This is a genomic window from Niallia yueguangensis, assembly GCF_052663115.1.
Genome location: NZ_JBQTCX010000018.1, coordinates 1 through 57,671, shown reverse-complemented (window position 1 = coordinate 57,671; position 57,671 = coordinate 1). Strand labels below are relative to the sequence as shown.

Below are 57,671 nucleotides of genomic sequence, written 5' to 3'. Positions count from 1 at the left end.
TTTTTTACTTTTAGAGCCAAGAGGTTATCTTTCACAGGGGCTAGGCGCTGGCCGGCTAAAAACGCCACGTCCTGTGGCAACGCCGGCACTTGTACGTCCTGTACGTCGGAGCCAGACAATTATCTAACTTAAAAATATAAATTCTATTAATAAAAAAACTGTAATAAAAAACATTGACGAACATAGCTTGCATACTATACCATTATTTTTTGTGTTGAAAGACGTGGTTCGAGACCATCCCACGTAAAAAAACTAAGGGAGAGAAAAAAATGAACATAAAAACACTTGCAGTAAATGGTATGATTGCTGCCCTTTATATTGCTGTATCAGGCATTATTGCACCATTTGGTTTTACGAATATTCAATTCCGAGTTTCAGAAATGTTTAATCATTTAGTTGTTTTTAATAAAAAATATATGTATGGAATTGTTATTGGAGTATTTTTTGCAAATTTATTCTTTTCACCATTGAAGGCATACGATCTTGTTTTTGGAGTGGCTCAATCAATCATTGCTTTGCTTATTACGATTTGTGTAGGACGATATGTAAAAAACATTGTAAAACGAATGATTATTAACACACTCGTCTTTACATTTACGATGTTTATCATTGCATTGGAACTTTATTTAGCGTTCAACTTGCCGTTTTTATATACATGGTATACAACTGCTGTTGGCGAATTTGCGGTGATGGCAATAGGTATTCCGATTATTTATATCGTGAATAAGCGCGTTCGTTTTGGTAAATTAATAGGGGAAAACAAGGCATAGAAGAGGTTAACAAGTGAGAGGCAAAACAGAAAATAATAGGGTAAATACTTTTTTTCATCTATCGCATCAGAGGTACATTCAACCTAGTATTTGTCCTTTAGAGGGATTGGAATGAAGGACATTTTTCTTCATTTTCAAACCGGTTTTGTCCTTCATAACCCAGATGAAGGACATTTTTCTTCATTTTCAAACCAGTTTTGTCCTTCATAACTCAGATGAAGGACATTTTTCTTCATTTTCAAATCAGTTTTGTCTTTCATTTGTTTTCATCTCCAAAACTGCTGTTTTTAATGTATGTTCCATAGACACAAAATCTTGTTCTGCTTGTACCCTTTTTTTACGAGCATCTTCTTGAATTTTCCATGTTTCTTCTAGAGTTGAAATTAAGTCTAACTGCGTTTTCTTTAATTTGTTAATATCTGTAAAACTGCCATCTATCGTATTGCTTTTTACCAACCTTGCATTTTTTTGGATCATTTCGTTTGTTGCTTTGTTCACCTTTTTTTGTGTTTCTAATGCGTGACGCTGTCTTAGCAGCGTTAATGCAATTGCTACTTGATTTCTCCAAAGTGGAATAGTGGTCAAAATCGAGGATTGAATTTTGTCAATGACAGTTTTATTCGTGTTTTGGATTAAACGTATTTGCGGCGCTGTTTGGAGCGTAATTTGCCTGCTTATCTTCAAATCATAAATTCGCCTCTCTAAACGTTCAGCAAACTCCGCCATATCTTGTACTTCTTGCAGCTTCATCTCATCTTTTTGTGCTTCCGCTGCTGTTTTCATTTCTGGAATAATGTTAGTATGTAATTCCTCCAGCTTCCATTCTGCAGCAGCAATATACATATTAAGAGAATAAAAATACTCTTTATTGTTTTCAAATAGTTTTTCTAATAAATGAATATCTGATAATAATATATTTTTGCTGCGCTCTAACTTGACACTAATTCGGTCGATTTGAGCACCTGTTTTTTGATATTTCGATAAAACTTCTTGCACAGAACTAGAAAACCTGCCAAAAATCCTTGCAAAAAATGATTTATTTTCCATCTTCAATTCATCTGGATTTATTTCATTCAGCTTCTCCATTAGTTCACCAATAATATCGCCTACTTCTCCAACATCCTTTTTTTGGACATGCTCTAACATAGAATGAGAAAAGGAGAGTAAATTCTTTTGAGCTTTTACACCAAAAAAAATGATTTCCCGATGATTAGTTGGATCAAGGTTTTCCGCTAATTTATATACTTTTTGTTTTTCTTCTTCTGAAAGAACGTCAAGAAGGCGAATCGATTTCTCCTTCTCTCTACTTGCTCCTATTTGGTCTGTCTCCTTAAGTGACAGAGAAAATAATTCGTCCAATCCATTATCTTTTTTAGAAAGTGAGTACAGATCGTCACTCATTTTAACCTCCTACTTTCATCAAACAAGTTATCATCTTTTTTCTTAAAAGTAGTATGTCTTATTACATCTAATTCAAAATGAAGGTCGTCAATATCGTCTGTAAGAAGGATATGAAGATCATCTTCAATCGATTTTGCTAGTTGTTCCAACGTTTTTCTTGTCTCACGAAGCGTGATTTGCAGATCATGACTTTTTTTAGGCTGTGCTGATAACAGTGCATATTTCTCTGAAATTTCAACAACAGAATCTAGATGAGAGTAATAAAACTTCTCCGCGCGGTAAAATCTTTTCGGTGTTTGTTTTGTTAAATGATATATTTTTCTTGTAACACGAATAAGATCAATTCGCTGTTTAATGGAAGAAAAATGACGAATAGAAAGCACCGCTTTATTTAAACGAGTAATTTTTGTTTTTGCTTCTTTTAATTGCTTATAAATAAACTTATATTCTTTTCTAGTTAAGTGATGTTTTTTTAAAAACCGATGCTGAATTACACCATTTGTTAACAAATAAGCACCAGTTCCAGCGATCATTGCGTATACAACGGAAGGAAAGAATGTTTGATCAAAAAAGATGATGCTGCTTAACCAAGTTATCATACCAATTGGGATGGTGATCCCTGACCGGACAAGAAAAAGTAAAAATGGATTCAAAATCATCGACTCCTGACGTTATATTCCTTATTTATTACGATTTTTTCCGTAAATAGTTTCAATTTAGAAATTTTCTTACTATATAGAATATCGAAAAAAAAGAGGAATTGCCATAGACTTAAAATGGAATCTACCCTAAGACTATAGACGTATTTAGCCTATTTTTCCTATCATACGCCTAACCGATGATGGATATTAATCCCATTTTAACAAAAAACTTAAGATCCCTCACTTATTTATATGCTTATTTACTAAATATCATATCTATTATAGGATCATGACTGTAAACAGCATAAAAAATTCTTTTATCTTCTTTTTTACCGGATTTATCTTCGTTTTTTTTTCCGTTTTATCGATTTTTTGACAAAATCCGCTAAGATTCGACTTAATCAGAACAAATATCCACAGTTCTAATTTCCTAAACGATAAAAAAGAGCTCTCCATCAGGAAAGCCCTTCTTCATTTTCATATATCATCCTAGTCTTGTATGTGGTTTCATGCTGGGAACATTTTGTTTATTTTTTGTTATTCCTTTTCCTTTATAAGGAGGTTTTATTGTTAATGCAATAATAAGCGAGATAATACATAATATCGCGATAACGGTGAATGTTGGAACAAATCCACCTAGTGCTGCTGCGATAAATGAACCAGACAATGCCCCAATTCCAAACCCTTGATAAATAATACCGTAGTTTTTACTTTGATTTTTCAGTCCAAAGAAATCTGCTGTGATGGCTGGGAAGACGGTGATGTTTCCGCCAAAACAGAAGGCGATTCCTGCAACGCAAGCAAAGAACAACGGGAAATTAAGAGGGACAAAACTTAATACGGACACTGCTATTGCAGTCACAACTAATGTTCCTGCGACAACTTTTAATCGGCCTACTTTATCAGATAAGGCACCTAATATAATGCGGCCAATTGTATTAAAAATCGCGACTAACGCCACTGCATTTGCTGCTGTTTCCATATCAAGTCCTGCTAAACTTACACCGATATCTTTGACAATGCCAATTAAATACAAACCACTCATACATGCTGTGAAAAAAATCACAAAAAGAAGGTATGCTTGCTTTGTTTTTAACATTTCTTTTACTGTATAATCTTTTTGCTGAACTTGTGATGCTTGGCTTTGACTTGTTACTTTTGCTTCTTTTAATAAAAAAGATCCGCCTACTACCATTACTAGTGCAATTATTCCCCAAAACATAAATGCTTTTGAGACACCAAATGTTGCAATAAAGGAACCGTTAATAAACTTAAATAATAAACTTCCTGTTCCATATGCTCCTACAGAGATTCCGGAGATTAATCCTTTTTTCTCTGGAAACCATTTAATTAAGTTGGACAATGATGTAATATAAGCCGTTCCGTCTGCAAATCCTACCACAACACCTGCTAAAATATATAGCATCCATAAAGATGATATTTGTGAGCTAAGAATCAAGCCAATCCCGAGCATGATTCCTGCACCCCCAATGAGACGGCGAATTCCCCATTTATCCTGCAGTTTGCCAGCAAATAAGGTAGAAAATGCTAAGGCGAAGCTTGTGATAGAGAAGGTAGTTGCAACCGAGCTTAACTCCCATCCGAATGTATCTACTAAAGGTTGATTAAATAAACTCCATGTGTAAATCGTTCCTAAACCCATTTGAACAATAATCGTACCAATCACTATTTGCCACCGTTTTTCCGTAGTCGTTCTCACTTTAATCTCCTCGTTCCTTATTGGTTATCATTTCTAAATATTATAATTTTTGTATGTTATCCCTTACATCAAAAATTATATCACCAGAAAAACGAGTAAAAGCGTTATCAGAATGAAATGCATAAAATTCGGAATAAACGGTTATTACAAATGCATAATTTGTCGGAATTCTTTTCCCTTGCTTCTACTCACCGGAACCTCCGCTTTTATATCCTTTAATCTCAATAAATAAGTATGATTAAACCAAGGAACAATTTCATGAATTTTTGATAAGTTCACTGTATAGGAGCGATGACATTTAAAGAAGATGTCTTGAGGCAATTTAGCATGAAACTCAGAAATGCTCATTGGCATCATATATTCTTCCGCTTTCGTATAGACTAGCGTTACCTTTTCACTAGCTGCCGCATAATAAATTTCATTTACGTCTGTCACGATGATATGATCATTTTTTCGTAAATTTATCCGCCCTTGTGCTTTAGCATTTCCATCTTGTCCTTTTGCCTCTTCTTCATTGGTTGATTTATAATGATCTCGATTAAATGCTCCTTCTAATTTTTTCAACATAGCAGCAATTCTTTTTTCATCATATGGTTTTAAAATATAATCAAATGCTTCTAGTTCAAATGCTTGTACAGCGTGCTCTTTATAGGCAGTAGTAAAAATAATATACGGTTTTTTCGCAAATTTGCTAATATTGCTTGCAAGAAACATTCCGTCTAAAGAAGGAATATTAATATCAAGAAAAATAGCATCTATTTCTGTCTCCTGTAAAAACTTTAAAACATCTAATCCGTCATCAAACGATGCTACCACTTCAATATTGCTATGTGTTTGTATTAAATACTCCATTTCTTCTCTCGCCGGAATTTCATCTTCAACAATAATCGCTTTCATTGTTTTACTCCTTTGCCACCTCAAAATATACTTCCGTTCCTAGGTTCAAACGTTTAATGACAAGCCCTGTTCCATACATTAATTTTAAGCGCTGATGTACATTTGATAATCCAATTTGTTTTGACGGAACTTTATCGTGGTATAGGTTATCAATCACTTCTTGCTTGATTCCAGCTCCGGTATCTTTTACACTAACCCTTATTTTCTCTCCCTTATCTTTTACAGAAATAATGATTAAACCAGGACCTTTTCTTTTTAATATCCCGTGAACGACAGCATTCTCAACAAGCGGCTGAATGAGCAAGCTTGGCAGGTTTACATGAATGTCTTCCACCTCATATTCCACTTGGAGCTTGCTTCCAAATCGCGCCTGCTCTATTTCAATATAATCACGAACTTGCTGAAGTGCTATTTGAATATCCATTAATTCTTCTCCCACTTCTAAGTTAAAACGCATATATCCAGAAAGATTATGAATTAGCTCTCTTGCTTTCTCAGGATTTTTTCTTGTTGTAGAAGCAATGGCGTTTAAGGCATTAAATAAAAAATGCGGATTAATTTTTGTTTGCAGCGCTTTTAATTCAGCTTTATTTGCAGCTTCCTTTATTTGCTCTATTCTTGATACTTCCATTAAAGTAGAAATAATTTGTGCGAGACCGATGGCCATTGTTTGCAGTGTATATGTAATCGTATTAGCTTTTTGATAATAAATTTTTAACGTTCCTGTAATGATGTCTCTTTCCTCTAACGGAATAATAAGAAGGCAATGAATTTGCGATGTATGATGGTCAGCAATATTATTTCGAATCGTAATTTTTCCGCTTCTAATCGTTTCTTTCGTTAGATCACTAATAATTTCATGACTGCCTTTGTATTTTTCTTCACCGAATCCAACATACGCAAGTACATCTTTTGTGTCCGTAATAGCAACTGCATCCGCATTTATATCATTTTTAATAATCGTACAAATGGTATACAAGGATTCCGCATTAATAGAACGAAAGTACGGCAATGTTTTATTCGCAATATCAAGGGCTAGCTTTGCCTGGCTTGCTGCAATTCTTTCTTTCTCTCCTTCTATATTTGCAATCATTAATACGATTAAGCCGATGCTCACTTGGCCTACAATCATCGGAATTCCTATTTTCGAGACAATATCTACTCCTAATTGAAATGGTTCTGCCATAACTAAAATAAACACCATGGTTAAAGTTTCACAAAACATCCCGGCAATAATCCCCATTATCCAGCGATTTGCTTTTTTCACACGAAAATGAATATAACCGGAAACGATGCCAGCTAATATACTCGTAATAAGGCAAGGAATAGAAGTTGCTCCTCCGATATCAATTACATAACGATGGACTCCCGAAACAATGCCTGTTACCACACCTACCCACGGTCCAAATAATATCCCGCCTGACATAATAGCAATTGTTCTTATATTAACAAGTGATCCTTCCACTTCAATTCCAGAATAAGTGCCAAATATAGCAAATAGGCAAAAAATAATCGTTATCAACGTTAATTCTGTTAGTGTATGCCTTTCCTTTTGCAAAGTTTCTTTAAACTTTGGCACACGGGTCATAAAAAACAACGAAATCAGCAATAATGCCGCTCTTTCAAATAATTGAATCAACATCTCCAATTCAGCGGAATAATTCAATAGAAATTCCTCCTCGAAGCCACATTCTTTCCTATTTATATTAGCAACATTTAAAGGAAGCTTCATTAATATTTGTAATTTATAACATTTTGTACAAATATTTATAGAATGTGATGAAAGTAAATAAAATAGAATTTGTATTTTTTTAAAGGCTGTTTTCGTATAGATTGTTGCTTTTAAAATCGCAGCCTGAATACACTTCGTCCGTTTAGCGAGCGTCGAGCCTCCTCGTCGCATACGCTCCTGTGGGGTCTCGTCTTTCTCGCATTCCCACAGGAGTCTACGTGTATTCAGGCTGCAAAGAAACGCTTTTCCAAATGTATTAATGTTAAAAACAACAAACTTTGAGAAAACAGCCTTTTTAAAAGATAGAAAGGTAGAAAAAGAAAGCATATGTCGACAGATAAAAACCTGCTAGTTACTTTAGCAGGTTTTGTAGGTTATCTTCTATTACTTTTCGGATCCAATGCATCACGAAGACCATCTCCAATGAAGTTAATACATAATACTGTAATAAAAATCGCAAGACCTGGTGGCACCCATGCTTCTGGGCTATTTCTTAAGATACGAATACTTTGTGCTTCGGAAAGCATATTTCCCCATGTTGCAGTTGGCTGTGGAATACCAAAGCCGATAAAACTCATTGCAGATTCAATAATAATGTATGTCGCCATCATTAAAGAGGCGTTTACGATAATCGGACCAATCGCATTCGGAATAAAATACTTAAAAATAATCCTAAAATCACTGGCGCCAATTGCTTTTGCACCTTGCACAAATTCTTGTTCCCGTAAGGAAAGATAAGTTCCCCGAATGACCCTCGTTAAATTAGGCCAGGATGTTATCGCAATGATCGCAACAAAACTGCCAATGGTTACTTTCGGCATAATGGAAACAACTGTTAAAGCGATTACGATAAATGGAAGCATTAAAATTAAATCAGCTATACGCATGATAATCGTATCTACAATTCCCCCGTAATAGCCTGCAATAGAACCTAAAACAACACCGATTACTAATGTACATACCATTGCACTAAATCCTACAATGAGAGATATCCGGCCACCATATAATAAACGGGATAAGTTATCTCTTCCTGAGCCATCATTCCCCAGTGGATGACCTTCACTTGGTGGATGTTCTACTCTCAAAAGATCAGATTTTGTTGGACTTTGATCTGTTAATAAAGGGGCAAATATTACTGCCATTACAATCAAAAACAAAATAACAACACTTGCAACAGCTAGCTTATTTTTCATAAACCTCTCAAAAGCAATTTGGGTAGGACTTTTACTTTTTTTCATATTAGGATTAATAGAAAATTCCGGTTGTGTCTCAACAGATGATTGTTGATTAAGCTGCATATTTTTTCACCTCATTCGTAACGGATTCTTGGATCAACAAGACTGTAGCCGATATCCGCTAATAAATTTCCTAATAGAGTAAAGAAGCCTATCATTAATGCAATGGTCATAATTACAGGATAATCTTTACTTGATATCGAGTTGATAAATAATGTTCCGAGTCCTGGATACTGATACACACTTTCTGTTATAATAGCCCCAGCTAAAATGGTACCAACTTCAAATCCTAATAATGTAACGATAGGAATTAACGCATTACGCAAAGTATGCTTATAAAGAACCGTATTTTCTGTCATCCCTTTTGCTCTTGCTGTTCGAATATAATCCCCGGATAATACATCAAGCACTTCTGACCGCATATAACGAGTATATGTTGCCATTCCGGCTAATCCTAATGTCAATCCTGGCAAGATTAAATGATGAAGTTTATCTACAAACAATTCAAATCCTTCTAAACCAGGCTTTGAAACCGTTCCTTGAGAAGGAAACCATCCTAATTGAACCGAAAAGAAATAGATTGCCACTAACCCAAAGAAAAAGCTTGGAATAGCAAGTCCAAAAAAACTAAACGTTGTTACACTGTAATCTAATACAGAATAAGGTTTTCTTGCCGAGTAAATCCCAATTGGAATCGAAAACAGGATGGTAATAATTAATGAGAAAACCCCTAAAGTAAGTGTATTCTCAACGCGTGCACCTACTAAATCAGTAACCTGCCTCCCCTTATAAACAATCGATTCACCAAAATCTCCTTGAATCATATCTCCAACCCAATGAAAATATTGAATATATAGCGGATCATTTAATCCTAACGCTTCTTTTTGTTTTTCATATACAGCAGGGTCCACATTCGGATCTAGTTTTCCAGTAAAAGGATCACCAGGAGCTGCTTGCATTAGTCCAAAAACAATGACTGTTAAAGCAAACAACATTGGAATAAACACAAGAACACGACGAATGATATATTTGTACAAAGGTCCTCCTCCATTCTCATTGATGTTAAATAGATAATTTCCATCTTCTATTAACTTTTAGGCTCTGTTAAACTTGCCTGTTGATTTCCGTTCCAGGCGTTCGCTTTCCGCGGGCGGTCCGGGAGCCTCCTCGGCGCTATGCGCCTGTGGGATCTCCCTCTGACTCGCTTTTCCCGCAGGAGTCTCACACCTTCCACTCCAATCAACATCGTGCCAAAATCAACAATGAGCTTTAACATAGCCAACTTTTAAAAAGAAAAGAGCAACAGAAATGTTCCGTAAGCTCTTTCCTCTTGTTTCTTGCTCTTTTTATTCAGTTACATTCCACAAATGGGTTTTATTTAAGAAAGTGTATGGTAATACATCTACACCTTGAAGACGTTTGTTATATGTCCATAAGCTATTTTGAGCGTATAGAATAAACGCTGGAAGGTCTTCTCCAAATTTAACTTGCCATTTGCTGTACACTTCACTACGGTAATCTTGCTTAAACGCATCTGGAGGAGTAAATGCATCTTTTAACAACTGATCTGCTTCTGGATCATTCCAACGAGAATAGTTGTAAGCAGCTGTTGATGACCATAATCCGCTTGGATCTGGATCTGTGCTATCTAAGTTCCAGCCAATTAAGTATAAATCCCAATCTTGAGCATTATATTCAAGATCATCAAAGTATGCTGCCGCTTGTTTTGGTTGACGTAAATCAATTTTAATGCCTACATCTTGAAGAAACTCTTGGATGATTGGTGCAGATTTTTCACGAATTTGGTTTCCTATTGGATAGTTTAGATTTAAAACCCATTCTTTTCCGTTTGGATCTTCACGGAAGCCATCACCATTTTTATCTTTATAGCCAGCTTCATCTAATAAAGCTTTTGCTTTTTCTTTATTAAACGCATATTGTTCCGGTGTTTTATCATCATATGCCGAGAATTGTGTGGCCATTGGAGAATTTTGAACTACTCCTTTTCCATTCAACAATCCTTTAATCAAATAATTACGGTCGATGGCATATGCAATTGCTTGACGAACTTTTGGATTGGATAATTTTTTGTTTTCAATCCATTTAGATGGATCTAGTGTTTTATCGCCTTTTGCACGATGATTATGCATCATACCCATTACTTGGTAACCGAAATCTGGTTGCTCTATAATTTTCAAGTTGTCATTAGCATCAACTGTTTCATAGTCAGCCGCTTGAATTCCTGTTGGGTCCGCTACAAAATCAACTTCTCCACTTTCTAATAAACCAAGAATAACGGATTGGTCGACTACTTTCCATACAATGCTATCAAGGTATGGTTTGCCTTGCCAGTAATCATCGTTTCTTTCAAGAACATATTGTTCTCCTTCAATGATTTCTTTTAATTTGAATGGACCTGTACCGATTACTTCTTTTGTTGAAGCAGCAACTTTTGGCATATCAGCAATTGCTACATCTTTAAAAACATGTTCAGGAATAATAAAGAAGCTCGCATCAGCAAGCGCTAAAACGTTAGGCTTGGCATACTTAAATTTTACTGTATGGTCATCTACCGCTACAACGCCTTCAAAATCTTTCGTTTTTCCAGTAGAGAATTCCTGATAACCTACTAGTCTTTCCACATATTGTGTACGGACACCGCCTGCTTCTACATATCCAGGACTAGCAATTGTTTTGTATGTAAATACAACATCATCGGCAGTAAATGGCTCGCCATCATGCCATTTAACATTTTCTTGCAGATGGAATGTTGCCTCTGTATGGTCGTCATTAAATTCCCAGCTTTTTGCTAAGTTTGGTTTAAACTCTAAGTTTTTATCTTGTGTTAATAATTGTTCATGTGTTAATAATAAAATATTATTTTCGTATTGATCTTGATAAAAAACCGGGTTAAAGATGCCTGCTGGAGCTGTATCCATTGCACCAGTCACTGTTCCTCCAGCTTTTGGTTTAGCATCTCCACTTGGCTTTGCATCCGTGTCTTTGCTGCCACTGTTACATGCAGCCAGCACTCCCATTACTAGGATAAAGCATAAAACAAGCAACCAACTTTTCTTCTTCACAACGTTTCCCCCTTTTAAAATTTTTTCATTATATAGTGAACACAAGAATAGTAACGCACCACCTCCTTATAGACAAAAAATGATTAATCTTCTTTGTTGTATAAGTGGCATGCAACAAAATGTCCTTCTTCAACTTCCATTAACTCAGGACGAACCATTGCACAACGTTCATGTGCCTTTGGACAGCGTGTTCTAAATGAACATCCCGATGGAGGATTGGACGGACTTGGCAAATCCCCTTGTAAAATAATTTTTTCTTTTTTCTTATGTATGTTCGTTGTTGGAACTGCAGACAACAGCGCCTGTGTATATGGATGAAGCGGAGTATCATAAAGATTTTTTTTCGGTGCTATTTCGGCAATTCTTCCTAAATACATGACTGCTACACGATCACTTATATGTTTAACCACACTTAAATCATGAGCAATAAATAGATAGGTTAAGTTAAATTCATCCTGCAAATCTGCCATTAGATTTAGAACTTGTGCCTGTATGGATACATCAAGTGCCGATACTGGTTCATCACAAACAATAAACTTAGGGTTTAGTGCTAATGCACGTGCAATACTAATCCGTTGTCTTTGCCCACCTGAGAACTCATGTGGATACTTTACACGATCAGCTGCCCGCAAACCTACTTTTTCTAATAGATTAATAGCTTTTTCTTGTCTTTCATGTCTTGATAGGTTCGTTTGGACAAGAAGGGGCTCTTCTATTAATTCTTGTACACTCATTTTTCCGTTTAGCGAAGCAAAAGGATCTTGAAACACGATCTGCATATCTTTTCGTATTGGACGCATCTTTCTGTTGCTAATAGTAGAAATATCTTGATCTTCAAATACAATTTTTCCTTCTGTAGGATCTAACAAGCGCAAAATGATTCTACCTAGTGTAGATTTCCCAGAACCTGACTCACCAACTAGACCTAATGTCTCTCCTCTAATTACATTTAGGGATATACCATCTACTGCTTTTACATGGCCGACTGTTCTTTTTAATACTCCCCCTTTAATAGGAAAATATTTCTTAATGTTCTCTGCTTGCAGTATGTAGTCTTTCTCTGTTTTTTTGACTAAATCTTGCTCTAATAATGACATGAATTCTAACTCCCCCTATTCGTACAGATAGCATCGAACCTTATGGTTATGCTCTTTTTCTAGAAGTTGTGGGTTGCTTTCCCTACATCTATCCATTACAAATTTGCAGCGATCAGAGAATCGGCAGCCTACAGGAAAATCATATGCAGGAGGAACAGTTCCTTGAATCACGCCAAGTCTATCCACATCATCATCAAGGTTTGGCAGACTTTCTAATAAACCGCTTGTATAAGGATGCTTTGGCTCTGTAAATAATTCCTTCACATCGGCTTGCTCTACAATTTGACCGCCATACATAACCATTACACGATCAGCATATTCCGCAACTACTCCAAGGTCATGTGTAATAAGTAAAACTGCCATATTAAATTTCTTTTTCATTTCATCTAATAAATCAAGAATTTGCGCCTGTATTGTTACATCCAGTGCTGTTGTAGGTTCGTCTGCAATAAGAAGTTTCGGCTCACATGAAATGGCGATCGCTATCATAGCCCGCTGACGCATGCCGCCCGATAATTGATGGGGGTACTCTTTCATTGTTTCTTCTGCTCTAGGAAATCCAACTGTCTTTAAAATCTCTACAGCTTTTTGATGTGCTTGTTCTTTCGAAAGCTTATTATGCTTTTTTATTGTCTCTATAAGTTGATTTCCAATGGTAAATACAGGGTTTAATGCTGTCATCGGCTCCTGAAATACCATTGCCATCTCACTGCCGCGAAGCTTTGCCATCTGCTTGTCTGTATAAGGAACGATATCCTTTCCATCAAATCGGATTTGGCCTTCTCTAATTTTCCCAGGTTTTCCAACAAGCTTCATTATAGAGAGCGATGTAATACTTTTACCACTGCCAGACTCTCCTACCAGTGCCACCGTTTCACCTGGATTAATGGAAAAATTAACTCCATCAACCGCTTTAGCAACCCTTTGCTTATCTACTTGAAAATAAGTTTTTAAACCTTCCACTTCTAACAACGCATGTTTAACCATTCACTCACCTCAACAAAAATCCTAGTTACATTTATTCATTTTTAAAAACTTCTTATAATTATATCCAACTCTAAAAAACATTTTTTTAAAATATAAACATTATTCTGAAAATACAATAGTTTTGTTTATTAATATAATACTGTGCTCAAATATTGTAAAGACAATTTTTTCGTAAAATGGCTTATATTATAAAAAAATTGCAACTTTTTGAATTTTTTTTGTCAAAAAATCGTAAGTTCACCCATAAAAAATCACTTTCCATTAAACAAAATTAACACAATTATAGTATTTCAAAATAATTTAAAATACTATATTGTAGTTTGATCACGTTTACTATTCCTTTACATTCACTTGATATTTATTTACTTTATATAAATCAACTAATTTTTATATACTCTATTAAGCATCCTTTAAATTATTTTTATATATCTTTTTGTTAGTAAAACTTTTTACATCCACCTAATTTTTTCATTTATTATTAATTAAAAATAAAATTCATTCTTTTTATTATTTTTTTCGATTAACTAAAGAAATTTTATTATTCTTATGTAGATGGTAGAAAAATAATAATAGTAACATTTTAAAGAGAGAATAATATTATCACCTCTAAAATCAGTTTCTCTTTCTAAAAGAAGATAAATAGACAGAATATTCAGTGGATAACACCATATGTTATCCCTCATTTGATGTCAAACAATAAATTGGAAAAAATACTTGATTTTAAAATTTCTATATAATACCATAGTTTTATGAATATAAAACAATTAGATGATGAAATAAGAGTACAAATTTTTAAAGCTTTATCAGATGAATCAAGAATTGCGATTGTTCGCACGCTTTATTTAAGTGGCAAAGAGTTAAGCTGTGGAGAAATTGGTGAAAGGTGTGATATTTTAAAAACAACTGCCTCTTATCATTTTAAAACGTTAAGAGAAGCAAAGTTAACAATTGTCCGTAAAGATTCTCGAACAAAATATGTACAACTAAACTTAGAAACGTTTGAAAAGTATTTACCCAATTTTTTAGAAACTCTTTAATAGGTTGTTCAAAAAGGCATCAAATGAAAGGCGGCTAATCTCTTCGTTGTTGGCTGGCTTCTAATTTGTGCCCTTTCTAGGCTGTTTTCTTAAAGTTTGTTGTTTTTTACATAAAAAATTGGAGATGAAGTACTCTGCAGACGGAATACACGTAGAATCCTGTGGGAATGCGAGAAAGACGAGACCCCACAGGAGCGTACGCGACGAGGAGGCTCGACACTCGTCCACGGAAAGCGAAGTGTATTCCGTCTGCGAATTTAAAAGCAACAACTATACGAAAAAAGCCTTTATCTAACAATTCGTTCAATAGTTTCAAAGTTTTAAAACTATTTAAAGGAGATTTTCCCATGAATAAAATAATTGCTTTATTTTTCTTTGTTATGTTTGTAATAGGAACAGATACATTTTTACTCTCGCCTTTATTGCCTATACTTTCAGATCTTTATGATGTACCAACAAATATCTCAGGTTGGATGGTCAGCTCATATGCGTTAGGATATGCTGCTTTTGCTTTGATAGCCGGTCCAATTTCCGATAACCTTAACCGAAAAAAAGTAATGATATACGGAATGATTAGTTTTGCAATCGCTACTTTATTATGTGGATTCGCATCGAGTTTTTGGCTAATGTGTTCGATGAGATTTATCGCAGGAGTAAGTGCAGCATTTGTTTCTCCTCAAATTTGGGCTACTATTCCATTATTAGTTGCTCCCGAAAAAATAATAAAAAGCATGGGAATCGCAACTGCAGGATTAGCAATCTCCCAAGTAATTGGATTGCCTATTGGCAGCTATCTTGCTTCTTTTTCATGGAATATGCCGTTTTTTATTTTATCTGGATGCTCCTTTATCCTTCTTTTATTCCTAGTGTTCACCATGCCTTCCATGGAACCTAATAAGAATATCGAAAATAGAGAATCTATTATTCAACGATACAGATCTTTATTTTCCCATCCGAAAGCAGCAACATTATTTTTTGCCTATTTTCTTTTTCAAACAGGGAATTTTGGTGCGTTTGGCTTTTTAGGAACATGGCTGAGTGATGCTTATCATTTTAATGTCAGTCAAATAGGCAGCGCTATGTTTATATTAGGGTTAGGCAATTTTTGTGGAAGCTTTTTCGGAAGCAGATATATTAATAAAATTGGCATGTCTACTTCCCTTTTAGGCGGAGTTTTCCTGATGGGCATTTTATATTTTTGTCTACCTTTTTATCATCATATTTTTCTTGTTGAACTTTCTTTTTTCTGTTTATTCTTTTTAGCAGGCATCTTATTTCCTCTTATGATGAGTTTACTGCAATCTTTATCTGCTACTGCAAGAGGAACGATTGCTTCATTATCTAATTCACTTATGTACATAGGCACCACGATAGGTATAATGATTGCCGGTCAACTATATCATCACTTTAACTATTTTCTTGCCGTCACTGCATTTACAGCTATAACGTTTATTTTTTCTATCATATTTTTTCGTGCAGGCAGTGTGGTAAAAGCAGAAGCAAAATTAGAAGCAAAAGCCTAACTAAAAAAGGTGAGTTTCTACTATATAATAGAAGACTCACCTTTTTATTATTTTTTAAAAATGCCAAATGACTTTCCAAGCGGCAGGACAACTTGTCCAAAATGTGTGTTTAACACAATAGCTGCACTACCATAAAAAGATAATAGGGCGATGCACAATTCTGCTATGCCAGCAATCATATGAGTTACTTCATACATAATGCCAAAGGAACTTAAAGATAATCCAATAAATAACAAATCAATAAAAACGAAAATAACAAATAATACTTTATTTGTTTCTAAAGCCCCTACTGTCATAAACAAACTGAAAATCAAATAGCCAATAAAAGCAAAACCAAGTTGTTTCATATCTACATTTGCAGCAAGCTTTTCGCCAAAAACTCCTAGTTGAAGCAACCAAGTAGTTCCTACTCCAAACCAAAACAGACCGAAAGCTCCAAATGCTGTTGTTCCAAAAATATTATTGTGTTTTGCATCAAGTAATGCTGCAATCAGCTGTGCTATTCCACCTAAAAAAATAGCCCATGGCAATACTAACGAAACACCTTCCGTTATGCCTAATTTTTGTGATGATGCTACAAGTGTTACCATCGCAAGACCGAACAATCCTAATGCGGATGGATCTGCTGTTATAATTTTAACCTGCGTGTGATTCTGCGTTCCCATATTTTCCTCCTTATACTGTGTGTTCAAAAGAAGACAATCAAAGCGGAGAAGGTCGAGACGAGGAAGTCACGAAGTCCATACGTGAGGATTGCAGTGACGACTACAAAGAGATTCGACCGCTATGGTTCCCGAACTTTTTGAACAAACTTTAAAAACATACTCATGTAATTTATAAGATTATAGAAGAAGTGTCAATACAGATTTTGTCGAATTAACATTATTCATATTTATTCCCTGATTCAGTTCCTAAAATACGGAAATACTCCCCCTAAATATTGAAGAATTCGTACCCTGCCGACTCAACTAAATAACAATGACAAAAGAATATTCATCCTGTTTTGTGAAATACTATTAATGCTTGTAATAAAAACCAACGAGGTCAAATAATAATGATTGAAAAAGGAAAAATTTCTTCATTTCAAATGGCAATTATCGTCGTAATGTTAATCATATCCACTGCTTTGCTCACTGTTCCAGCAGTTACAGAAAAACATGCAAATCGTGATATGTGGATGTCACCAATATGGGCATCACTTAATGGGGTATTAACAGCTGCTATTGTCTATCAGTTAAATAAAATTCATCCCAAAAAAACGATTATTCAGTACACTCCTCAAATTACGGGAACAATTATTGGAAAGGCGATTGGGTTTATCTTTTTATTTTATTTTTTACATGCATCTGGCTTGATTTCTATCGAATACGCAAATGTCATTAATAGTCTCTTTCTTGTTGAAACACCTTCCATTATCATTATGGGAAGCATGATTCTTGTTTGTGCATTTGCTGTACGAGGGGGAGTAGAGATTGTCGGGAGAGCTGCAGGGGTATTCGCACCCATTTATTTATTTCCATTATCTTTATTCATACTACTACTGCCCAGTTTAAAATTTAATAACCTACTTCCAATAATGGAAAATGGGATACTTCCATCTATTAAAGGTGCTCTAATACCTCAAGTATGGTTCAGTGAAGTTTTTCTAGTTTCCATGCTACTTCCTTATATTACAGATAATAAAAAAGGGGTAAAACCAGTTTTATTCGCAGTTTTATTTGCGATGATAACGATGGTTTACATCAACTTAGTCACCTTATTTTTATTTGGAGATTCTTTAGCCACGTATTCTTATCCAGTATTTTCTGTTTTCAAATACGTGGAGATTCCTCCCTTTTTTGAACATATTGAATCCGTTGTAATTGTCATATGGGTAACGGGGGTATTTATTAAGCTCTCCCTCTTTTTTTATGCACTTGTATTAGGAACGGCTCAATGGATCGGGCTAAATAACTATCGTTCACTCGTCTTCCCACTCAGTTTTATTGTCCTTTTATTTGGTAAATGGGTATCTCCAAATTTACAGGAACTGAATAAATTTCTAGAAACCATCAGTCCATACTATACAACATCCATTTTCACCGTCATTCCTATGTTTTTATTGCTTGTTTCTATTATAAGGAGGAAAATATTCAAAAAGGAGTAATCACCTTTTAATGGTAGGCTGTTTTCTTATAGATTGTTGCTTTTAAACGCGCAGCCTGCATACACTTCGCTTTCCTTGGGCGAGCGTCGAGCCTCCTCGTCGCATACGCTCCTGCGGGGTCTCGTCTTTCTCGCATTCCCACAGGAGTCTACGTGTATGCAGGCTGCTAAGAAACACTTTTCCAAATGTTTTATGTAAAATACAACAAACTTTGAGAAAATAGCCTAATGGTAAATACTCCTGCTTTTAATATAAGATCACTATTCCATCTATTCTTGATTAAATTTCTTTTTAGAAATCCATCTATTCGCTACTATAATTGTTAGCGCCACCCATACAAGTACCACTAATACATTTCCTATCACTTCTATATTAACTGTTCCTAAAATTAATACTTTCATAGCAAGTTTACTCATACATGCTGGATTCACATAATCTATAACAGGACTTATTCCAACTACAATTCTACAGCCAAGTAGAAATACAATAGATATTAATGCAATAATACCTTGGCTATTAAAAATAGTACTAACCATTGTCGTGAAGGAAACGATAAACAAAACCCATACTAAATAAAACATAAAAGCCAAAATAAAATCTGAAAAGTTCACATTGGAATATAACAAATTAACATACAGATAGGAAACGGTATACCCTAACGCTGCACTACAGGCAATAAACAGATAATTAGAAATGACTTTTCCACTTATATATTCCATAACATTTACAGGTCTTGTAAAAATAAAAGATAGCATACCGTTTGCTTTATCTGACTGTACCACTCCCATCATAGAAACAATAATAATGATAATGCCTAATTGATCAAACTGGGAACCTAATGTACTAGCAAGTACTTCCCCACCCTTTTGAGCAGCGATACTTGGATCAATGGTGATACCTTGGCTACCGCCTATTGCTTTTAATATAGAAGGTAAATAGTAACTTACAACTGGTTGCGTTATCCCTAAAAAAATAAATACTAGAGGCAGCCAAATAACTTTAAATTCCCGTACTATCTGAACAAATTCCTTTTTCGCTAATACAGTAAAACTATTCATTTTTCCACCACCAATTTTAAGAATATCTCTTCTAATGTATCGTTATCTATTTCAAATCTTATTAAATCAACCTTATACTCCAGTGCACTAGCGAGCAGCATGTTTTTATTCTGGTCTATATTTTCGACCTCTATTTTTACTTTATTACCTAATACTTCAATACTTTTTACATAGTTTAAGTTCTTCACTATTTCCATCCATTTTTGACTTTTTTCCGTCATTTCCATATTAATTTTCTGATCGCTGTTCCTATTTAATAATGCAGTTAATGTTGTATCTTCTATCTTTCTACCATTTTTCATCATGACAAATCTTTCACATATTTCTTCTGCATCACTTAAAATATGAGTGGACAATAATATTGTTGTCTCCTTCTTCATTTCTTGAATAATATTCAGTACTTCTCTTCTTCCAATGGGATCTAATGCAGATACTGGTTCGTCCATTACAATCAAAGATGGTTTATGCAACAACGCCTGTGCAATTCCCAGCCTTTGTTTCATTCCGCCTGAAAAAGTTCCAACCTTTGAATTCAATTCCCCGCTTAGCCCTACTTTCGACATTAATTCTGGAATAGCCCTGGTTACTTCTTCTTTTTTTATTCCAGAAAGCTGCCCCATAAAAACTAAAGTTTCTTGAGCAGTCATCCATGGAAAAAAATTTGGATACTGCGGCAAGTAGCCGATTTGCTTTTTCATTTTTGAAATTTTCTTTCCATCAAGTAAAACTTCACCTTCATTGGGATCAATAATATCTAACATAGCTTTTATTAGTGTCGATTTGCCAGCACCATTTGGTCCTATCAATCCGACACATTCTCCTGAATGCAATTCCATCGAAAAATTATTTACTGCCGTTTTTTCTTTAAATTTTTTCGTAACATGTTTAATTTCTAATTTCATATTCTGCCACTATCCTTTCTGCCAATAACGAAATACAGAATTGAACCAAGCATATTAACAAAAATAATAATAAACGCCCACAATAAAACATTTTTTCTCGTTTTACGATGCCTGTATAAATCAATTAAAGCGATTAAAATTAATACTATTCCAATTGCAAGCACCGGTAAAACAATCGGTAGAAATGACAAAAAATCAACACCGTTCAATCCGTAATGCACTTCCATATCTTTCACTCCTTCATTCAATTATATTATCATTATTGATAATAATAATATAATTGTCAAACCATTCCTCCTTGTTACTTATAATATTGTGTTAATTCCCTCTGTTATTTATAATGATAATATTATCATTAATGGCATATTCACTTTATTGTAAGGAGAAAAATCATGAATAAAGCGGAAGTTTTAATGCACCCAGTTAGGATAAAGATTTCTCAAGCTTTAATGAGAAACAAAGAAAATGGGCTAACTCCTCTAGAAATGGTAAAAATTATTAAAGATGTACCTCAAGCAACACTTTATAGACATATACAAGTTTTACTTGATTCTGGAGTTATTCGTATTATTAAAGAAAAAAAAGTCAGATCCGTTTCAGAAAAATACTATTCTTTAAATGAGGAAGAGGCAAAGATAAGCAAAGAGGAATGGAAAAAATTATCCACCGAAAAAAAATTAGACTATTTTTCTTATTATCAATTATCACTGATGAATCAATATCAAAACTATCTTTCTTCACTAGAAGAAAAAGGTTCGACAGAAGATGGGTCAACCTTTTCCCTTTTAGAATTAAAGCTTGATGATGAAAGCTTTAACAACTTTCAAAATGAATTAAACGATCTGGTGGTTAAATACTTTAAAAACAATAAACAAGATGCACCAATTCGAACAGTTGGCGTTGCCATTATTCCCGAATCTTAAAATAGGAAGGGCTTTTAGCCTCTTCCCTCTCACCTAAGGATCTCCATCTAAGTCCCAAAACATTCTAAAATCAGGCTCTGTTTTATATACCCTTTTTTTTCAGCTCTATGACTTTTGTTCTTAACATTAGAGATGTAATGTCTCTAATGCCATCAAATTAAGCGTTTTAATAAGTTCATGAAATTTTAGAATATAACGGGAGTTCTTTTCTAGTTCACGGTGTTATCCATTTTTTGTTTACTGACAGGCACTCCCCTTCCAACATTTCCTTTTTTTAGTTAAAATACTATTAGGAAAAATCGATTGAAAAAGGATGGTGTTATACTTTGGACAAACCTACACTAGAAGTGTATTGTCTTAAACAAACTGGGGCTAGTCATGACTATCAAGTAGATTGGAAAGCAGATCGTTACCATGTTGGTGGGAAAATGTTTGCGATGATAGGTGGTGACTCTCAAGGAAAACCTATTATCACATTAAAATGCGACCCTGCACGTGCCGAGGAATTGAGAGAAATTTATGAAGGGATTATTCCAGGTTATTATATGAATAAAACCCACTGGAATTCTATTTATCTTGATTCGACTATTCCAGATGAATTATGGGAACTGTTAATTGCTCATTCCTATACATTAGTATTTGAAAAGTTACCAAAAAAACTACAGCGAGAAATCAACATGACAGTGTTTGTCGATAATAAAAATAGATAACAATATTTATAATTTGACCAAAAAAAAGAGGCAATCGGCTGCTCTCTTTTTTTTGTGAGCATAATTTTAGCATTTCCATCTAATTCTTGAGTGAAAAAAGACACTCTAGCTCATTTTTTTGTATGCTAAAAGTACTGATTTTCACTATATTTCAACCTAGATCTTTTATACTGCGTTTTATAACGGAATTATTACAAGAAAAAATAAGTTAATAAGAGATTGAAAGTTAAACTTTTAATTTCAATATGAATAGTAAGTTAATTAACATATGTGCATAACCCCTATTTTTTCCATAATAAAACGAAGGATATGGATGAAATAGGAAAACATAAATATAAAAAAAGGATAAGTACCTACGTTTAGAAAATATACCCACCCTATTATTCTATTAAAAAAAGGATAAATTTAACTTTTAAATACACAAATAAATAAATCTTTAATAGCCAAAAGCAGCTATAATCTTTGCTCGCTAATCATTTTTACAAAATTAATATGGCTGTTATAAAAGTAATAGAATGAATTCTATTCGTCCTAGTTATATTTTAGGGTAAAGAAGAAAAAGTCGAAATTTGTTACATTTGGTCGAATTGACGATGTTTCATTATCAACGTAATCTTGAGTTGTAACAGCAGCTTGTCAGTTTGTTTAGGATTATTGTCAAACTTCAACATGCTTAAATGAATAGATTCATATATAGAGTGACACATTGTGCATCGAACCATCAGGAGCTAGATTTTCATTACACATCATAATAATAGAAGTCAATGTTCCATAGTGACACTTTATTTCAATTTAAAAAGATGAATCTTCTTCATTTAGCAATATATATCCTACCTAAATAAATGACACAGATGCAGTTTCTTGGTCTAAAAAGCAACTAACTTTTTAGATACACTTTTTGGGAAAAGGAGAAATGTATGAACATCCAAAAGATTTTCAAACAAGCAACAGCAGTAACCTTTGCATCAGCCTTACTAGTAGGAGGTGGATCTTTAGCTTCTGCGAAAGAAAAAGACAGTATGGATTTCAAAGAAAGTTACGGCATTTCCCATATTGAACGAAGTGATATGCTAAAAATGTCTATACAACAAAAGCTGGAAAAATTTAAAGTGCCGACATTTGATGCATCAACGATAAAAAATATCCCTTCAGCAAAAGGCTTTGATAATAATGGCAACCCAATAGATTTAGATGTATGGGATACTTGGCCATTACAAAACGCTGATGGAACAGTAGCAGAATATAATGGATATGAAATCGTTTTTGGTTTAGCAGGAGATCCTAAAAACCCAAATGACACGTTTATTTACATGTTCTATAAAAAAGTAGGCGATAATTCTATTAAAAATTGGAAAAACGCTGGTAAAGTATTTAAAGCTACTGATAAATTAGGTCCAAATGATCCTATTCTAAACAAACAATCAGAAGAGTGGTCAGGTTCTGCAACTTTAACTTCTGATGGAAAAGTTCGCTTATTCTATACAAATCGTCATGAATTCAAACCAGAAAATGGGGATTTTGGAAAACAAACATTAACAACGGCGCAAGTCAACGTATCTCAACCAGATTCTGACACGCTTAAGATTAATGGCGTAGAAGATTTCAAATCGATCTTTGATGGAGACGGCAAATACTACCAAACAGTTGACCAAGCATTCGGCGGTGGAGACTTCTCTGATAATCATACATTAAGAGATCCTCACTACGTTGAAGAAAACGGTAAAAAATACCTTGTGTTTGAAGCAAATACAGGAACAGAAGTTGGCTACCAAGGAGCAGAATCTCTGTATAATAAAGCTTACTATGGAAAAAGTGAAGCCTTCTTCCAATTAGAGAAAAATAAATTAATGCAAAATCCTAAAAAGAAGGATGCTGAAATTGCTAACGGTGCACTAGGAATCATTGAACTAAATGATGACTATACGATGAAAAAAGTAATGAAGCCGTTGCTTGCATCTAATACAGTTACGGATGAAATTGAACGTGCGAACGTATTTGAAATGAACGGAAAATGGTACTTATTCACAAGTACTAGAGGATCTAAAATGATCGTTGATGGAATTGGTTCCAAAGATATTTATATGTTAGGTTATGTGGCAGATTCCTTAACTGGAGAATATAAACCTTTAAATGGAACTGGACTTGTATTACATCATGCTCTTGATCCTAATGATGTTACATTTAACTACGCTCACTTTGTAACACCAAACAAGAATAAAGATAATAATCTAGTAGTAACAAGCTACATGACAAATAGAGGTTACTTTAAAGATCAACATTCTACTTTTGCTCCAAGTTTCTTACTGAACATTAATGGATCAAAAACTGAAGTTGTAAAAGATAGCATCTTAGAACAAGGGCAATTAACAGTTGAAGAAAACGATAAGAAGTAATAGCAACAAATGAGTTAAATATATAAAAAGAAAATGCCAACCGTATATTGGCATTTTCTTTTTATAAGATGAATGAAAACAAAGTTCCAAGTACCTTCATTAGATCGATACCTTTTTATTTTTTTCCTATATTCTAGGTAATTGGAGAGTATACCAGGTACTTTTGGGACCCTCATCTAATCGCAGCAAGATAAGGCAAAAAAACAAAGTGGTGAATCGAATTGAAAAAACGAGCATTTAAATTTAATAAGAAAGCATCTATTTGGGTAGCTATTTTTACCGTGTTTCTCGGTCTAGTAATTGTCATAGGATTAATGGCAAATCATAAAGATAATAAAAATACTAAAGATAATAAGCAAGTAAAACCAGTAACTCATGAAAAGCCGACCTATCGATCAACGTACCATTTTACAACACCGGATAAATGGAAGAACGATCCTCAGAAGCCGATTTATTTTGATGGAAAGTATCATTACTATTATCTTTATAATCGGGATTATCCGAAAGGGAACGGGACAGAATGGCGCCATGCAACATCAGAGGATTTGGTGCACTGGAAAGATGAAGGAGTGGCCATTCCTAAATATACAAATAAAAATGGTGATCCATGGTCAGGATCTGTCGTAGTGGACAAAAATAATACGGCAGGCTTCGGAAAAGGAGCACTTGTGGCCATCGTAACACAACCATCCGCTGATGGTGGAAAGCAAGAACAATATTTATGGTACAGTACAGACAAAGGAAAAACGTTTAAATCATACAGTGATCATCCGATTATGCCAAATCCAGGTACGAAGGATTTTAGAGATCCGAAAATCATTTGGGATCACCTAGCAGGCAAATGGGTGATGACAATGGCAGAAGGATCAAAAATAGGTTTTTATGAGTCTTATAATTTAAAAGAATGGCATTATACAAGTAGTTTCATGACAGAAAATATCGGAATTACAGAGTGTCCAGATCTATATATGATGCGTGCGAATGACGGTACCTTTAAATGGGTGCTTGGTGCAAGCGCAAATGGAAAATCGAGAGGAAAGCCAAATACGTACGCATATTGGACTGGAAACTTTGATGGAAAAGCATTTTTCCCGGACCATACAGAACCTCAATGGTTGGATTATGGTTTTGATTGGTATGGTGCTGTAACATTTGAAGAAGGAAAAGACAGTGATCCATCCAACCATCGTTATGCATTGGCATGGATGAATAATTGGGATTATCCGCATAATACGCCAACGCTAAAAGAAGGTTTTAACGGACTGGATTCGATTGTTCGTCAAATAAAATTAGTACAAGCAGACAACGGTGCATATACGTTGACGTCACAGCCTATTGAAGCATTGAATCAATTAACGAATTCAACGGATTCCTTCAAAGAAATTAAGGTGAATGGTTCAAAAACACTTGATGTAACAGGGGATGCGTATCAACTTGAAGCTGATATTTCTTGGGAAGATGCCAAGAACATAGGATTAAGGCTTCGAGAATCAGCTGACAAAAAACGTCATGTTGATGTTGGTATTTTTACAGAAGGGTCAAACTCTTATGTGAACAGAGGGCAAACTGGGCAGCCCGATCAAAGCAATAAAAATATTGAAAGCAGGGCACCATTTGATGCAAGCAAAAAGAACGTTCACTTAAAGATCCTCGTCGATAAAACGAGTATCGAAGTGTTTGTAGATGATGGGAAAGTTGCATACTCAAGTGAGATATTCCCGGAATTAAACGATAAAGGCATCAGCCTCTTTTCTGAAGGCGGCACAGCTACCTTTAAAAATATTAAAATCAAACACTTTCGTTCAATCAATTAAATAGCAATAGTTAGGGTGGCAGTCCTCCAGTGTGTAAAAGCATTTGGGACTGCCACCCTTATTAATTGTGATAAAATGTTTGTATAAATCTGATTAAAAAAGGAGCAATTATGAATAATGAACATATTCAAACAGCTATTGCATTTACAGAAGTAAAAAAGAATTATCTTGAAAATGATGAAGTTTATTCCGTCTTAAATGGAGTATCAGGCAAAGTTAAGCAAGGTTCTTTCGTTATGATTGTTGGTCCTTCAGGTTCGGGAAAAAGCACGCTTCTTTCGATGTGCAACTTGCTTCATACACCTGATGAAGGAGAAATTTACGTATTTGGAAAAGAGATCAGAAAGTGGGATGTTACGGAACTGCGAAAAAAAGTAGGAATTGCTTTTCAATCAGCTCCCATTCTTGACGGAACGGTTCGTGATAATATGTTAATTGTCCAAAAGCTGCATAATAAACAGCATCTTTCTCCTGAACAACTTTGTTCTTTAACAGGACTTCCACATAATTTATTAGACCGAGACGCCAAAGATTTATCAGGTGGACAAAAACAAAGACTTTCATTAGCTCGTACATTATCCAATCCTTCTGATATTCTGCTTTTAGATGAAATTACGTCTGCTTTAGACATTGCGGCTGCTCATGAAATCGAAGAACTTATTGTTCAGTTGAATAAAGAACAAAACAAAACGATTATTTGGGTCACTCATAATCTCGACCAAGCAAAACGGTTGGCAGATGAAGTATGGCTCATGATAGACGGTAAACTAATTGAAAGTGCCGACCCTACATTATTTTTTACAAATCCTAAGCACCCCGAAACACAGGCCTTTTTACAGGGGGCATCATTATGAGCAATCTATCTTTGTTATTTACGATTATTTTCGTGTTTATTGCGTTATTTTTATCGAAATCATTCCGCATCGGCCTTGAAAAAGATATAGTTGTCGCCAGCGTTCGTGCAGCGGTACAATTATTGGTCATTGGTTATGTGCTGTCGTTTATTTTTGACACAAACAGCCCTATTTTTATTATCTTAATACTTATTTGTATGTTAACTGTAGCATCACAAAATATTGTTAAGAAAAAGCAGCAAGGGTTTCAATTATTTTGGAGAGTGTTTATCACCCTGGCAATTGTAGAAGCCATTACACAAGGAATTATTTTAAGTATTCAAATCATTCCTCCAACAGCAAGATACATTATTCCTGTCAGCGGCATGATTATCGGAAATTCAATGGTTATTGCCAGCTTATTTTTAAACAGACTGCATGCTGAGGTAGATAGTCGCAGAGAAGAAATTCAATTAATTCTTGCACTTGGCGGTACATCCAAACAAGCCATTCATCATACTTTAAAGTCAGCCATCAAGACAAGTATGATTCCAACACTAGAAAGTCAAAAAACAATCGGCCTCGTTCAGCTTCCCGGCATGATGACTGGTCAAATTATTGGCGGTGCTAGTCCGATACAAGCAGTAAAATTCCAGCTGCTCATCATATTTGCCATAATGGCTTCTGCAACACTCACCTGTTTTATTTTAAGTCGACTTACATACCCTACTTTATTTAATTCATATCAACAGCTTGTTAAAAGATAAAGCTGTTTTCTCAAAGTTTGTTGTTTTTTACATAAAAAACATTTGGAAAAGTGTTTCTTAGCAGCCTGAATACACGTAGACTCCTGTGGGAATGCGAGAAAGGACGAGACCCCACAGGAGCGTATGCGACGAGAAGGAGAAGGCTCGACGCTCGCTAAACGGACGAAGTGTATTCAGGCTGCGGGTTTAAAAGCAACATTCCATACGAAAACAGTCAAAGAAAAAGAGCAAGGATTCTTACTAAACTAATGTTGTCCTTGCAGCTGATCTACTAAAGTTTTTGCTTGTTTATCAAGTTGACTGGCAGCTTTGCCAATACCAATAAATTCATGAACTGCTTGTTCGATACGAGAATGACTTTCAGAAATAGTCTTGTCTAAATGCTTGGTTCCTGTACTAATATTTTGCACTTGTTCCGTTATTTTCTCTACATTAGAATGTACCTCTTGAGTCGCTTCCTTAGCTTGATTCGCTAACTTTCGTACTTCGTTTGCAACAACGTTAAATCCACGTCCATAATCGCCAGCGTGAGCTGCTTGAATTGCCGCATTTAAAGCCATTAAGTTGGTGTGCGAGGAGATTTCACTGATGGTTTTCACTATACCTCGAATGGCTTCAGTTTGAATATTAAGAGATTGCAAAACCCTCATGTTTTCATTGGTTTGCTCCACCATTTGCATAATTGCAGAGGCGACTTTTTGACTGCGGGTAATGCCTTCTTCCGCACGTTCCTTTAGATTTTCCGCCATATGTTGTAATTCATATGTAACCTTTGAAGTTCCAACTTCACGAGCTGTAATATCCGTAGCGACTTTAATGACTGCTTAGATTGATCCTCTTTCATCAAAAACTGGTGTATAAGTTGCTTCAAGCCAGATAGTACTTCCTTGCTTAGTTACTCTTTGTATTTTTTGTTGAAAAGACTCTCCATTTCGGAAACTTTCCCAGAAAGCATCATATTCTGGACTTTGAGCGAATGCCGAAGTACAAAATTCACGATGATGCATATTAGGTAGTTCCTCAGCACTATAACCTATCGCATATGCAAAATTATGATTTGCCCAAAGCACCTTTCCATAAGGATCAAATTCAATCATTGCTAATGACTGTTCTAAAGCAGCAAGCACAGCATCTTGACCTAACACTTGGGTACTAGATGGGGTTATTTTGGAAAGATGGTCCATCGATATGTTAATCTCCTATTTTAAAATATTTTTCGATTCATTTTATAATGATTGTAATAGAGTACAAATCAGGATATCCTCTTTTGCAAGAATATAAGCCCGATTATAGAATAACATAAAGGCGTTTTTAAATAACTTTATTTGTATTTAAACGATAATAATATCAATTAACATTTGGAACAGCCTTATCAATTTGTTTAAGCGCCACCCCTTCACTTTTAGTTATCGTACACCCTCTATAACATAAAAAAAGCAGCATTCTATAAAGAAATTGCTACTACAGTTTGCTAATTATTTTATTTTATAGAGTATAGTTTTTTATCATTTAGATATGTAGTGGTAAACTCCTTAAGTCTTAAAGTGAGTCCACCGTGCCCAAATTTAATAAATTTCTGAGAGCTTGACTCACTGTTTTTGTCTTTCACAAAATCAAAAAAAGCTAACATATAGATTCTTCTATATACAATATTCATCACACCATAGTCATAAAACCAATTATCAATGGTGTTATAAACTCCTCGATTTATACGAAATTGTTGATTGCATTTGTTATAAAAGGATAAATCAGGAAGATTTAAATACTCGTTTTCTAGCAAAGTAGGTTTCCTTGTTTGTTGTGAGTAGTCCCTTAAGTTTAAAATGTTTCTTTGCATATATTACATCCTCCTTGATTTGTTGCTTTAATTGCTCTAATGAATCAAATTTTTTCTCTTCCCTTATGTGAAACAGCACGCTGCATTTTATTTTTTTCTCATATATATTTTCTTGAAAATCTATTAAGTGAATCTCTGTTGTCTTTTTTAAATTGGCATCAACGGTTGGCTTCACTCCAATATTCATCACACCTAAATAGGTTGAGCCATCTAGTGTCACAGCCACTCCATATACGCCATTATTCAACCAGTCTACATTTACGTCAATATTTGCTGTTGGAAAACCTATTTGTCTTCCGAGTTTTCTTCCAGATACAACTCTCCCATTAAAAAAAGGTTTTAATTCAAGATAAGATTTGTGAATATTCGTCAACACAATGACCCCTCCCATATTTAAATGCTATTTTTTTAAAAAAACCTATATATAAAGGCTCCCCGTTTAGATCAGGGAGCCTCTAGTTTTCTAGTCAGCTAAGCTATTAATATTTACTGGATTGTTTTTTTTGACGTTTCCTATCTTAAATATTGTATAAACAATTGCCACAATCCATAGAACAGCAATTCCTATATAAACGTATGGATAAACCGCTGCGTTCTCAATCCATGTCGTTACTAAAGTTCTTGCATTCACTAGAATAATAAACCCACCTACAAGAACACCCATTAGTTGTGCGTGAATTTTCCGAACTAGCCACGCAGCAATTGGAGCAGCGATAATTCCACCTATCATCAATGCACCAACCCACAGCCAGTTTACTTCTTCCCAACCTAAGGAAATAAAGAAACCAAGCGAAGCTGAAACTGCAATCGCAAATTCACTAGTATCAACAGTACCAACCACTTTTCGGGCACTCATTCCTTTACGAGACAGCAATATAGGAGTAGAAATTGGCCCCCATCCGCCGCCGCCTGTTGCATCAGCAAAACCAGCGATTAAACCTAATGGAATTGCTTGTTTTCGACTTAGCGTTATACCCTTTTTCTCTTCACTTGGGCGGAATTTAAATAAGAATCTGATAAGAACATAAGCCCCTAAAGCAAGCAGAAATAAAGATATATATGGTTTTGCCAAATCTCCTGGTAAATTACTCAGAAATGTAGCTCCTAAAAACGCTCCGATTGCCCCTGGAATAATCAGTCGATAAACCGTTTGCTTATCTACATTGCCAAACTTTATATGAGATGCTCCAGAAGCAGCTGTAGTTACCACTTCTGCTAAATGAACAGAAGCAGAAGCAACTGCCGGTGCGATGCTAAAAGCTAATAACAGAGAGGAAGACGTAACGCCATAAGCCATTCCCAATGCGCCGTCAATTAATTGTGCAAGCAAGCCAATAAAAGCAAAAATAATTAATTTTCTCATAACAAACACCTCGATAAATAATATGAAATATTAAGACAAAAGTGAAAATAATAACATGTTACTAAAAAGGCATAACCCTCCTAGATATTAAGGTTATGCCTTCGGTTTACCGATCAGCAATTTATTTTGTTTTCTAATTAAACAGAATTATATATCGTATTATTCCTACCTGTCAACTAGATATTAAAAAATAAATTAATTCCTATGCCCTTTACTTCATTTCATTAGCATACATTTTATCTATGAAACTTTTTATGAAAAAGGCTGTTTTCATATAGAATGTTGCTTTTAAACGCGCAGCCTGAATACACTTCGCTTTCCGTGGGCGATCGTCGAGCCTCCTCGTCGCATACGCTCCTGCGGGGTCTCGTCTTTCTCGCATTCCCACAGGAGTCTACGTGTATTCAGGCTGCTGAGCACTTCTTCTCCAATTTTTCATGTGAAAAACAACAAGCTTTGAGAAAACAGCCATGAAAAAGACTGATCCAAAAGGTCGATAACAACGACTTTTTGGATAAAAAATCTAAATATTAAAATAATTTATTCATTTTTCATTCATTTCTCCTCTCTTTTCATTCTAAAATCAACTATAGCTTCATTCAAAAACTAATCACATCTTCCTTTCACAAAAGCTAGTAAAATCAATAAAAATCTGCTTCTTCATAAAAAAATTTAAATTTTTTTATCCCTGTCACAGCAATGGATACAGCCATTTTCACATTGAATATTTTTTGCATAATTAATCAATTAATGTTTAAATAGTTCGTAGCAAGAGAATAGACCTCTTGTTCAACAAAGATGGTTATCCAAGCACTATTAATGATTTATCACTAACTTTTTTCCTTATCTTATTTGAAGTGTTGTTTTAAATACAAAATTAAACACTTGGTTAGTTCACGCAAACCAAAAAAACCGATTTTCTGGTTTGCGTGAGTTAACTCGTCTGCTCATGCACAATCAATATATCTTACAGGATGCTCGAAAAAAGTGAATGTATCCCACAGTTCACTTGCTAATTGAAATCTCACTTTATCGTATATAAATCCCTAATATAGGAAAATGTATCATTATAGCATCGATAATCATCACTTGTTGAGTATACATTTTTATAAAGGTGGATTTGATGAAGAAAAAAAACAAGAAAATTACAATGGATGAATCACCCATAACAAAATTCCATGTTAAGACAGCTTCCTTAACATTTGGTGCACATTTTACAGATGGGTATGTCATCGGTATTATCAGTTTTGCATTGCTGTCATTAGCAGCACAATGGAACTTAAGTGCATTTGATTTAGGGCTGTTAGGAAGTTCTGTACTAATCGGTTTATTCTTTGGAAGCTTTTTATTAGGATGGGCTTCTGACTATATTGGCCGCCAAAAAATCTTTTTATTTAGTTTTATTTTAATTACATTAGCATCGTTCTTACAATTTATTGCTCCAAATGTATGGACACTGTTCTTCTTGCGCTTTGCGATTGGTTTTGGTTTAGGTGGAGATTACACGGTTGGGCAAGCCATGTTAGCCGAATTCTCTCCAAAACGTCATAGAGGAACATTACTCGGAACCTTTAACGTTTTCTTTACAATTGGTTATGTCTTTTCCAGCATCGTTGGAATGATTTTATTAGATGCAGATGTTTCATGGCGTTGGATGCTTGCTTCCTCTGGAATCCCAGCATTGCTCGTACTCTTTTTGCGTATCGGAACACCAGAGTCCCCAAAATATTTAGTCAGCAAAGGGCGAGTGGACGAAGCACAAGCAATTGTTGAAAAACATCTAGGTGAAAATGTCGTTCTAAAAACAGAAAAGGAAACAAAACAATTAAGCCTTGGTCATTTATTCAGCAAAAAATATATTCGATTAACAATGTTTAATGGCTTATTTTATGCTTGTATTGTACTGCCATACTTCTCTGTATTTACATTCCTGCCGACTATTTTGGATTATTTTAATATGAAAGAAGGACACACGGCTGACATCATCTTAAATATTTTCTTACTGCTTGGTGCATTTGTAGGAATGTATTTAACAGTGAAGCTTTCAAGAAGAGGCTTCTTAATCAGTTCGTTTATTATTTGTTTTGTATCTCTTGCATTACTTGGCATTATTCCACAAAGTATGAGCTTCCTGTTAATTGCAGCATTTGTTGTATATACACTATTCATCTCTGCAATCAACAATTTAGTTGGAATTTATCCAGCAGAAAGTTTCCCAACGGAATTGCGTGCTTCTGGTGTCGGTGTAGCGACAGCATGCAGCCGCATTGGTTCAGCACTTGGTACATTCCTGTTGCCTACATTAATTATTAAACTTGGTTTATCAAATACGATGCTCATTTTAGCTGCTGTATTATTACTTGGAACAATCGTCTCCATTGCATGGGCACCTGAAACAAAAGGGAAAGAACTTGCATAAATAAAACTGCAATCAGTTGGATATTACGCTTGATGCGGCGGAATAATAAAGTATAAAAGATTAATTAATCAAAAAATGCTAGAAATTCCACTCTAAAGTGAGATTTCTAGCATTTTTTCATATTACATTTTATCTAGTTGGCAGAGCATGATCCGCAATTACAACACCAGCAGATGCTTTAGCTTTTTTCTTCTCACTTGTATTTCCTGACTCTAATGGCAAGTGGGGAAATAGCAACTCTGCTACTCGATAAGCTTCTTCTAAGTGCGGGTAACCAGATAAAATAAATGTATCGATGCCAATTTCTTGGTATTCTTTGAGGCGTTGTGCTACTGTTTCTGGATCACCGACTAACGCTGTGCCAGCACCAGCGCGAACTAAGCCAATCCCCGCCCATAAATTGGGGCTGACTTCTAGATTGTCTCGATTTCCTTTAGAAAGTTCTAACATCCGGCGCTGTCCTTCTGAAACATGTTTGCTTAATTCTTTTTGTGCTGCTTCAATTGTTTCATCATCTACATACTTGATTAAATCATTAGCTGCTTCCCATGCTTCTTCTTCTGTTTCACGAACAATAACGTGCAGACGAATGCCAAATGTTATTGTTCTGCCTTGTTTTTCAGCCAATGCTCTTACTTTGCTAATCTTTTCTTTTACCTGTGCCACAGGTTCTCCCCATGTTAAATACACATCACTATGCTTTGCTGCTATATCAAGCGCCTTCTCTGATGAACCACCAAAATAGATAGGAGGATGAGGCGTTTGTACTGGTGGATAAACAAGGCGGCCGCCGTCAATATTTAAATGCTTGCCTTCATGATGAACTTCTTCTCCAGCTAGCAAAGAACGCCAAACATCTAAAAACTCATCTGTCAGTTCATAACGTTCATCATAACTAACATGAGAACCATCGCCTGCTTGCTCTGCAGGATTGCTTCCTGATACAACATTAATTAATAAACGACCACCCGATAATCGGTCAAATGTTGATGCCATGCGTGCTGCAACGGACGGCATCATCAATCCAGGGCGCAGCGCTACAAGAAATTTCATATTTGAAGTGACAGATAACAACGAAGACGCTGTAACCCACGAATCTTCACAAGAACGACCTGTTGGCAGCAAAGCTCCTTGATATCCTAAAGAGTCAACTGCCTGGGCAAGCTGCTTCATGTAATTAAAATCAACTTCACGCCCTCCTTTTGTTGTACCTAAATAACGACTGTCTCCACCTGTTGGAATAAACCAAAACAAATTCATCATTCTCTTCTCCTCTATATTAAAATAAAACAAAATTCTTTCCCTTACATAAAAAATACTTTGGTTAAATTTTCATCTATTTAAAAACCAACCACATTATTACATTATTCCGATTGGTAAGCAAGGATTTATTTTTATATTATATAAATTTTTTCACTTTAAAAACAGGACAATAGTTGAAACAATGGGAATTAACCAACAAACAAAAATTTTCTTAAAATTTTTCTAAAAAATAAAACCTTGTATTTTAATCGGAATAATGCAATTATATAAAAATACATAAGATCTGATTGGACAACCAAAGGATCCTTTGTCTTACTTATGCGTTTCAGTATAAGTAAAGCGAAGGATTTATTTTTATATTATATAAATTTGTTTAAATAACGGAGGAACAAAAATGAATGTGGAAAAAAGAAAGTTTCTAAATACTTTCTATGTATTTTTAACTTTAGTCATGTTTACATCGATTTTTCTAACAGGATGCGAACAACAAAAGGCCAGTAAATCAGCGGATGGAAAATATGAAACAACAGAGCTGCGTTACTATAGCAGCCCAGGAGCTGTAAGCTACCCTGAACTAGCGGAAGATTTAGGCTATTTAGGACCTATCAAACTGAAAAATGTCGGCATCCCGCCAAGTGGAGGTCCGCAGGAAATACAAAATGTTGTAACGGACAATGTAGATTTCGGCAGTGCTTTTAACGGCGCCATTATTAAGTTAATTGCAGCGAAGGCTCCCATTAAGTCTGTTATAGGTACTTACGGCATCGATAAAGATTCATGGGTTGGTCTTATGGTGTTAGATAATAGCTCGGTTAAAAATGCAAAAGATCTTATTGGAAAAAAAGTTGCATTAAATACGCTTGGCGCCCACGGAGAATACATGTTGAAAGAATACTTGCAGCGAAATGGTTTAACGAAAAAAGAAATCAGCAGCATCACTTTAGTTCCTGTCCCACTCGGAAATATCGAGATGGCTTTACGACACAATCAAGTTGATGCTGCTCTATTCGGAGGAATATTTCGAGATAAAGCAATACAGCGCGGCGGCATCCATCCTTTAGTTACTGACTATGATATATTTGGCAACTTTACTGCTGGCAGTTATGTAATGAATAAGAAATTTTTAAAAGAAAATCCAAACACCGCAAAACAATTCATTGAAGGAACAGCTAAAGCGATTGAGTGGGCACAAACAACTTCACGAGACCAAGTAATTGATCGATTTATAAAAATTGTGAAAAATCGCGATGGAGCAAATGTAGATACTTCAGGTCTAGAGTTATGGAAAAGTACGGGAATAGCGGGTAAAGGCGGTCTGCTTCAAGATAAAGAATTTAGCATTTGGATTAACCAGCTTGTTAAATCAGGAAAATTAAAAAAAGGAAAGCTTACTCCGAACGATGTGTTTACAAACGATTATAACCCTTACAAAAATCAGTAAAAGGAGAAGAAACAATGACAGCAAAAATCAAATTCCAGAATGTTTTTAAAGAATATAACGTAAAACAAAAAAATACAGTAACAAAATTTACAGCTCTTCATGACATCAATTTTGAAGTAAAAACCGGAGAATTTATGGTGATTGTTGGACCAAGCGGATGTGGTAAATCTACTTTTCTTGATTTAGTCGGTGGGCTGTCAAAACCAACGTCTGGTCAAATTTTTTTAGACGGGAAACCAATAAAAGGCCCTAGCCTTGATCGCGGCATTGTTTTTCAACAATATGCTCTATTCCCATGGAAGACAGCGCAAGGCAATATTGAATTTGGTTTAGAGGCAAAGGGCATACCTAAAAAAGAACGAGTGGAGCAAGCTAAATATTACCTCTCACTTGTTGGCTTGACCGGATTTGAAAATCGATATCCCCACGAGTTGTCTGGAGGTATGAAGCAGCGAGTAGCGATTGCCCGCAGCCTTGCTTATAACCCTGATGTGCTATTAATGGATGAACCGTTTGCAGCATTAGATGCACAAACGAGAGAAACGTTACAAGAAGAGTTGCTTCGAATTTGGGAACAAACAAAAAAAACCATCATCTTTATTACACATGGAATTGATGAAGCCGTTTATTTAGGCCAAAGAGTTGCTGTAATGACCTCTACTCCTGGTACTATAAAGAAAATTATCGATATTCCATTAATGGAAAGAACAGGTGAACAAGATTTACGTGCCAATCAAGAATTCACAAAAATTCGCCACAATATTTGGGAACTTTTACACGAAGAGGTTGCTAGAGCTCAGCAGTTAGAAAAAGAAAAACAATTAGGAAGCATTAAAAGAAAGGAAGTTAAACATGGCTAGTTTAGAAGAAGCGACAGCATTAAGACAAAAAAACACGAAAAAGAACTATATATTGCCAATAGCATTTTTTAAAGCAGCTTTAAAAAGATCGTTGGCTATCCTATTATTACTAGCTATTTGGGAAATAATACCTCGGCTTGGTTTAGTGGAAATTGCATTTTTCCCACCTTTCTCAGAAGTAGCACATGCATGGTTCCAATTATTACTATCGGGTGAATTAGTAAATCATGTAGGGTCAAGTTTATTTCGATCATTTATTGGTTTCTCTTTAGCATTAATTGTAGCGATTCCACTTGGTTTATTAGTTGGCTGGTATAAGCCTGTGGCTGAAACATTAACACCAGTATTAGAATTATTTCGAAACACAGCCGCATTAGCAATTTTACCAGTTTTTATTCTCATTTTAGGCATTGGTGAATCGTCTAAAATTTCGATTGTTATGTATGCATGTTCATGGCCTATTTTATTAAATACGGTTAGTGCTGTAAAAGGAGTAGATCCCTTGCTTATTAAATCAGCAAAATCAATGGGGCTGTCATCACTTCGGTTATTTCAAAAAGTAATACTGCCAGCTTCTGTACCAACCATTTTCACTGGCATTCGTCTTGCAGGAGCAAGTTCTATTTTAGTATTAATTGCTGCTGAAATGGTAGGAGCCACCTCTGGATTAGGCTACTTAATTAATTATTCACAACTAAACTTTGAAATCCCAAATATGTATGCAGGAATTATCACTATCTCGTTAGTAGGTTTAGGAATCAACTGGATATTAACATCGTTAGAACGCTATTTTTCTGCTTGGAAACATTCTCAAAAAGCCTAAAACCTAGATAGAAAATAATTAAAAATCTGAAAAAACACTGAAACAATAAAAAAAGCTTCAGTGTTTTTTTATTAGGCTGTTTTCTCAAAAAAGTTTGTTGTTTTTTAATAATACATTTGGAAAAGCGTTTCTTAGCAGCCTGCATACACGTAGACTCCTCCTGTGGGAATGCGAGAAAGACGAGACCCCGCAGGAGCGTATGCGACGAGGAGGCTTGACGCTCGCCCACGGAAAGCGAAGTGTATGCAGGCTGCGCGTTTAAAAGCAACATTCTATCCGAAAACAGCCTTTATTATCTCCATTAAGGCACCATATTACCTGCTGCTTTATAAATTTGATACCATTCTTCTCTTGTTAATTTAATATCTGCCCCTTTGCATGCATCCTTCATTCTTTGCGGATTCGTCGTCCCAAGCACTACTTGAATATTGGCTGGATGAGTGGTAATCCAAGCAATCGCAATGGCTGTGTTTGTAACACCGTACTTACTTGCAATATTGTCTACCACTTCGTTTAATTGTGGAAAACGTTCTAAATCCCCTAAAAATGGCCCATCGAAAAATCCTGTTTGGAAAGGAGACCATGCCTGCATCGTAATATCATGCAAACGACAATATTCTAAGACACTGCTGTCACGATTAACTGATTGATCAATTTTCATATTTAAAGAAATACCACTATCAATAACAGGTGTATGTGCGATGCTAAATTGAATTTGATTGATTACTAGCTTTTGTGGAATGTATTTTTGCAATAACTCTATTTGGCCAGGATTATGATTGGATACACCAAAGTATCTTACCTTTCCACTTTGATGAAGAACTTCAAACGCCTCTGCTACTTCTTCAGGTTCCATTAACGGATCAGGACGATGAAGCAACAGCGTATCTAAATATTCTGTTTTTAAGCGCTTTAATATTCCATCTACAGATTCTAAGATATGTTCTTTTGAAAAATCATAATACCCTTCTTTCGGACGAATGCCGCATTTACTCTGTATAATCATTTTTTCACGAATCGCTGCATTCATATTAATCGCATCCGCAAAAAAAGCTTCGCATTGACCAATATAATCAGGACCATAAATATCTGCATGATCAAAGAAATTAATGCCTTCATCCATTGCAGTACGAATAAGATTCTCTGCCTCTGTTAAAGAAAGCTGCACTATACGCATATTGCCCATAATAATGTTAGAAACTTCTAAATCAGTATGTTTAATTGTATTGTATTTCATATGTACTCCTCCTTTATACTTTCAATAATAAACTTTTTTCAGACTATTTTCATTGTTGGAGTGAAATATCCCTTCCAATTTTAAAAATATGCTGTTTTCGTAAAGATTGTCGCTTTTAAACTCGCAGCCTGAATACACTTCGCTTTCCGTGGGCGAGCGTCGAGCCTCCTCATCGTCTACGCTCCTGTGGGGTATCGTCTTTCTCGCATTCCCACAGGAGTCTACGTGTATTCAGTCTGCTGAGTACTTCTTTTCCCATTTTTTTACGTAAAAAACAACTAACTTCGAGAAAACAGCCTAAAAATATATGTCATTACTACTAAGTGCTAAAAAATCTATTTATTTTTCCGACTAAAATACGGACCACACCAACCTGTTTCATGCGTTCTCACATAAGTCCAATTAAATCCCTTATCTACTACGTAAACATCATGTTCGTTTACAAAATCATCAGCAGTTAAAGAAAAGGCATTTTCAAGGATGACAGCATCGTCGGAATGCTGATAAAAAACATAACAGGATCTTTTTGATTCTCTATTAAATGCGATATCAGCTTGTTCTTCTTTGTAACATTTCTTTTTTTCATAACTAAATAGATGCCACAAAAAGCCACTCCACCTACCTTCATCATAAAGATAAATAGCTTTCTTTTCTTTCTCGCTAAGATGATTGGCAAAATTGTCTTCCCATTGCTTCCGTAGATAGGTTCCCCATTTAGGTATTTCAGTCACCTTTACTTTTTTACTTCTTAGTGATGATATTAAATCCATCATATCTTCCAACATAACACCACCTTATGATTTATTCCTAATTTCAGATTTAGAAAAAGTTCATTAACAGTCAAACTACTTTCCTAAAACGTTTGTAAAATCCCGTTGGCTTTTTCATCAAGATCTTCTAATCTTTCTTCTGTTGTTGGGCTTTCAACAAGTCTTATTAAATCACTTTTAAATTGCTTCCTTAAATCATCAGGTAATCTTTTGACCAAAATTTCTAAACACCAATACTTCCACACATTATCATTTGTTGCTAAAACATCTTTAATAAGCGGAATAATTTCATTCGGGAATGTTAATAGAAGTTCCGCCACTTCATTTGCTATCGGCCAATTCATATCCTGAGTCCATTCCATAAGACGAGGCAACAAAGGTAATATCTCACTTCTATTCAACTTCTTTAATTGGTCCACTCTTTCAAAGTCATGCTTATTTCTTGGTATAAATTCTGTGTAATTATTCATGTTTCCACCTTGGTGTTTGACTTTTAAACTACTTATTTTTTCTTTATGTACCCATTACCTACCACTTCATTAACCTTATTTGTTTCACTCTGCACCTTTAATTTAAGTTTTATCTAGATTCCGATAAGGATATAATACTTCCTCCACCCATTTTTGGAACATGTTATATGCTTCTTCATCCGTTTTTACAGTGCCAATGTATCCACCTTTAAACTTTTCGTAAAAATATCCATTATTTAAAAATATTTCTTGTATTTCATTGTCTGTTTCAAAATCATCAAAAAACAAATCCATTAAACAATCCTGTCTTACCCAAGCAATTGCTTCAATCAACGGCATGGATTCATCTTTCCAATTCCCTACATGCAGATGATTCCCTGTATAATTGACTGTATTAAAATACTCGTGTTTATTCATGTACATGCTCCTATTAAAAGTTATTATAACATTCAGCAAAAATACAAAATATCGAAATGACAGGAGAATTATTAATGTTAAATAAATTCATGTTCGAAAACTTTGAAAACTTACCCCTAAGAACACCCTTGTTTTATTCATGGAAATATGGCATTCGCTTTGAAATTTCAATACCAGGTGTGAAACACGAAGATAAACGCAATCTTCAGCAAATCAAAGAAAGAAGCACTGGAATTTTTAATAAAGCTTTTAATGATACGGATGAAATGCTGCTCGTCACTGACATTTATAGTGAAAAACATGATACTTTTTTACAAAAAAGACCAACAAAGGTGTATCAAAAATATGTTAAGCGTAAAGAAGTGTTAAAAAAACTGCAATATAGGTTATTGCCAAGCGTATTCTCGGAGGAAGGTTTTGAAGAAGATAATGAAGATATGGTTACCCATCGATTTGTTCTGTCTTGTAAAAAGAAAGATATTCGATATAGTCAACTGCTATCCGCTATAAGCTATGAAGACTTTCCACATCCGACACGTATTTTAAAAAATCACTACCGTCCTGGTTATGATATTTACTTCATAAATGTAACAAAAAAAATGATTTACCACCTATATGATGATCGAGGCTGTGACGTTATCTCTTCTAATAAGGAGGATTTACGTTTACTGTATGAAGAACTAAATAATTGGATATTGTATTATGATCGAGAACAGATTGATCAGTTATTCAAATAATAACAGTTAAAACAAGAGGTGAAATGAATTTTATACCTTCTCACCTCGTTGTTTTAGTCCCTCCACATCACATCTTATTTTGTAGCAATTAATAATCAATGGGTGGGTGTTCTGAGGAAATGTTAATTCTTTCAACCTTCTTTTACCTAACCGTCTATCGAACATCGAAAAAGCCCGAATAATGTTATTTTCTGATTTCACTGCTTCGTCGATAGATAAAGAACTATACATCTTAAAGGATTCATATAGATGATAGCTTGAAAAAATGCTTTCTTTTATCAAGATTTCCTCCGCATCATCTGAAGCTTTTACCAACTCTTGTCGTTCCTGTGAGTTGAACATTACCTTCCAATCTCGGTTATAAGGAATTCCTTTTAGCTTTTTTTCCTCTTTTATTTGTTGATATAACTTCTCATGTTTTACTGCATATGTAACATCCGCAGCACTTAATATTTCTTCTTTTTCAAATGTAATCCAGACTCTCCTTGGACCATCATGAAATTTCCGATAAACCGCTGCATGTAATTCGATACGCCCTTTTAACCTATCACAGAGAAAACTTTCCACCGTATTTTTCAACTTACTCCATTGCAAATCATTTCACCTTCTCTAAAATTTACATTTAATCTCGCTAACCATGATGAGATAATCAAGAAAAAAAGATCAAACCCCACTTTGATAAATTTCACATTCGGGATCTGACCTTTTTTCTCCTGTCACTTTTTCAATATACCTAAATATTCTTTCCAAGGCCCAACATCCGTCCTATATCTCTCAGCCATTACCCGTACAATTTGAGAAATATGCGTTAGATCATGAACAACCCACGTAGAAAGCAATTCCCTTAACTTCACTACGCCAAATGCAGGATGTGAACCCGTCCATTCAAGATGCAATTCAGGATCAATAATACTCTTAAGCTTAGTTATATTTTGTGTTCTAATCGTTTTAAATTCAAACAGCTTTTGTTCAAGCGGTCTTTCAGAACTGTCATTTAAGTGCGAATAACGATCAAACGGCGGAAATGGTTTACTTTCACCTTCCTGAAGAATAAATTCTAATCTTGGTACCCAATTATTTTTCTCTCCCTCAATAAGGTGTTCAACCACTTCAATGACATTCCAAGTTCCTGCTCCTTCATTGCATTGCAGCCACCCATCAGATAACCCAGATAAAAAATACTCCAATGTTTGTGGTGTACGCTCCAGAATCTCAATAGCCTCTTTCATACTAAAATTCATATAACTGCTCCTTTCTATGATGAATCCTCAGGCAACTCCTTCCATAATAGCATGCAACTGCTTATGTTTCTCTAAATCTGTGATAACCGTTTTTTTTGGCAACAAACGTATATTAATCAGCATAATACAAATACTGTAACTGTTAAAAAAGAAAGGAGGTTCTATCATGGACGTACAACGCGCACAAATCATTTCTAGTTTAGAGACAATGGCTAATGTTACATATAACGGAAAACGTATCTATATTGAACATGTAGACCAACAAAATGGAACAGCTACCATCCATCCTCTTGACGATCCAAATACTAAACAAAGTGTTTCAATAGAGGATTTAACAGAAGCATGATTTGGATTTTTTTCAAACAAAACACTACTTCAAGGTAGTGTTTTTATGTACTTGGTTGGCACCTTTCCCCTAGTATTGAGTTTAAAATTTCATGAATCGCTATACCAATTTTGTCATCGTTTTCCTTGTATAGCCACTTTTCAGGAATACTCAAATATTCGCAAGCATTACTATTTAAATATCGATAGATGATCTGCGCTTCATCTATTTCATCTTTCGTAATGACAATGGGAGAATTAGGGCATTTTGTTTTAAAATACGCTAAAATATTTGATTTAATCGTTGCACATTGTTTTTTAATGGATTCTATTTCAAACATTTGATTAAAAAGAACTTTATTCCTGTTAATTAGGAACAGTTTCACTTTAATGTCATCTACGCATTCCATCACAACCATATTGTTATTTTCTTTTGTGAATTCGATTACTTTTTCTTTTTTTAAAAGGGAATTTACAGTTTCTATACAGTCTCTAACCTTTGCTGCCTTTTCAAAATCAAAATTTATCGAAGCATCGATCATTTTTTGTTCCATTTCTTCGAGGATGCTTGTATCTGTCCCCTCAAGTAAAGCAATGATTCTATTAATGATGTGATGGTACTGCTCCATTGCTGAACGGTTAAAACACATGCCGATACACAATCCTAATGAATAGTTTAAGCATGGCGTATTTTTATTGGATAAACTATTACAATTCATTTTAAAAAATTCTTTTATCCCAATGATTGCTTTTTCTACAGTATTTTTGCTTGAATATGGACCAAAATATAGATTGCCGTCATTTTCATTCATCTGATTGGTCTGCTCTATCCTATAAAGCCCTTTATCCATGCGGATCATAATATACGTGTATGATTGAGGACTTTTCATCAATTTATTATAAAATGGTTTTAATTCCTTTATTAAATGACATTCCAACATAAAAGCTTCAAATTCTGTATCAGTTACAATATAGTCAAAATCTCTTAATTGTTTGACAAGCTTTTCAACCTTTTTAGAATGATTCTTGGAGTTTTGAAGGTAAGATTGAACTCTATTTTTTAAATTTTTCGATTTTCCCACATATATGATATGATCAGAGGCATCTTTCCATAAATAAACTCCTGGGGATGAGGGAAGCTGTTTTGCCTTCTCTTTGAGATTTATCGTGATTCCCCCCTTCATTACTTCCTATTATTACATTGCATACTCTACTGATATTCTTATCTATGTATAATCATTATTCATTTCCGTGTTTTTTCCAATAATCATATATAGCTTCTTTAAATATTTCTGCTAATTCCTTGTTTTTTTTCTGCTTTATCCATTCTGCTTGATCAATTGGCAAATTTAATTTTAATATGACTTTTTCATTCGGCATTTCATATTTTCTTATTTCCTCTAAAGTGATCCCCTCTTCTATATTTGAAAAAAAAGAATCGTTTTCGTTCACTAAATGAAAATCTTGATATTCTTCCATATCATTCAGTTCACAAAATAAATTAAGCTGAGGCAATCCTCCTGATAAGCTTTTTAAGTGCATAAATGAATTTATTACTCTGCCATCTTGCAATTCTATCTCTAAAATAAGGTTTTCCTCATGTTTATATTTATTCACAACAACTTCACTTACAATGATATCTAATTCCAAAGTATATCCCGTACTTGACTCAAAGATATAGATCGCACTATTAAATACATGGATACTCTTCCCATCAATTTTTACCGCTTTAACCTCTGCCATAAAAATTCGCTCCTTCCACGCATTATTTCGACAAAAAAAGAGCGATTCCCTGCAAATAAAGCTCATTTCTAACCTCTCATCACATTTGAATCAACTGCCAAATTGCATCATCCGCTCATATAAGTTTTGAGATGATATGTAATATTATGCCTATTTCACGTATTAATCCAAGCTACCTCTTATTTTGTAGCCCGGATTTCTTTTTTTACTCATCAAAGAGAATAAACTCACGATATTTTCGTGCAATTACATCGAGTATCACTTCTAAACCAATAATCGAATGGACTAATTGCTTATGCTGATGGCTCGGTAGTGGAGTTGCTTCAAAAAAGAATGAATAGTCGGCATTTTCACTCAAAAAATTACTACCAAACTTCGTAATCGTCGCAATTGGTACATTTTTCATTTTTAACGTTCGAATGACATCTTTTATACCGGCTGTTTCACCGCTAAATGAAGTGAAAATAATCAAATCCTCTTCCATTATGATAGAACTACTTATCGACAAGTTTGAATCGCCGGAAATCAACATATTCGACCGATTCGCAATCATCAAATCCTTAGAAAATTCTTTCGTGAAATTATTCTGTGAAAAACCAGTAGCGTATAAAAAGACCATGCGTGCATCTTTTAACTTCTGTAAGAAAGGTTGAAAATTCGTTTGTTCCACATAACGAAATATCCAATCTAAATCCTGTTTTAATAATTGAGTCAAATCAGAGGGCTCTAATGTTGAGATAGTCATGGACTCGCGAATGACATACTTTAATTCTGAAAATCCACGGTATCCCAGCTTTTTTGCTAAGCGAAGCACCGAACTTTTTGAACTAAGCATCGCCTCGCCCAATTCTACAATATTCATATCAATGACATCTTGCGGTCGATTCATCATAAATTTTACCATTCCTTTTTCAGAATCGGTCAATTTGTCATAATTCATCTTTACACTTAACTCAAATTCCATACCATTTCCACCTTGTAAAATGAATTTCAGATAGGTTTTCACCTAATGCTTTCTCTAAAAAAGTCAGATTTTTCATACAATATTTTCCTACCGAAATTGTTCTAGTACCCAGACTATAATAGATGTATAGAAAAGATCCAACGGAAGCCTGCTCTCTTTTCCTGTAGTTTATCTACATTGCAATTGCTACCCGAATTATTGTTATCACTGTCCACACTATCTGTTTCGACAAGGACTTCAGCCTGTAGACTTTCTTTTCAGTATACCGTAAAAAAGACTAGCAAGAGTAGATTTCTTACTAGTCAAGTTAGTCCTTTATTCTTCAATAAGATAGATTGCTGCTTCATACGGGCGAAGCTCTAAGCTGTCTAGTTCTTTCTTTGTATCATGATAATTTGATAATAACAATTTTCCGGATGATTTTTTTAACTCTTTTGGTAAAGTGTAGTTCACTTTGTTTTCTGCAAATGAACAAATCACCACTAATTTTTGCTTTTCAAGTATACGTATATAACCATAGACATCGGAATCAGTCGGGTTAATCAGTTTATAGGTTCCATCAACAGCAACTGGTAACTCTTTGCGAAGGCGAATTAATTCTTTGTAATGGTAATACACAGAATCTTTATCTGCTAGACAATTTTCTACGTTAATGTTTACATTATCCGGACTAAAATCAATCCAGGGTGTTCCGGTAGTAAATCCAGACTTTTCACTTCCATTCCAAGGCATTGGCGTACGCGCATTATCACGTGATTTCAAAAAAATTGACTTTTTAATGTACGCTTCTGGAAGTCCGTGTTCCTCAAATTCTTTCTTCACTCCTAAGGTTTCAATATCCTTATATTGATCAAAGGCAGTAAAGCGAACATTGCGCATTGCTAACTCTTCCCCTTGATAAATAAAAGGCGTGCCTTTCATCATATGAAGAAGTGTTCCTAACATTTTCGCCGATTCTACTCGATAGTTCGTGTCATTTCCAAAACGGGTAACCGCACGTGGTTGATCATGGTTGCTCCAATAAAGCGAGTTCCAACCACGACCTTCTAGCTTGCATTGCCATTCAGTCATAACGTCTCGCAACTCGCTCATCTTAAAGCGAACATCTGAAAACTTACCATATGGTCCATAGTCTAAATGCATGTGGTCAAAATGAAAGACTAAATTTAATTCTTCTCGATCAGGGTCCGTGTATAAAATCGCTTGATCACTATTTGTATTCGCCGTTTCTCCCACAGTCATGATATTGTATTTGCTTAATACTTCGCGATTCATTTCATGAAGAAACTCATGTACACGTGGCCCATTTGAGGCACCGATATAATATGATTTTGTATAGACTGCATCTTCTGGTGCATCTGGCCAATCTTGACGTTTGCTAATCAAACTGATTACATCCATTCGGAATCCATCAATCCCCAGTTCAAACCAGAATTTCATCATGTCGTAAATTGTTTCACGAACCTTTGGATTCTCCCAGTTCAAATCGGGTTGCTCTTTAGCAAATAAATGCAGATAATATTGTCCGCGACTTTCTACATACTCCCAGGCCGGACCACCAAACGTTGAGCCCCAATTCGTTGGTGCACTTCCATCTTCTTTTGGATCTTTCCAAATATAAAAATCAACATACTCGTTATCACGCGATTCACAAGATTTTTTGAACCATTCATGTTGATCGCTCGTATGATTAACCACCAAGTCCATAATAATCTTGATACCTAAGAGATGCGCTTCATCCAAAAGTCGTTTGAAATCACCCATGGTTCCATATTCAGGATTGATTTTAAAATAATCCGCAATGTCATATCCATTATCTACCAGAGGCGATTGATAAATAGGGTTCAACCAAATCACATCAATGCCCAAATCCGCTAAATAGGGGAGTTTTTCGATAATCCCGTTTAAATCACCTGTCCCACTTCCAGTTGTATCATTGAAACTTTGTGGGTATATTTGATAAACGACACTTTTTTTCCACCAATCTTTTTCCATCAGCTTCTCCTTACTCATCGTCTTCGTCATCTTTTGACATATTCGCTACAAAGTCATTCACATACACTAACTGCTCCTTTGCTTCATTTAGAGCAAAACGGATCTGATCGACTGTTAAATAGTCATTATCAGGCTCCAATATCAAAGACATAATAACCGGTAAATTTATTCCCGTAATCACATGAAAATGCGGACGGGCGGTATATGGGAAGAATGCTTGATTGACTGATCCTCCTAATAAGTCTGTGAAGACCAATACTTCGTCTTCTCCCTTTACATCTTTTAACAATTCTTCAATTTCTTCCTGAATCGGTGTATTATTTAAGTATGCAGAAAGCGCATGAACATTGCCATGATCTCCTGTTATATAGTTCAAAGTATCTTTTACACCTTCTGCCATTTTATGATGACTCGCAATAATAATTTTTCGCATACATTTCGTTTCCTTTCTTTCATTACGTGTTCAAAAAAGCAACAAATTTAGAAGCAAACCAACGAAGAGATTCACAGCTTTAGTTGGGTGCCCTTTTGAACATCCTCTTTAAATGAAGTTTCTGCTAAAATCACTTTGTCTACACTCTGAAGCTAGGCGATTTAAACTCCTAAAATCCCAAAGAATGAGCAAATCAACGCCAATGCAATGACCATGAAAATAATTTGCGTCACGCTAAATTTCTTCGAAGCAATCAATTTGTAGACAACAAATGTTAAAGCAGCTGGTAGTAAAGCAGGCATAATTTTATCTAAAATTTCTGTTTGAATAGGTAATTCTACTTTCCCAGTTTTAAATTCAATTGGAATATTCATTTTTACAACTGAAGGAATTAATGCTCCAACTACTGTTAAACCCATGATTGAAGCGGCTTCGGTGAAGATATTTAATTTATCCCCAAGAGCAGTGATTAATTTCAAACCAGATGTGTGTCCCAATTCGAATAATTTCACACGGAAAAAGAAGAAGAAAATATTTAATAGCAACCAAATAATGGAACCTGTTGGATTTCCTTGCAACCCCATATACCCAGCAATCGATCCCATAATTGTTGGATAAAGTACCCAAACAAGCGTATCTCCAACACCAGCTAACGGTCCCATCATTCCTGTTTTGAATGCTTGAACCGCATCTTTTGACTTAATTCCATCTTTTTCTTCCATCGCCACAGAGGCTCCTAAAAGTAAATTCGCCATCCAGGTAGTGGTATTGAAATAATTAAAATGGTTGTTTAAAGATGCTTTATAATCCTCATCTTTTTTATGGATTTTTCGTAAAATTTTGCTCAATCCATATACAACTGCCGGACCTTGTTGATTTTCATAGTTAAATGTGTTACAAGCCATGAACATATAGCGAATGGCTGCTTTTCGAATGTCTTTTTTCGTTACAACATCATTTGTCTTCTCTGTGTTATTCATCAAAGTCGTCTCCTTCACCAAATGTATCAGCATCTGCCGTCCCAGCTGTCGCAGGGGTTTTATTCATATTTTGTGTGAAGTAGTAATATGCAAATGCAAAACCTAAGATTGCAATGCCCAGGATTGGTAAGCCAAGATACGCAGAAATCACAAATCCAATTAAAAGCATTGTTAAGTATTTCTTCACTGGCATAAATTGAAGTAATAACGCAATCCCAACCACTGGCAGCATAGAACCAGCAATTGATAATCCATCTGTAAACCATTTAGGAACAATTTCCAAGATCAACTTAACAATCTTATCTCCGAATAACACACAAAGTGCAGTTGGAATAGCTGTGGTTAAACCAAAGATTAGAGGTCCAATCCAAAAAATTCGTTCCATTTTCTTGAATTTCCCTTCATTTAACGCACTTTGAGCTGCATGAGATACATATGAATTCAATATTTTCCCTAGAACATCTAATTGAATCCCTAACATTCCGACGGGTACACCTACTGCTAAGGCAATAGCTTTCGCATTTTCAACATCATTGGTTGTACGGATTGCTACATAAATCCCAACAAGTGTCGCAAGACCATAGTTTGGAACGGATGAACCACCAATATTCGCCACCCCTAAAGCCATTAATTGGAATGTCCCGGCTATAATCATTGCTGTTGCCATATCTCCCATAATAAGCCCTGCAATCATTCCAATAATAGATGGGAACCAAGTCGTAATGACAAATCCTTGTTGGTCAAGAACCATCCAAAAGGCCAATGCAATTATGAGTATTCCTTGAATAATTTCCATTTTTTCTCCTCTTCCTAGTCTTCTAGTAATTTCTGACGAAAGGAGCTACTAGAACTTTATTTGTTATTTAATATATTTTTCTAGTGGCTCTTCTACTTCTCCCGGTACAAAGTGGAATGTGACTGGAATTCCTTTTTGTTCTAAAGCTTTTAAATCAGCTACTTCTTTGTCATCTACAGAAACCATTTTCTTCACCGTTGTTTTGCCTTCACCATCAAAAATAATCCCTACGTTTACTTTCGGAATTTGGACGCCTCCCTTAGCAAGCTTCAATAATGTTTCAGGTTCACGAACAACTAATAAAACATTATGGCTATCATATTTTCCCGCATTGAAGTTGGCAATTGCAGTGTCCGTATCAATGATCGACATCCCAGTTCCTGCAGGCTTGCTCATACGCATCGCTGCTTTTTGAACTTCATCTTTACTTACTTCATCATTGACTACCATCAACCGTTTTGCTTTTGTGTGTGCTGCCCATTGTGTTACTACAATTCCGTGAATCAAACGTTGATCAATTCGTGCTAATACTAATCCCATTTTTCTAATCTCCTTTTTCTGATCTTCTTTAGTGAATACGCTTTCTTTTTGCTATAAATTGAGAATAACATCAGAAGAAAACGCTAACAACAGGTTTAAAGCATATTGGGAAAATGATAATTAGAATGAGAAAAGTGTCAATTTTACGGGAAAATTCCCCATCCTTAATTGCTTACTTCTCTCCCTCTTATCACTTTCAACATCGCAATGATGTAAACCACGCTAACAAAAAGCATAACTACACAAGCGAAAATAGGATATATAATTGGTAAACCGAATAGATTTACTATCTTTAAATCACTAAATAAATATTCCGCCTTCATCATATAAACAAAGGAAAAAGCTTTTGTACTACTACTCTATCAATCTTCGACAAATCCGGGACGTACTGTGACCAGAAGTTAGGGAAAATAAAGTTCGCCGATGTTGACCGAAAAGAACATACTGGAGGACAAGGATTTGTATCAAATAAGACCCTCTATTCGGAAATAGTCATTTTACGAATAGAGGGTCTTATTTGGAGTTATTTTTTGTACGGGAAATTTATTTTGTTATCTCTTCAATACCATCTAAGCTACGAGGATTTTTTTATTCTCTATATTTTAAAGCTAATCCTTTTAAGAAATTCCTAGCGTATCTATCACCACACTCTACATAATTCTTATGTCCTTCTTTTCTAAATAAAGCGCTTAATTCTCCTTTTGTTATAACGACTCCTGCTTTTTCTAAGATATCAAGCATGTCCTCACTTGTTAATGCTAGTGCTATTTTCAATTTCTTTAGCAATACATTATTAACACTTCCATTATTCTTTATAGAAATTGCTGGTCTTTCAGGTTGACCTGGTTTTGAATCTTGTTTTCCTCTTTTAAATATAATAAGGCCATTCAAAAATGACTCTAACGTGAAATTATTGCATTCTATATTATCTTCATTTATATCACCATCACTGTCCACTTCATTATGGTAACTGTCCTTCGATTTTATGAGCATCTTTAGCACTTCTTCTTTTGTTACTTCAATGCCTCCAAGTTTAAATATCTCTACCATATCTGCATTTTTTATATCTAGAGCATATCTTAATCTAATTAATATATCATTATTATTCATATTCATCTTTAATCCTCCTGAAATATTGACTATTTTCACAGCATTCAAAGCGTATTCTCCAAAATGCTCTAAATTTAAACCCTTATAATGTTAAATATAGTATCACCAAGAATAGTCCTTAATATTATATCTCCAACACTCGCCAACAATTAAAAAACCTACCACTTTTAAGCATATGCCCATTAAATTAATAGTTTAACACTTTAAAGACATGTTTTATAGTTTACCTGAATTAATATTTGTATAATATATACTAAATATCCCCCTAGATTTTTAGTCATGTATATCACCAACCTATATTAGATTGGCATATTATTTTAAAATACCGCGGTGAATAGAAGAAGAAAAAAGTAAAGGCTGTCGAGATTTCTCGACAGCCTAAGGATTACAGAAGCAATCCTTCTTTATTCAATAAGGTATTTTATTGTTTTATAGCTAATTGCTTTCTTATCGATAAACTCTATTTTTTCAAAATACCTTGGTGAGTAAAATAATAATATTTCCCATTTATTTTCTGTTTGCCAGTCACCATCATTCCCTTGGTGTTAAAGTAATATTTATTGCCTTTTATTTTTTGCCAGCCTGTTTGCATTATTCCAGATGTATTGAAGTAGTACTGCTTGCCGCTTATTTTTTGCCAACCAGTCTGCAGTATTCCGGATGTATTGAAGTAATACTGCTTGCCCTTTATTTTTTGCCAACCAGTCTGCAGTATTCCAGATGTATTAAAGTAATACTGCTTGCCGCTTATTTTTTCCCAGCCTGTCTGCATCATTCCCTTTGTATTGAAATAATACTTTTTGCCATTTATCGTCAGCCAGCCTGTCTGCATTTCCCCGTCTTTATTAAAATTATACTGCGATTTAGAGATTACTTTCCAACCAGTAGAAAATTTACCTGTCGCAGAATCATAATAATGCCAAATCCCATCATATTTAGCCCAATTTGAACCTGTTATAAACTGATACACTTGTACATTTTGTAAGTTTTGGCTTACTTCTCCGTAAATAGCTTCCTGTTTAATTGTAAGTGTGTAAGTAGTAAAATGCTGTATTATGAAACAATCGACAGTTATAATGGTTGTTCTATTATGCCGTTGCGAAACGGTATTTTTTATGTGATATGGCAGGTAATTTTGATTGACTTTCTATTTTGAATCATCTAAACTCTCATTAATACTATCAAATTACTATGAATTAAAACCTTATTAAGAGAAGTGGAGGGACTTGCCCTAATGAAGCTTCATCAACAGGCTTGTTTTTGAGTACTGTGCTACTTGCAACGAGTAAAGTGAAACTTCAATTAGTAGGGGCTCCATCTCTCATTGATTGTTAGTTGAACCAATCGGGCTTTTACGGTCAGTTATCCCCACTTAGTGCCCTTGAAGTGGGGATATTACTACCTGTTAATGCGGGATAAAATCTATACGGGAGATAAGAAGAGCTTTTGTTTACTAAACTCTTCTTTCGAAAAGAAGGGTTTTTGGTATCTAGTTACAGCACCTAGCCTCTCGAGAGTAAAAGCCAAGTCCCCTATGTTGTCAAAGAACGCCTACTATGGCGACTCGTCATTTACTTGTCGAGGCTGAACGAGGTGCTTTCACTTTTCAATGTTATGCGATAAAAAGAAAGAGGGGATAATATGGTACAGTTTCAACAATCATCTATCGTTAATAGTTTGCCACCGATGTTTTTCTTTGAACTAGTAGAAAAAGTTGCTCGTTATCGTGCGAAGGGAATTGATATCATTGATTTTGGACGTGGCAATCCAGATCAACCAACGCCAGTACATATAGTCGAGGCATTAAAAGGGGCGGTGGATATTCCGAGTAATCATGGATATGCTCCACATGGTGGAAAATTAGCTTTTAAACAAGCGATTCAGCAATTTTATAAGGAAGAATATGATGTAGATTTAGATATTGATAGTGAGATTACTGTTTTTGCAGGCTCTGTTATCGGTCTTGCTGAAATTGGACAATGTTTATTGGAGCCAGGGGATGTATTAATGACGACAGATCCTAGTTATCCGATTTATCATTCTACAGCGAAAGTCGCACAAGCCCAAGTGCACACGTTGCCATTAACAGAGGCGCGAAACTTTTTACCAACGTATGAAGATGTCATGCAAGATGTTGCTGCTCGTACAAAATTATTAATGTTGAATTATCCAAACAATCCAACAGGTGCAGTTGCTACTGCTTCGTTTTTTGAAGAAACAGTAGCTTTCGCAAAACAACATCATATTGCTGTCTTTCATGATTTTGCCTATGGAGCTTTTGGATTTGATGGTGAAAAACCACGTAGCTTTTTACAAACAGAAGGGGCAAAAGAGTATGGAATCGAAGTATATACGCTGTCCAAAACATTTAATATGGCGGGATGGCGCGTAGCTTTTGCAGTCGGAAACGCTTCTATTATCCGTGCACTGAATAATTTCCAAGACCATACAGCAAGCGGTCTCTTTGGAGCTGTTCAAGATGCAGCATCAGCGGCATTAAATGGCCCGAAAAAACCTGTACAAGAGTTGAAAAATTTATATGAGACGAGACGTAATACACTCGTGACAACTTTTAAAGATATTGGCTGGGAGATTGAGCCTTCTAAAGGATCATTTTTTGTATGGGCGAAAATTCCAGCGCTGTATACATCAGAAGCGTTTGCTGAAAAACTATTAGTAGAGGCACATGTTGCAGTTGCACCAGGAACAGGATTTGGTCCTGGAGGAGAAGGTTATGTGAGACTTGGTTTACTAGAGTCAGAAGATAGAATACGAGAAGCTGCAAGAAGAATTGCAAATACAGGTATATTTGATTATGCATTATTGGAGGGTAAAGGATGAAAAAGTGGATTAGTCTTTTTATAGTAGTCTCTATTATCTTTGTATTGACGGGTTGTGGAAATGACGAAAAGAAAGCTAGTAGCGATCCTAATAAGAAAAGTTTAATAGTTGGTTTTAGTCCTGGCCCGTATATCGATGAATTTAAAGAGGGAATTGAACCACAATTGAAGAAAAAAGGATATACGATTGAGTATAAGAATTTTAGTGACGGTGTGCAAGAAAACTTAGCGTTGGATGAAGGAAGTGTAGACGCAAACGTGTTTCAACATCGTACATACTTAACTTCCATCAATAATAAAGAAAAAATTAATAATGTTCCAATCGTGCAGGTGCCAACACCTCCCATGGGGATTTATTCTAAGAAAGAGAAATCTCTTGAAAATATTAAAAATGGTGCGAGTGTAGCAATTCCAAGTGATCCATCTAATATGGCAAGGGCGCTCGGAATACTAAAAGAAGCTGGATTAATTGAAATAAAAGAGAACGATCCATTGTCCGTTTCTTTAAATGACGTCACGAGTAATCCACACAAACTCAATTTAATACCATTAGAATCCGCAAATGCTGCGAGGGCGTTAGATGATAGTGATTATGTAGCAATTCAAGGGAATTTTGCTGTGTCGAATGGATTAAAATTAAAAAATGCCTTGAAATTAGAGAATATGACTGAACCGTTTATTAACATTGTTGCAGTAACCGACAAGAACAAAGATGCTCAATGGGCGAAAGATATTGTATCGGCATATAAAAATCAGTCATTTCAGGACGTAATTGAAGCAGATAGCAAATATGATAATTATCGTTTACCGGATTATTTTAAAAAATAAACATTAGTAAGGATAGGGATATAGTAATACGCCTAATAAAACCGTATCTTACACTTTGTAGGATACGGTTTTTTTGGTATGTCTAGTGTTGCAGTGTCTAGAACTCTTTCCGGATTAAAAGTAAATAAACAATAAGCATCTTCTATCCCGCACTAACGGGCAGTAAAACCCATACCGATTGGGGTTGCGCTCTATCAGTAGTTAATATTTTTCTTGGTCTACCACGACCAGGTGGTTGTTCTTCGCCAATTAATTTTGGTACAGTGACGCCCCAAAGCAACCCGATATTTGTCGAATGTAAGTAAAATATTTGATAGTGAACCCGTTCTTCATTCGCACCAATTCTCTACGAACCTTCTCGCTCTATGTACATAATCTTTTGGTACTATTTGACTCTCCTATCTTGGGTAATGTCAGATTGAGACTTCTGATGTCTATGAATTCACTGATTCTGGGATTTTTATGTTTGTTGAGTTATTCCTTCTCAAGTGATTGGAACCAGTTTATCCCTTCCCTTTTAGCTTCTTCAGGTGTATGTGTATTAAACTGAGCAAGTAGGCTTGAATGAATTTGCTTCACTTGATTAGAGGATAAGCCAATCTCCTTGCAGGCAAGCAATATATACCCCATCTCTTGTTCCTTATCCATCTCAATTTTAGTATTAATATTTTTGTATATCAAGGAATATAACTTTTACTTTGAAATCTTGACCAGTTAACTCTTTTAACACTTCCATAAAGAGATGCTCATATCCCTCCTTGATCCATTCCTTTGAAAAGTCATTTGCCTCCGTAATTACCAGTGTATGTTCGTCCAATATTTTGCCTGATGCCGATGCAATCCAAGTATCGAATGAAGGTTTTGATATCCTAGTTGAGATTTTGATTAAAATAATCTCCCATAAATGGGGAATCCCCTCTTAATTTTTGATCACTGTGACCAGAAATTCTTGATTGTAAAGAGTTTACTTCATCTATTGTAGGTCTTCCAAAAAACTAACCAGAGCCTCCGTAAATTCTTTTGGTTTATCATAATGGATATCATGTTCAGGAGTATCAATATCAATTCTTTTTCCATTTTCTAATAAATCAACTACGCGATCAGCATCCTCATCTGATAACGCTGCTACTAATAAATTGCCGTCATAAGTAGTATTTGCTTTTAAGAACACTGTTGGACTCTTAATCTTTGACATTATTTCTGCCTGATTATAATCTTCAAACCATGAATTATCATAAAATGCTTCTCCGAATTTGCGGTCGAATAGATAAGTTTCGGATTCAAACATTCTATTGATTTGTGGAGGTAAATAAGCTAAATGTACTGGCTCATTTTGATGTTTTTCATGATATGCTATGGCATCTTTCGAAAATTTATTCCAAAGAAAATTCCCAAACATTTTTTTCCAGTAACTGTTCTCTAAAGAGTAAGTGAAGTAATCTTTCACTTCGTGTTGATTTTTAAAGTCTTCATACATTTGAAACCCATATACCCAAACATATGTGTTTTCTCGTCTATCTAGTTCCGTTGAGAAGAAAGGTGAATCTTCAATCACAGTGCCTAGTACAAATTCAGGATAATATGCCGCCATCCATGCTGCAATCATTCCGCCTGATGAATGACCAGATATAACTGTTTTCTCACCTATTTCCACTTCAATAAATTCAGCAAAATCTTTCGCCATTGCCTTAGCTGTATACTTCTCAGGATTCCAATCGGATTCCCCATGCCCATGAATTCAGGACGACGACATGGCTTATACCATGTTTCGACTACTCTCCTTCACAGGAGCACGCAAGGGGGAGCTGTATGCCCTGCATTGGTCGGACGTGGACTTCCATCATAAGTCGATCAGCTTGAAAAAGACATTGATTCACACGAGTGGCAAAAAGCAGCTCCAGACATCGAAAACAAAGGCCTCTCGGCGTGTGGTTAGCGTGGACGATGAAACAATGGCGATCTTAAAGAAATGGCGTAGTAAGCAAATACAGCGCTATCTGACGTTAGAACTTGCCGCTCCTTTTCAATCTGATGATAAGCAGCCAATCTTTACGGTCTATAATCAGTTAAAACATGAAATGGATTATTGCCGACTGGCTTACTTGAATGAAAAGCTGGAGCGGATCTATCAAAAGAACCCAGAGCTGCCGCAAATAAATGTTCACGCCTTTAGGCATACACATGCCAGTTTGTTATTTGCAGCTGGTGCTTCCATCAAAGATGTACAAGCTCGGCTCGGACATACGGATATTCAAACCACGATGGATATTTACACTCATGTGACTGATGAAGCGAAGGAGAAAACAGCCAAGATGTTCCAGAAGTACATGAAATTTTAGCTCGGGGTATTCAAGGGGTATTCAATTCCAAATTTGGACATGAAAAAGCCCTCCCTGCTCCATAAGAGCATAGAGGGCAAAACCTTGGTATATAAGGTTTATTAACGTTTTGAGAACTGAGGTGCACGACGAGCGCCTTTAAGACCGTATTTTTTACGTTCTTTTATTTCTTGGTTTCTAACTTCGAAGAAACGTTCTTTTCTTAGAAGTTTTTATTTTAACTATTTATAAT

General features: G+C 35.2%; 57 protein-coding genes, 1 pseudogene and 1 riboswitch. Of the genes and pseudogenes, 19 read left to right on the top strand and 39 right to left on the bottom strand.

All coding sequences use genetic code 11. The features are described 5' to 3' along the window. Window positions 1–217 precede the first annotated feature (217 nt). A riboswitch (PreQ1 riboswitch) is annotated at window positions 218–262 on the top strand. 7 nt (window positions 263–269) lie between these two features. Continuing rightward, on the top strand, window positions 270–770 hold the full coding sequence (locus ACTYA4_RS15875) for a QueT transporter family protein (RefSeq protein WP_443483102.1): 501 nt from the start codon (window positions 270–272) through the stop codon (window positions 768–770). Window positions 771–1,013: 243 nt separating this feature from the next. Here the strand turns inward: ACTYA4_RS15875 and ACTYA4_RS15870 are convergent, their stop codons facing one another. The 10 genes from ACTYA4_RS15870 to ACTYA4_RS15825 form a co-directional block, all read right to left on the bottom strand. Further along, window positions 1,014–2,171 carry a toxic anion resistance protein gene (locus ACTYA4_RS15870; RefSeq protein WP_443483101.1) on the bottom strand — a complete coding sequence of 386 codons (1,158 nt, stop codon included), beginning with the start codon at window positions 2,169–2,171 and terminating at the stop codon, window positions 1,014–1,016. Further along, complete coding sequence (locus tag ACTYA4_RS15865) at window positions 2,168–2,830, bottom strand: 5-bromo-4-chloroindolyl phosphate hydrolysis family protein (protein WP_443483100.1); 663 nt, start codon at window positions 2,828–2,830, stop codon at window positions 2,168–2,170. The genes ACTYA4_RS15870 and ACTYA4_RS15865 overlap by 4 nt, the downstream gene beginning before the upstream one ends. 466 nt (window positions 2,831–3,296) lie before the next feature. Then, window positions 3,297–4,532, bottom strand: a complete 1,236-nt coding sequence (locus ACTYA4_RS15860) for an L-lactate MFS transporter (protein WP_443483099.1) — start codon at window positions 4,530–4,532, stop codon at window positions 3,297–3,299. A gap of 144 nt (window positions 4,533–4,676) precedes the next feature. Beyond that, window positions 4,677–5,429 carry a LytR/AlgR family response regulator transcription factor gene (locus ACTYA4_RS15855; RefSeq protein ID WP_443483098.1) on the bottom strand — a complete coding sequence of 251 codons (753 nt, stop codon included), beginning with the start codon at window positions 5,427–5,429 and terminating at the stop codon, window positions 4,677–4,679. Window positions 5,430–5,433: 4 nt separating this feature from the next. Next, a complete protein-coding gene (locus ACTYA4_RS15850; protein ID WP_443483131.1) occupies window positions 5,434–7,071 on the bottom strand; it encodes a LytS/YhcK type 5TM receptor domain-containing protein in 1,638 nt (545 codons plus the stop codon). 464 nt (window positions 7,072–7,535) lie between these two features. Continuing rightward, entirely contained in the window at window positions 7,536–8,459 is a 924-nt protein-coding gene (gene opp4C, locus ACTYA4_RS15845) for an oligopeptide ABC transporter permease (RefSeq protein WP_443483097.1), read from the bottom strand. Between the two features lie 11 nt (window positions 8,460–8,470). Further along, complete coding sequence (locus ACTYA4_RS15840) at window positions 8,471–9,433, bottom strand: ABC transporter permease (RefSeq protein WP_443483096.1); 963 nt, start codon at window positions 9,431–9,433, stop codon at window positions 8,471–8,473. 309 nt (window positions 9,434–9,742) lie between these two features. Continuing rightward, complete coding sequence (locus tag ACTYA4_RS15835) at window positions 9,743–11,479, bottom strand: peptide-binding protein (RefSeq protein ID WP_443483095.1); 1,737 nt, start codon at window positions 11,477–11,479, stop codon at window positions 9,743–9,745. An 83-nt stretch (window positions 11,480–11,562) separates the two neighbouring features. Beyond that, window positions 11,563–12,576 (bottom strand): ABC transporter ATP-binding protein, encoded by a 1,014-nt coding sequence (locus ACTYA4_RS15830; RefSeq protein ID WP_443483094.1) that lies wholly within the window; start codon window positions 12,574–12,576, stop codon window positions 11,563–11,565. Between the two features lie 15 nt (window positions 12,577–12,591). Further along, a complete protein-coding gene (locus ACTYA4_RS15825) occupies window positions 12,592–13,563 on the bottom strand; it encodes an ABC transporter ATP-binding protein (RefSeq protein WP_443483093.1) in 972 nt (323 codons plus the stop codon). 749 nt (window positions 13,564–14,312) lie between these two features. Between ACTYA4_RS15825 and ACTYA4_RS15820 the strand changes: the two genes are divergently transcribed. Both ACTYA4_RS15820 and ACTYA4_RS15815 read left to right on the top strand, forming a co-directional pair. Next, a complete protein-coding gene (locus tag ACTYA4_RS15820; protein WP_443483092.1) occupies window positions 14,313–14,600 on the top strand; it encodes an ArsR/SmtB family transcription factor in 288 nt (95 codons plus the stop codon). Window positions 14,601–14,947: 347 nt separating this feature from the next. Next, window positions 14,948–16,123 carry an MFS transporter gene (locus ACTYA4_RS15815; protein WP_443483091.1) on the top strand — a complete coding sequence of 392 codons (1,176 nt, stop codon included), beginning with the start codon at window positions 14,948–14,950 and terminating at the stop codon, window positions 16,121–16,123. A gap of 47 nt (window positions 16,124–16,170) precedes the next feature. Here the strand turns inward: ACTYA4_RS15815 and ACTYA4_RS15810 are convergent, their stop codons facing one another. Then, complete coding sequence (locus ACTYA4_RS15810) at window positions 16,171–16,788, bottom strand: acetate uptake transporter (RefSeq protein ID WP_443483090.1); 618 nt, start codon at window positions 16,786–16,788, stop codon at window positions 16,171–16,173. Window positions 16,789–17,177: 389 nt separating this feature from the next. On the opposite strand from ACTYA4_RS15810, the gene ACTYA4_RS15805 reads away from it, so the two are divergent. Further along, window positions 17,178–18,269, top strand: a complete 1,092-nt coding sequence (locus ACTYA4_RS15805; protein ID WP_443483089.1) for a GerAB/ArcD/ProY family transporter — start codon at window positions 17,178–17,180, stop codon at window positions 18,267–18,269. Between the two features lie 269 nt (window positions 18,270–18,538). Here the strand turns inward: ACTYA4_RS15805 and ACTYA4_RS15800 are convergent, their stop codons facing one another. From ACTYA4_RS15800 to ACTYA4_RS15790, 3 genes are read right to left on the bottom strand one after another with little or no spacing between them, the layout of a single operon-like run. After that, entirely contained in the window at window positions 18,539–19,327 is a 789-nt protein-coding gene (locus tag ACTYA4_RS15800; protein ID WP_443483088.1) for an ABC transporter permease, read from the bottom strand. Then, window positions 19,324–20,229, bottom strand: coding sequence for an ABC transporter ATP-binding protein (locus ACTYA4_RS15795; RefSeq protein WP_443483087.1), 906 nt, complete (start codon window positions 20,227–20,229; stop codon window positions 19,324–19,326). The genes ACTYA4_RS15800 and ACTYA4_RS15795 overlap by 4 nt, the downstream gene beginning before the upstream one ends. Beyond that, window positions 20,226–20,456: a PLDc N-terminal domain-containing protein gene (locus ACTYA4_RS15790; RefSeq protein WP_443483086.1), complete on the bottom strand. Its 231-nt coding sequence runs from the start codon at window positions 20,454–20,456 to the stop codon at window positions 20,226–20,228. Before ACTYA4_RS15790 ends, ACTYA4_RS15795 begins: the two co-directional genes overlap by 4 nt. Window positions 20,457–20,618: 162 nt before the next feature. On the opposite strand from ACTYA4_RS15790, the gene ACTYA4_RS15785 reads away from it, so the two are divergent. The 6 genes from ACTYA4_RS15785 (at window position 20,619) to ACTYA4_RS15760 (ending at window position 27,669) form a co-directional block, all read left to right on the top strand. Beyond that, window positions 20,619–21,152 carry a helix-turn-helix domain-containing protein gene (locus tag ACTYA4_RS15785; RefSeq protein ID WP_443483130.1) on the top strand — a complete coding sequence of 178 codons (534 nt, stop codon included), beginning with the start codon at window positions 20,619–20,621 and terminating at the stop codon, window positions 21,150–21,152. Window positions 21,153–21,478: 326 nt separating this feature from the next. Then, complete coding sequence (locus tag ACTYA4_RS15780) at window positions 21,479–21,862, top strand: MmcQ/YjbR family DNA-binding protein (protein ID WP_443483085.1); 384 nt, start codon at window positions 21,479–21,481, stop codon at window positions 21,860–21,862. 917 nt (window positions 21,863–22,779) lie between these two features. After that, on the top strand, window positions 22,780–24,255 hold the full coding sequence (gene sacB / locus ACTYA4_RS15775) for a levansucrase (protein ID WP_443483084.1): 1,476 nt from the start codon (window positions 22,780–22,782) through the stop codon (window positions 24,253–24,255). 314 nt (window positions 24,256–24,569) lie between these two features. Beyond that, window positions 24,570–26,069 (top strand): 2,6-beta-fructan 6-levanbiohydrolase, encoded by a 1,500-nt coding sequence (gene levB / locus ACTYA4_RS15770; RefSeq protein ID WP_443483129.1) that lies wholly within the window; start codon window positions 24,570–24,572, stop codon window positions 26,067–26,069. 110 nt (window positions 26,070–26,179) lie between these two features. Beyond that, on the top strand, window positions 26,180–26,923 hold the full coding sequence (locus ACTYA4_RS15765) for an ABC transporter ATP-binding protein (protein ID WP_443483083.1): 744 nt from the start codon (window positions 26,180–26,182) through the stop codon (window positions 26,921–26,923). Further along, window positions 26,920–27,669, top strand: a complete 750-nt coding sequence (locus ACTYA4_RS15760) for an ABC transporter permease (RefSeq protein ID WP_443483082.1) — start codon at window positions 26,920–26,922, stop codon at window positions 27,667–27,669. Before ACTYA4_RS15765 ends, ACTYA4_RS15760 begins: the two co-directional genes overlap by 4 nt. A gap of 245 nt (window positions 27,670–27,914) precedes the next feature. Here ACTYA4_RS15760 and ACTYA4_RS15755 read toward each other — a convergent pair whose 3' ends face one another. From ACTYA4_RS15755 to ACTYA4_RS15740, 4 genes are all read right to left on the bottom strand, one after another. After that, window positions 27,915–28,418 (bottom strand): methyl-accepting chemotaxis protein, encoded by a 504-nt coding sequence (locus tag ACTYA4_RS15755; RefSeq protein ID WP_445505713.1) that lies wholly within the window; start codon window positions 28,416–28,418, stop codon window positions 27,915–27,917. A 75-nt stretch (window positions 28,419–28,493) separates the two neighbouring features. Further along, window positions 28,494–28,853, bottom strand: coding sequence for a PAS domain-containing protein (locus ACTYA4_RS15750; RefSeq protein WP_443483080.1), 360 nt, complete (start codon window positions 28,851–28,853; stop codon window positions 28,494–28,496). A gap of 564 nt (window positions 28,854–29,417) precedes the next feature. Then, entirely contained in the window at window positions 29,418–29,882 is a 465-nt protein-coding gene (locus ACTYA4_RS15745) for a riboflavin kinase (protein ID WP_443483079.1), read from the bottom strand. A gap of 87 nt (window positions 29,883–29,969) precedes the next feature. After that, on the bottom strand, window positions 29,970–30,869 hold the full coding sequence (locus ACTYA4_RS15740) for a sulfite exporter TauE/SafE family protein (protein WP_443483078.1): 900 nt from the start codon (window positions 30,867–30,869) through the stop codon (window positions 29,970–29,972). A 1,123-nt stretch (window positions 30,870–31,992) separates the two neighbouring features. Between ACTYA4_RS15740 and ACTYA4_RS15735 the strand changes: the two genes are divergently transcribed. Beyond that, window positions 31,993–33,288 carry an MFS transporter gene (locus ACTYA4_RS15735; RefSeq protein ID WP_443483077.1) on the top strand — a complete coding sequence of 432 codons (1,296 nt, stop codon included), beginning with the start codon at window positions 31,993–31,995 and terminating at the stop codon, window positions 33,286–33,288. A 129-nt stretch (window positions 33,289–33,417) separates the two neighbouring features. On the opposite strand, the gene ssuD is transcribed toward ACTYA4_RS15735, so the two are convergent. After that, the gene (gene ssuD / locus ACTYA4_RS15730) at window positions 33,418–34,548 is read right to left on the bottom strand and encodes an FMNH2-dependent alkanesulfonate monooxygenase (protein ID WP_445505715.1); all 1,131 of its coding nucleotides are present in this window, start codon (window positions 34,546–34,548) and stop codon (window positions 33,418–33,420) included. A 397-nt stretch (window positions 34,549–34,945) separates the two neighbouring features. Here ssuD and ACTYA4_RS15725 point away from each other — a divergent pair, with 397 nt between their 5' ends. From ACTYA4_RS15725 to ACTYA4_RS15715, 3 genes are read left to right on the top strand one after another with little or no spacing between them, the layout of a single operon-like run. Next, window positions 34,946–35,992, top strand: a complete 1,047-nt coding sequence (locus ACTYA4_RS15725; protein WP_443483542.1) for an ABC transporter substrate-binding protein — start codon at window positions 34,946–34,948, stop codon at window positions 35,990–35,992. Window positions 35,993–36,006: 14 nt separating this feature from the next. Then, a complete protein-coding gene (locus ACTYA4_RS15720; protein WP_443483543.1) occupies window positions 36,007–36,852 on the top strand; it encodes an ABC transporter ATP-binding protein in 846 nt (281 codons plus the stop codon). After that, complete coding sequence (locus ACTYA4_RS15715; protein ID WP_443483544.1) at window positions 36,845–37,675, top strand: ABC transporter permease; 831 nt, start codon at window positions 36,845–36,847, stop codon at window positions 37,673–37,675. Before ACTYA4_RS15720 ends, ACTYA4_RS15715 begins: the two co-directional genes overlap by 8 nt. A 301-nt stretch (window positions 37,676–37,976) precedes the next feature. On the opposite strand, the gene ACTYA4_RS15710 is transcribed toward ACTYA4_RS15715, so the two are convergent. The 4 genes from ACTYA4_RS15710 to ACTYA4_RS15695 form a co-directional block, all read right to left on the bottom strand. Next, on the bottom strand, window positions 37,977–38,912 hold the full coding sequence (locus ACTYA4_RS15710; RefSeq protein ID WP_443483545.1) for an aldo/keto reductase: 936 nt from the start codon (window positions 38,910–38,912) through the stop codon (window positions 37,977–37,979). A gap of 335 nt (window positions 38,913–39,247) precedes the next feature. Beyond that, a complete protein-coding gene (locus tag ACTYA4_RS15705; RefSeq protein WP_443483565.1) occupies window positions 39,248–39,682 on the bottom strand; it encodes a DUF4275 family protein in 435 nt (144 codons plus the stop codon). A gap of 83 nt (window positions 39,683–39,765) precedes the next feature. Further along, window positions 39,766–40,152: a DUF5071 domain-containing protein gene (locus ACTYA4_RS15700; RefSeq protein ID WP_443483546.1), complete on the bottom strand. Its 387-nt coding sequence runs from the start codon at window positions 40,150–40,152 to the stop codon at window positions 39,766–39,768. 102 nt (window positions 40,153–40,254) lie between these two features. Continuing rightward, the gene (locus ACTYA4_RS15695) at window positions 40,255–40,569 is read right to left on the bottom strand and encodes a hypothetical protein (RefSeq protein WP_443483547.1); all 315 of its coding nucleotides are present in this window, start codon (window positions 40,567–40,569) and stop codon (window positions 40,255–40,257) included. A 74-nt stretch (window positions 40,570–40,643) separates the two neighbouring features. Between ACTYA4_RS15695 and ACTYA4_RS15690 the strand changes: the two genes are divergently transcribed. Beyond that, a complete protein-coding gene (locus tag ACTYA4_RS15690) occupies window positions 40,644–41,306 on the top strand; it encodes a DUF3885 domain-containing protein (protein ID WP_443483548.1) in 663 nt (220 codons plus the stop codon). A gap of 30 nt (window positions 41,307–41,336) precedes the next feature. Here ACTYA4_RS15690 and ACTYA4_RS15685 read toward each other — a convergent pair whose 3' ends face one another. Continuing rightward, window positions 41,337–41,900 carry an SF0329 family protein gene (locus ACTYA4_RS15685; protein ID WP_443483549.1) on the bottom strand — a complete coding sequence of 188 codons (564 nt, stop codon included), beginning with the start codon at window positions 41,898–41,900 and terminating at the stop codon, window positions 41,337–41,339. Window positions 41,901–42,022: 122 nt separating this feature from the next. Further along, window positions 42,023–42,547, bottom strand: a complete 525-nt coding sequence (locus tag ACTYA4_RS15680) for a DinB family protein (RefSeq protein WP_443483550.1) — start codon at window positions 42,545–42,547, stop codon at window positions 42,023–42,025. Window positions 42,548–42,713: 166 nt separating this feature from the next. Between ACTYA4_RS15680 and ACTYA4_RS15675 the strand changes: the two genes are divergently transcribed. Further along, a complete protein-coding gene (locus tag ACTYA4_RS15675) occupies window positions 42,714–42,893 on the top strand; it encodes a small acid-soluble spore protein H (RefSeq protein WP_443483551.1) in 180 nt (59 codons plus the stop codon). Between the two features lie 43 nt (window positions 42,894–42,936). Here ACTYA4_RS15675 and ACTYA4_RS15670 read toward each other — a convergent pair whose 3' ends face one another. From ACTYA4_RS15670 to ACTYA4_RS15625, 10 genes are all read right to left on the bottom strand, one after another. Beyond that, window positions 42,937–44,055 (bottom strand): GIY-YIG nuclease family protein, encoded by a 1,119-nt coding sequence (locus ACTYA4_RS15670; RefSeq protein WP_443483552.1) that lies wholly within the window; start codon window positions 44,053–44,055, stop codon window positions 42,937–42,939. Window positions 44,056–44,110: 55 nt separating this feature from the next. After that, a complete protein-coding gene (locus tag ACTYA4_RS15665) occupies window positions 44,111–44,614 on the bottom strand; it encodes a hypothetical protein (protein ID WP_443483553.1) in 504 nt (167 codons plus the stop codon). A gap of 205 nt (window positions 44,615–44,819) precedes the next feature. Then, complete coding sequence (locus ACTYA4_RS15660) at window positions 44,820–45,578, bottom strand: MurR/RpiR family transcriptional regulator (RefSeq protein WP_443483554.1); 759 nt, start codon at window positions 45,576–45,578, stop codon at window positions 44,820–44,822. A gap of 315 nt (window positions 45,579–45,893) precedes the next feature. Continuing rightward, the gene (locus ACTYA4_RS15655) at window positions 45,894–47,573 is read right to left on the bottom strand and encodes a glycoside hydrolase family 13 protein (protein WP_443483555.1); all 1,680 of its coding nucleotides are present in this window, start codon (window positions 47,571–47,573) and stop codon (window positions 45,894–45,896) included. A 10-nt stretch (window positions 47,574–47,583) separates the two neighbouring features. Continuing rightward, on the bottom strand, window positions 47,584–48,006 hold the full coding sequence (locus ACTYA4_RS15650; RefSeq protein ID WP_443483556.1) for a PTS sugar transporter subunit IIA: 423 nt from the start codon (window positions 48,004–48,006) through the stop codon (window positions 47,584–47,586). A gap of 161 nt (window positions 48,007–48,167) precedes the next feature. Further along, window positions 48,168–48,986, bottom strand: a complete 819-nt coding sequence (locus ACTYA4_RS15645) for a PTS system mannose/fructose/sorbose family transporter subunit IID (RefSeq protein ID WP_443483557.1) — start codon at window positions 48,984–48,986, stop codon at window positions 48,168–48,170. Then, window positions 48,979–49,782: a PTS mannose/fructose/sorbose/N-acetylgalactosamine transporter subunit IIC gene (locus ACTYA4_RS15640; RefSeq protein WP_443483558.1), complete on the bottom strand. Its 804-nt coding sequence runs from the start codon at window positions 49,780–49,782 to the stop codon at window positions 48,979–48,981. Before ACTYA4_RS15640 ends, ACTYA4_RS15645 begins: the two co-directional genes overlap by 8 nt. Window positions 49,783–49,845: 63 nt before the next feature. Then, a complete protein-coding gene (locus ACTYA4_RS15635) occupies window positions 49,846–50,322 on the bottom strand; it encodes a PTS sugar transporter subunit IIB (protein ID WP_443483559.1) in 477 nt (158 codons plus the stop codon). A gap of 588 nt (window positions 50,323–50,910) precedes the next feature. Then, window positions 50,911–51,438: a YehS family protein gene (locus tag ACTYA4_RS15630; protein ID WP_443483566.1), complete on the bottom strand. Its 528-nt coding sequence runs from the start codon at window positions 51,436–51,438 to the stop codon at window positions 50,911–50,913. A gap of 454 nt (window positions 51,439–51,892) precedes the next feature. Next, entirely contained in the window at window positions 51,893–52,402 is a 510-nt protein-coding gene (locus tag ACTYA4_RS15625; RefSeq protein ID WP_443483560.1) for a PspC-like choline-binding domain-containing protein, read from the bottom strand. Window positions 52,403–53,073: 671 nt separating this feature from the next. Between ACTYA4_RS15625 and ACTYA4_RS15620 the strand changes: the two genes are divergently transcribed. Both ACTYA4_RS15620 and ACTYA4_RS15615 read left to right on the top strand, forming a co-directional pair. After that, window positions 53,074–54,273, top strand: a complete 1,200-nt coding sequence (locus ACTYA4_RS15620; RefSeq protein ID WP_443483561.1) for an aminotransferase class I/II-fold pyridoxal phosphate-dependent enzyme — start codon at window positions 53,074–53,076, stop codon at window positions 54,271–54,273. Next, entirely contained in the window at window positions 54,270–55,100 is an 831-nt protein-coding gene (locus tag ACTYA4_RS15615) for a MetQ/NlpA family ABC transporter substrate-binding protein (protein ID WP_443483562.1), read from the top strand. The genes ACTYA4_RS15620 and ACTYA4_RS15615 overlap by 4 nt, the downstream gene beginning before the upstream one ends. Window positions 55,101–55,574: 474 nt before the next feature. On the opposite strand, the gene ACTYA4_RS15610 is transcribed toward ACTYA4_RS15615, so the two are convergent. The 3 genes from ACTYA4_RS15610 to ACTYA4_RS15600 form a co-directional block, all read right to left on the bottom strand. Beyond that, complete coding sequence (locus ACTYA4_RS15610) at window positions 55,575–55,781, bottom strand: hypothetical protein (RefSeq protein ID WP_443483563.1); 207 nt, start codon at window positions 55,779–55,781, stop codon at window positions 55,575–55,577. Continuing rightward, window positions 55,762–55,992: a DnaA N-terminal domain-containing protein gene (locus ACTYA4_RS15605; RefSeq protein WP_445505714.1), complete on the bottom strand. Its 231-nt coding sequence runs from the start codon at window positions 55,990–55,992 to the stop codon at window positions 55,762–55,764. Before ACTYA4_RS15605 ends, ACTYA4_RS15610 begins: the two co-directional genes overlap by 20 nt. Before the next feature lie 81 nt (window positions 55,993–56,073). Next, a complete protein-coding gene (locus ACTYA4_RS15600) occupies window positions 56,074–56,838 on the bottom strand; it encodes an alpha/beta fold hydrolase (RefSeq protein ID WP_443483568.1) in 765 nt (254 codons plus the stop codon). 13 nt (window positions 56,839–56,851) lie between these two features. Between ACTYA4_RS15600 and ACTYA4_RS15595 the strand changes: the two genes are divergently transcribed. Further along, window positions 56,852–57,439, top strand: coding sequence for a site-specific integrase (locus tag ACTYA4_RS15595; protein ID WP_443483564.1), 588 nt, complete (start codon window positions 56,852–56,854; stop codon window positions 57,437–57,439). Window positions 57,440–57,540: 101 nt separating this feature from the next. Here ACTYA4_RS15595 and rpsI read toward each other — a convergent pair. Beyond that, window positions 57,541–57,624 (bottom strand): annotated as a pseudogene (rpsI, locus tag ACTYA4_RS15590) (30S ribosomal protein S9); the annotation flags it as partial. Window positions 57,625–57,671: the final 47 nt, after the last annotated feature.

Excerpts from the sequence above, each read along its gene's own strand:
- ACTYA4_RS15665 (WP_443483553.1), bottom strand. The coding sequence starts at position 44,614 with ATGGCAGAGGTTAAAGCGGTAAAAATTGATGGGAAGAGTATCCATGTA.
- ssuD (WP_445505715.1), bottom strand. The coding sequence starts at position 34,548 with ATGAATTTGTTTTGGTTTATTCCAACAGGTGGAGACAGTCGTTATTTA.
- sacB (WP_443483084.1), top strand. The coding sequence starts at position 22,780 with ATGAACATCCAAAAGATTTTCAAACAAGCAACAGCAGTAACCTTTGCA.
- ACTYA4_RS15805 (WP_443483089.1), top strand. The coding sequence starts at position 17,178 with ATGATTGAAAAAGGAAAAATTTCTTCATTTCAAATGGCAATTATCGTC.
- ACTYA4_RS15660 (WP_443483554.1), bottom strand. The coding sequence starts at position 45,578 with ATGGAATTTGAGTTAAGTGTAAAGATGAATTATGACAAATTGACCGAT.
- ACTYA4_RS15675 (WP_443483551.1), top strand. The coding sequence starts at position 42,714 with ATGGACGTACAACGCGCACAAATCATTTCTAGTTTAGAGACAATGGCT.
- ACTYA4_RS15725 (WP_443483542.1), top strand. The coding sequence starts at position 34,946 with ATGAATGTGGAAAAAAGAAAGTTTCTAAATACTTTCTATGTATTTTTA.
- ACTYA4_RS15830 (WP_443483094.1), bottom strand. The coding sequence starts at position 12,576 with ATGTCATTATTAGAGCAAGATTTAGTCAAAAAAACAGAGAAAGACTAC.
- ACTYA4_RS15875 (WP_443483102.1), top strand. The coding sequence starts at position 270 with ATGAACATAAAAACACTTGCAGTAAATGGTATGATTGCTGCCCTTTAT.
- ACTYA4_RS15795 (WP_443483087.1), bottom strand. The coding sequence starts at position 20,229 with ATGAAATTAGAAATTAAACATGTTACGAAAAAATTTAAAGAAAAAACG.
- ACTYA4_RS15760 (WP_443483082.1), top strand. The coding sequence starts at position 26,920 with ATGAGCAATCTATCTTTGTTATTTACGATTATTTTCGTGTTTATTGCG.
- ACTYA4_RS15670 (WP_443483552.1), bottom strand. The coding sequence starts at position 44,055 with ATGAAGGGGGGAATCACGATAAATCTCAAAGAGAAGGCAAAACAGCTT.
- ACTYA4_RS15755 (WP_445505713.1), bottom strand. The coding sequence starts at position 28,418 with ATGGCGGAAAATCTAAAGGAACGTGCGGAAGAAGGCATTACCCGCAGT.
- ACTYA4_RS15710 (WP_443483545.1), bottom strand. The coding sequence starts at position 38,912 with ATGAAATACAATACAATTAAACATACTGATTTAGAAGTTTCTAACATT.
- ACTYA4_RS15705 (WP_443483565.1), bottom strand. The coding sequence starts at position 39,682 with ATGGATTTAATATCATCACTAAGAAGTAAAAAAGTAAAGGTGACTGAA.
- ACTYA4_RS15695 (WP_443483547.1), bottom strand. The coding sequence starts at position 40,569 with ATGAATAAACACGAGTATTTTAATACAGTCAATTATACAGGGAATCAT.
- ACTYA4_RS15690 (WP_443483548.1), top strand. The coding sequence starts at position 40,644 with ATGTTAAATAAATTCATGTTCGAAAACTTTGAAAACTTACCCCTAAGA.
- ACTYA4_RS15750 (WP_443483080.1), bottom strand. The coding sequence starts at position 28,853 with ATGGACCATCTTTCCAAAATAACCCCATCTAGTACCCAAGTGTTAGGT.
- ACTYA4_RS15655 (WP_443483555.1), bottom strand. The coding sequence starts at position 47,573 with ATGGAAAAAGATTGGTGGAAAAAAAGTGTCGTTTATCAAATATACCCA.
- ACTYA4_RS15615 (WP_443483562.1), top strand. The coding sequence starts at position 54,270 with ATGAAAAAGTGGATTAGTCTTTTTATAGTAGTCTCTATTATCTTTGTA.
- ACTYA4_RS15790 (WP_443483086.1), bottom strand. The coding sequence starts at position 20,456 with ATGGAAGTGCATTACGGATTGAACGGTGTTGATTTTTTGTCATTTCTA.
- ACTYA4_RS15870 (WP_443483101.1), bottom strand. The coding sequence starts at position 2,171 with ATGAGTGACGATCTGTACTCACTTTCTAAAAAAGATAATGGATTGGAC.
- ACTYA4_RS15810 (WP_443483090.1), bottom strand. The coding sequence starts at position 16,788 with ATGGGAACGCAGAATCACACGCAGGTTAAAATTATAACAGCAGATCCA.
- opp4C (WP_443483097.1), bottom strand. The coding sequence starts at position 8,459 with ATGCAGCTTAATCAACAATCATCTGTTGAGACACAACCGGAATTTTCT.
- ACTYA4_RS15595 (WP_443483564.1), top strand. The coding sequence starts at position 56,852 with ATGGCTTATACCATGTTTCGACTACTCTCCTTCACAGGAGCACGCAAG.
- levB (WP_443483129.1), top strand. The coding sequence starts at position 24,570 with ATGGCAAATCATAAAGATAATAAAAATACTAAAGATAATAAGCAAGTA.
- ACTYA4_RS15630 (WP_443483566.1), bottom strand. The coding sequence starts at position 51,438 with ATGAATATGAATAATAATGATATATTAATTAGATTAAGATATGCTCTA.
- ACTYA4_RS15815 (WP_443483091.1), top strand. The coding sequence starts at position 14,948 with ATGAATAAAATAATTGCTTTATTTTTCTTTGTTATGTTTGTAATAGGA.
- ACTYA4_RS15855 (WP_443483098.1), bottom strand. The coding sequence starts at position 5,429 with ATGAAAGCGATTATTGTTGAAGATGAAATTCCGGCGAGAGAAGAAATG.
- ACTYA4_RS15735 (WP_443483077.1), top strand. The coding sequence starts at position 31,993 with ATGAAGAAAAAAAACAAGAAAATTACAATGGATGAATCACCCATAACA.
- ACTYA4_RS15620 (WP_443483561.1), top strand. The coding sequence starts at position 53,074 with ATGGTACAGTTTCAACAATCATCTATCGTTAATAGTTTGCCACCGATG.
- ACTYA4_RS15825 (WP_443483093.1), bottom strand. The coding sequence starts at position 13,563 with ATGGTTAAACATGCGTTGTTAGAAGTGGAAGGTTTAAAAACTTATTTT.
- ACTYA4_RS15645 (WP_443483557.1), bottom strand. The coding sequence starts at position 48,986 with ATGAATAACACAGAGAAGACAAATGATGTTGTAACGAAAAAAGACATT.
- ACTYA4_RS15740 (WP_443483078.1), bottom strand. The coding sequence starts at position 30,869 with ATGAGAAAATTAATTATTTTTGCTTTTATTGGCTTGCTTGCACAATTA.
- ACTYA4_RS15715 (WP_443483544.1), top strand. The coding sequence starts at position 36,845 with ATGGCTAGTTTAGAAGAAGCGACAGCATTAAGACAAAAAAACACGAAA.
- ACTYA4_RS15650 (WP_443483556.1), bottom strand. The coding sequence starts at position 48,006 with ATGCGAAAAATTATTATTGCGAGTCATCATAAAATGGCAGAAGGTGTA.
- ACTYA4_RS15820 (WP_443483092.1), top strand. The coding sequence starts at position 14,313 with ATGAATATAAAACAATTAGATGATGAAATAAGAGTACAAATTTTTAAA.
- ACTYA4_RS15765 (WP_443483083.1), top strand. The coding sequence starts at position 26,180 with ATGAATAATGAACATATTCAAACAGCTATTGCATTTACAGAAGTAAAA.
- ACTYA4_RS15635 (WP_443483559.1), bottom strand. The coding sequence starts at position 50,322 with ATGGGATTAGTATTAGCACGAATTGATCAACGTTTGATTCACGGAATT.
- ACTYA4_RS15640 (WP_443483558.1), bottom strand. The coding sequence starts at position 49,782 with ATGGAAATTATTCAAGGAATACTCATAATTGCATTGGCCTTTTGGATG.
- ACTYA4_RS15800 (WP_443483088.1), bottom strand. The coding sequence starts at position 19,327 with ATGAATAGTTTTACTGTATTAGCGAAAAAGGAATTTGTTCAGATAGTA.
- ACTYA4_RS15850 (WP_443483131.1), bottom strand. The coding sequence starts at position 7,071 with ATGTTGATTCAATTATTTGAAAGAGCGGCATTATTGCTGATTTCGTTG.
- ACTYA4_RS15680 (WP_443483550.1), bottom strand. The coding sequence starts at position 42,547 with ATGAATTTTAGTATGAAAGAGGCTATTGAGATTCTGGAGCGTACACCA.
- ACTYA4_RS15720 (WP_443483543.1), top strand. The coding sequence starts at position 36,007 with ATGACAGCAAAAATCAAATTCCAGAATGTTTTTAAAGAATATAACGTA.
- ACTYA4_RS15865 (WP_443483100.1), bottom strand. The coding sequence starts at position 2,830 with ATGATTTTGAATCCATTTTTACTTTTTCTTGTCCGGTCAGGGATCACC.
- ACTYA4_RS15700 (WP_443483546.1), bottom strand. The coding sequence starts at position 40,152 with ATGAATAATTACACAGAATTTATACCAAGAAATAAGCATGACTTTGAA.